Source organism: Streptomyces sp. x-80, from assembly GCF_046549095.1.
GTDB classification, from domain to species: Bacteria; Actinomycetota; Actinomycetes; order Streptomycetales; family Streptomycetaceae; genus Streptomyces; species Streptomyces celluloflavus.
This window is the reverse complement of sequence record NZ_JAJPWM010000008.1, coordinates 283,319-340,989: the sequence shown is the minus strand read 5'-3', so window position 1 is coordinate 340,989 and position 57,671 is coordinate 283,319. Positions and strand designations below refer to the sequence as shown.

General features: G+C 71.4%; 52 protein-coding genes, 2 tRNA genes and 1 pseudogene (1 of these 55 cut by a window edge). 47 read left to right on the top strand and 8 right to left on the bottom strand.

Going from position 1 to position 57,671, the window contains the following annotated elements; genetic code table 11:
- Positions 1-63: 63 nt before the first annotated feature.
- Positions 64-135, top strand: a tRNA-Val gene (locus ACLJWH_RS18870).
- A 664-nt stretch (positions 136-799) separates the two neighbouring features.
- Positions 800-871, top strand: a tRNA-Val gene (locus tag ACLJWH_RS18865).
- Between the two features lie 117 nt (positions 872-988).
- Here ACLJWH_RS18865 and ACLJWH_RS18860 read toward each other — a convergent pair.
- Positions 989-1,714, bottom strand: a complete 726-nt coding sequence (locus ACLJWH_RS18860; RefSeq protein WP_411142965.1) for an exonuclease domain-containing protein — start codon at positions 1,712-1,714, stop codon at positions 989-991.
- 278 nt (positions 1,715-1,992) lie between these two features.
- On the opposite strand from ACLJWH_RS18860, the gene ACLJWH_RS18855 reads away from it, so the two are divergent.
- The 6 genes from ACLJWH_RS18855 (at position 1,993) to ACLJWH_RS18830 (ending at position 8,581) form a co-directional block, all read left to right on the top strand.
- Positions 1,993-2,559, top strand: a complete 567-nt coding sequence (locus ACLJWH_RS18855) for a DUF4365 domain-containing protein (RefSeq protein WP_411142880.1) — start codon at positions 1,993-1,995, stop codon at positions 2,557-2,559.
- Positions 2,559-3,746 (top strand): hypothetical protein, encoded by a 1,188-nt coding sequence (locus ACLJWH_RS18850; protein ID WP_411142879.1) that lies wholly within the window; start codon positions 2,559-2,561, stop codon positions 3,744-3,746. The genes ACLJWH_RS18855 and ACLJWH_RS18850 overlap by 1 nt, the downstream gene beginning before the upstream one ends.
- Before the next feature lie 104 nt (positions 3,747-3,850).
- On the top strand, positions 3,851-5,830 hold the full coding sequence (gene thrS, locus ACLJWH_RS18845) for a threonine--tRNA ligase (protein WP_411142878.1): 1,980 nt from the start codon (positions 3,851-3,853) through the stop codon (positions 5,828-5,830).
- A 74-nt stretch (positions 5,831-5,904) separates the two neighbouring features.
- Positions 5,905-6,462: an HIT family protein gene (locus tag ACLJWH_RS18840; protein WP_411142877.1), complete on the top strand. Its 558-nt coding sequence runs from the start codon at positions 5,905-5,907 to the stop codon at positions 6,460-6,462.
- 92 nt (positions 6,463-6,554) lie between these two features.
- Positions 6,555-7,376 (top strand): polysaccharide deacetylase family protein, encoded by an 822-nt coding sequence (locus tag ACLJWH_RS18835; protein WP_411142876.1) that lies wholly within the window; start codon positions 6,555-6,557, stop codon positions 7,374-7,376.
- The gene (locus ACLJWH_RS18830; RefSeq protein ID WP_411142875.1) at positions 7,376-8,581 is read left to right on the top strand and encodes a YncE family protein; all 1,206 of its coding nucleotides are present in this window, start codon (positions 7,376-7,378) and stop codon (positions 8,579-8,581) included. Before ACLJWH_RS18835 ends, ACLJWH_RS18830 begins: the two co-directional genes overlap by 1 nt.
- Positions 8,582-8,611: 30 nt before the next feature.
- Here ACLJWH_RS18830 and ACLJWH_RS18825 read toward each other — a convergent pair whose 3' ends face one another.
- Positions 8,612-10,291 carry a hypothetical protein gene (locus tag ACLJWH_RS18825; RefSeq protein ID WP_411142874.1) on the bottom strand — a complete coding sequence of 560 codons (1,680 nt, stop codon included), beginning with the start codon at positions 10,289-10,291 and terminating at the stop codon, positions 8,612-8,614.
- Between the two features lie 122 nt (positions 10,292-10,413).
- Complete coding sequence (locus ACLJWH_RS18820) at positions 10,414-12,612, bottom strand: elongation factor G-like protein EF-G2 (RefSeq protein ID WP_411142873.1); 2,199 nt, start codon at positions 12,610-12,612, stop codon at positions 10,414-10,416.
- A 346-nt stretch (positions 12,613-12,958) separates the two neighbouring features.
- On the opposite strand from ACLJWH_RS18820, the gene pgsA reads away from it, so the two are divergent.
- The 3 genes from pgsA to ACLJWH_RS18805 are packed head-to-tail and all read left to right on the top strand — an operon-like array spanning position 12,959 to position 15,818.
- A complete protein-coding gene (gene pgsA, locus ACLJWH_RS18815) occupies positions 12,959-13,615 on the top strand; it encodes a phosphatidylinositol phosphate synthase (protein ID WP_411142872.1) in 657 nt (218 codons plus the stop codon).
- Positions 13,612-14,664: a phosphatidylinositol mannoside acyltransferase gene (locus ACLJWH_RS18810; protein WP_411142871.1), complete on the top strand. Its 1,053-nt coding sequence runs from the start codon at positions 13,612-13,614 to the stop codon at positions 14,662-14,664. Before pgsA ends, ACLJWH_RS18810 begins: the two co-directional genes overlap by 4 nt.
- Positions 14,661-15,818 (top strand): glycosyltransferase family 4 protein, encoded by a 1,158-nt coding sequence (locus ACLJWH_RS18805; RefSeq protein ID WP_411142870.1) that lies wholly within the window; start codon positions 14,661-14,663, stop codon positions 15,816-15,818. The genes ACLJWH_RS18810 and ACLJWH_RS18805 overlap by 4 nt, the downstream gene beginning before the upstream one ends.
- A gap of 375 nt (positions 15,819-16,193) precedes the next feature.
- Here ACLJWH_RS18805 and ACLJWH_RS18800 read toward each other — a convergent pair.
- Positions 16,194-16,754, bottom strand: a pseudogene (locus ACLJWH_RS18800) (VC0807 family protein); the annotation flags it as partial.
- Positions 16,755-16,914: 160 nt separating this feature from the next.
- Between ACLJWH_RS18800 and ACLJWH_RS18795 the strand changes: the two are divergent.
- The 12 genes from ACLJWH_RS18795 (at position 16,915) to ACLJWH_RS18740 (ending at position 29,699) form a co-directional block, all read left to right on the top strand.
- Positions 16,915-17,460: a hypothetical protein gene (locus ACLJWH_RS18795; RefSeq protein ID WP_411142869.1), complete on the top strand. Its 546-nt coding sequence runs from the start codon at positions 16,915-16,917 to the stop codon at positions 17,458-17,460.
- A gap of 315 nt (positions 17,461-17,775) precedes the next feature.
- Entirely contained in the window at positions 17,776-18,687 is a 912-nt protein-coding gene (gene pdxS, locus ACLJWH_RS18790; protein WP_411142868.1) for a pyridoxal 5'-phosphate synthase lyase subunit PdxS, read from the top strand.
- 7 nt (positions 18,688-18,694) lie between these two features.
- Positions 18,695-19,288 (top strand): pyridoxal 5'-phosphate synthase glutaminase subunit PdxT, encoded by a 594-nt coding sequence (gene pdxT / locus ACLJWH_RS18785; RefSeq protein WP_411142867.1) that lies wholly within the window; start codon positions 18,695-18,697, stop codon positions 19,286-19,288.
- A gap of 95 nt (positions 19,289-19,383) precedes the next feature.
- Positions 19,384-20,136 carry a YebC/PmpR family DNA-binding transcriptional regulator gene (locus ACLJWH_RS18780; RefSeq protein ID WP_052853525.1) on the top strand — a complete coding sequence of 251 codons (753 nt, stop codon included), beginning with the start codon at positions 19,384-19,386 and terminating at the stop codon, positions 20,134-20,136.
- A gap of 131 nt (positions 20,137-20,267) precedes the next feature.
- Positions 20,268-20,846: a crossover junction endodeoxyribonuclease RuvC gene (ruvC, locus tag ACLJWH_RS18775; protein WP_411142866.1), complete on the top strand. Its 579-nt coding sequence runs from the start codon at positions 20,268-20,270 to the stop codon at positions 20,844-20,846.
- Positions 20,843-21,463: a Holliday junction branch migration protein RuvA gene (gene ruvA, locus ACLJWH_RS18770; protein WP_411142865.1), complete on the top strand. Its 621-nt coding sequence runs from the start codon at positions 20,843-20,845 to the stop codon at positions 21,461-21,463. The genes ruvC and ruvA overlap by 4 nt, the downstream gene beginning before the upstream one ends.
- 115 nt (positions 21,464-21,578) lie before the next feature.
- Entirely contained in the window at positions 21,579-22,667 is a 1,089-nt protein-coding gene (gene ruvB / locus ACLJWH_RS18765; RefSeq protein ID WP_411142864.1) for a Holliday junction branch migration DNA helicase RuvB, read from the top strand.
- Between the two features lie 162 nt (positions 22,668-22,829).
- Positions 22,830-23,357: a preprotein translocase subunit YajC gene (gene yajC, locus ACLJWH_RS18760; protein ID WP_411142863.1), complete on the top strand. Its 528-nt coding sequence runs from the start codon at positions 22,830-22,832 to the stop codon at positions 23,355-23,357.
- A 151-nt stretch (positions 23,358-23,508) separates the two neighbouring features.
- Entirely contained in the window at positions 23,509-25,257 is a 1,749-nt protein-coding gene (secD, locus tag ACLJWH_RS18755) for a protein translocase subunit SecD (RefSeq protein WP_411142862.1), read from the top strand.
- 1 nt (position 25,258) lies between these two features.
- Positions 25,259-26,383 (top strand): protein translocase subunit SecF, encoded by a 1,125-nt coding sequence (gene secF / locus ACLJWH_RS18750; protein ID WP_411142861.1) that lies wholly within the window; start codon positions 25,259-25,261, stop codon positions 26,381-26,383.
- Positions 26,380-26,928, top strand: coding sequence for an adenine phosphoribosyltransferase (locus ACLJWH_RS18745; protein WP_411142860.1), 549 nt, complete (start codon positions 26,380-26,382; stop codon positions 26,926-26,928). The genes secF and ACLJWH_RS18745 overlap by 4 nt, the downstream gene beginning before the upstream one ends.
- Positions 26,929-27,101: 173 nt before the next feature.
- A complete protein-coding gene (locus tag ACLJWH_RS18740; RefSeq protein WP_411142859.1) occupies positions 27,102-29,699 on the top strand; it encodes a RelA/SpoT family protein in 2,598 nt (865 codons plus the stop codon).
- Between the two features lie 87 nt (positions 29,700-29,786).
- On the opposite strand, the gene ACLJWH_RS18735 is transcribed toward ACLJWH_RS18740, so the two are convergent.
- Together ACLJWH_RS18735 and ACLJWH_RS18730 are read right to left on the bottom strand one after the other, a co-directional pair.
- A complete protein-coding gene (locus ACLJWH_RS18735; protein WP_411142858.1) occupies positions 29,787-31,016 on the bottom strand; it encodes a DUF349 domain-containing protein in 1,230 nt (409 codons plus the stop codon).
- Positions 31,017-31,256: 240 nt separating this feature from the next.
- Positions 31,257-32,084, bottom strand: a complete 828-nt coding sequence (locus tag ACLJWH_RS18730; RefSeq protein ID WP_411142857.1) for a peptidylprolyl isomerase — start codon at positions 32,082-32,084, stop codon at positions 31,257-31,259.
- A 170-nt stretch (positions 32,085-32,254) separates the two neighbouring features.
- On the opposite strand from ACLJWH_RS18730, the gene ACLJWH_RS18725 reads away from it, so the two are divergent.
- The 4 genes from ACLJWH_RS18725 to ACLJWH_RS18710 all read left to right on the top strand — a co-directional run bounded on the left by ACLJWH_RS18725 (position 32,255) and on the right by ACLJWH_RS18710 (position 36,712).
- On the top strand, positions 32,255-32,968 hold the full coding sequence (locus tag ACLJWH_RS18725; RefSeq protein WP_411142856.1) for an MBL fold metallo-hydrolase: 714 nt from the start codon (positions 32,255-32,257) through the stop codon (positions 32,966-32,968).
- Between the two features lie 10 nt (positions 32,969-32,978).
- Positions 32,979-34,241 carry a histidine--tRNA ligase gene (gene hisS / locus ACLJWH_RS18720; protein ID WP_411142855.1) on the top strand — a complete coding sequence of 421 codons (1,263 nt, stop codon included), beginning with the start codon at positions 32,979-32,981 and terminating at the stop codon, positions 34,239-34,241.
- Positions 34,242-34,645: 404 nt separating this feature from the next.
- A complete protein-coding gene (locus ACLJWH_RS18715; RefSeq protein ID WP_411142854.1) occupies positions 34,646-35,287 on the top strand; it encodes a vitamin K epoxide reductase family protein in 642 nt (213 codons plus the stop codon).
- A 66-nt stretch (positions 35,288-35,353) separates the two neighbouring features.
- On the top strand, positions 35,354-36,712 hold the full coding sequence (locus ACLJWH_RS18710; RefSeq protein ID WP_411142853.1) for a replication-associated recombination protein A: 1,359 nt from the start codon (positions 35,354-35,356) through the stop codon (positions 36,710-36,712).
- Positions 36,713-36,829: 117 nt separating this feature from the next.
- Here ACLJWH_RS18710 and ACLJWH_RS18705 read toward each other — a convergent pair whose 3' ends face one another.
- A complete protein-coding gene (locus ACLJWH_RS18705; protein ID WP_411142852.1) occupies positions 36,830-37,582 on the bottom strand; it encodes a DUF2470 domain-containing protein in 753 nt (250 codons plus the stop codon).
- 184 nt (positions 37,583-37,766) lie between these two features.
- Between ACLJWH_RS18705 and rpsD the strand changes: the two genes are divergently transcribed.
- From rpsD to nusB, 15 genes are all read left to right on the top strand, one after another.
- Complete coding sequence (gene rpsD / locus ACLJWH_RS18700) at positions 37,767-38,378, top strand: 30S ribosomal protein S4 (protein WP_052853539.1); 612 nt, start codon at positions 37,767-37,769, stop codon at positions 38,376-38,378.
- Between the two features lie 450 nt (positions 38,379-38,828).
- Entirely contained in the window at positions 38,829-39,263 is a 435-nt protein-coding gene (locus ACLJWH_RS18695; protein ID WP_242640829.1) for a DUF948 domain-containing protein, read from the top strand.
- 8 nt (positions 39,264-39,271) lie between these two features.
- On the top strand, positions 39,272-39,619 hold the full coding sequence (locus ACLJWH_RS18690) for a DUF6167 family protein (RefSeq protein WP_411142851.1): 348 nt from the start codon (positions 39,272-39,274) through the stop codon (positions 39,617-39,619).
- On the top strand, positions 39,619-42,288 hold the full coding sequence (alaS, locus tag ACLJWH_RS18685; protein ID WP_094794682.1) for an alanine--tRNA ligase: 2,670 nt from the start codon (positions 39,619-39,621) through the stop codon (positions 42,286-42,288). Before ACLJWH_RS18690 ends, alaS begins: the two co-directional genes overlap by 1 nt.
- A gap of 14 nt (positions 42,289-42,302) precedes the next feature.
- Complete coding sequence (gene ruvX, locus ACLJWH_RS18680) at positions 42,303-42,767, top strand: Holliday junction resolvase RuvX (RefSeq protein ID WP_411142964.1); 465 nt, start codon at positions 42,303-42,305, stop codon at positions 42,765-42,767.
- Between the two features lie 128 nt (positions 42,768-42,895).
- Entirely contained in the window at positions 42,896-44,674 is a 1,779-nt protein-coding gene (gene mltG / locus ACLJWH_RS18675; RefSeq protein ID WP_411142850.1) for an endolytic transglycosylase MltG, read from the top strand.
- The gene (locus tag ACLJWH_RS18670; protein ID WP_411142849.1) at positions 44,643-45,512 is read left to right on the top strand and encodes a shikimate dehydrogenase; all 870 of its coding nucleotides are present in this window, start codon (positions 44,643-44,645) and stop codon (positions 45,510-45,512) included. The genes mltG and ACLJWH_RS18670 overlap by 32 nt, the downstream gene beginning before the upstream one ends.
- Before the next feature lie 143 nt (positions 45,513-45,655).
- Positions 45,656-46,840: a chorismate synthase gene (gene aroC, locus ACLJWH_RS18665; RefSeq protein ID WP_411142848.1), complete on the top strand. Its 1,185-nt coding sequence runs from the start codon at positions 45,656-45,658 to the stop codon at positions 46,838-46,840.
- Positions 46,837-47,394 carry a shikimate kinase gene (locus tag ACLJWH_RS18660; RefSeq protein WP_367429883.1) on the top strand — a complete coding sequence of 186 codons (558 nt, stop codon included), beginning with the start codon at positions 46,837-46,839 and terminating at the stop codon, positions 47,392-47,394. Before aroC ends, ACLJWH_RS18660 begins: the two co-directional genes overlap by 4 nt.
- On the top strand, positions 47,391-48,482 hold the full coding sequence (gene aroB / locus ACLJWH_RS18655; RefSeq protein WP_411142847.1) for a 3-dehydroquinate synthase: 1,092 nt from the start codon (positions 47,391-47,393) through the stop codon (positions 48,480-48,482). Before ACLJWH_RS18660 ends, aroB begins: the two co-directional genes overlap by 4 nt.
- Positions 48,479-48,919 (top strand): type II 3-dehydroquinate dehydratase, encoded by a 441-nt coding sequence (gene aroQ, locus ACLJWH_RS18650; RefSeq protein WP_411142846.1) that lies wholly within the window; start codon positions 48,479-48,481, stop codon positions 48,917-48,919. The genes aroB and aroQ overlap by 4 nt, the downstream gene beginning before the upstream one ends.
- Before the next feature lie 216 nt (positions 48,920-49,135).
- On the top strand, positions 49,136-50,014 hold the full coding sequence (locus ACLJWH_RS18645; protein WP_411142845.1) for a Pro-rich N-terminal domain-containing protein: 879 nt from the start codon (positions 49,136-49,138) through the stop codon (positions 50,012-50,014).
- A gap of 315 nt (positions 50,015-50,329) precedes the next feature.
- Positions 50,330-51,436, top strand: coding sequence for an aminopeptidase P family protein (locus ACLJWH_RS18640; RefSeq protein WP_411142844.1), 1,107 nt, complete (start codon positions 50,330-50,332; stop codon positions 51,434-51,436).
- Between the two features lie 66 nt (positions 51,437-51,502).
- Positions 51,503-52,069 (top strand): elongation factor P, encoded by a 567-nt coding sequence (gene efp / locus ACLJWH_RS18635; RefSeq protein WP_052853552.1) that lies wholly within the window; start codon positions 51,503-51,505, stop codon positions 52,067-52,069.
- Between the two features lie 2 nt (positions 52,070-52,071).
- The gene (gene nusB / locus ACLJWH_RS18630) at positions 52,072-52,506 is read left to right on the top strand and encodes a transcription antitermination factor NusB (protein WP_381714119.1); all 435 of its coding nucleotides are present in this window, start codon (positions 52,072-52,074) and stop codon (positions 52,504-52,506) included.
- Between the two features lie 198 nt (positions 52,507-52,704).
- On the opposite strand, the gene bldD is transcribed toward nusB, so the two are convergent.
- Entirely contained in the window at positions 52,705-53,205 is a 501-nt protein-coding gene (gene bldD, locus ACLJWH_RS18625; RefSeq protein ID WP_052853554.1) for a transcriptional regulator BldD, read from the bottom strand.
- A gap of 196 nt (positions 53,206-53,401) precedes the next feature.
- Between bldD and pyrR the strand changes: the two genes are divergently transcribed.
- From pyrR to carA, 5 genes are all read left to right on the top strand, one after another.
- On the top strand, positions 53,402-54,043 hold the full coding sequence (gene pyrR, locus ACLJWH_RS18620; protein ID WP_411142843.1) for a bifunctional pyr operon transcriptional regulator/uracil phosphoribosyltransferase PyrR: 642 nt from the start codon (positions 53,402-53,404) through the stop codon (positions 54,041-54,043).
- A 92-nt stretch (positions 54,044-54,135) separates the two neighbouring features.
- A complete protein-coding gene (locus ACLJWH_RS18615; protein WP_411142842.1) occupies positions 54,136-55,122 on the top strand; it encodes an aspartate carbamoyltransferase catalytic subunit in 987 nt (328 codons plus the stop codon).
- A 3-nt stretch (positions 55,123-55,125) separates the two neighbouring features.
- Positions 55,126-56,412, top strand: a complete 1,287-nt coding sequence (locus ACLJWH_RS18610; protein ID WP_411142841.1) for a dihydroorotase — start codon at positions 55,126-55,128, stop codon at positions 56,410-56,412.
- Positions 56,409-56,996, top strand: coding sequence for a hypothetical protein (locus ACLJWH_RS18605; protein ID WP_411142840.1), 588 nt, complete (start codon positions 56,409-56,411; stop codon positions 56,994-56,996). The genes ACLJWH_RS18610 and ACLJWH_RS18605 overlap by 4 nt, the downstream gene beginning before the upstream one ends.
- Positions 56,993-57,671: the 5' portion of a glutamine-hydrolyzing carbamoyl-phosphate synthase small subunit gene (carA, locus tag ACLJWH_RS18600; RefSeq protein WP_411142839.1), read on the top strand. 464 nt of this gene lie beyond the right edge of the window; only the first 679 of its 1,143 coding nucleotides appear in the window; the start codon lies at positions 56,993-56,995; its stop codon lies off the right edge, out of view. Before ACLJWH_RS18605 ends, carA begins: the two co-directional genes overlap by 4 nt.

The window sequence follows — 57,671 nt, the reverse complement described above, 5'->3', positions numbered from 1 at the left end:
CGACAGGTGCTCCCCAGGTGGTCATGGACCCCCGCCGACGTGGGGTAATGTTGTCGCCGCACCGGGCGATTAGCTCAGTGGGAGAGCGCTTCGTTCACACCGAAGAGGTCACTGGTTCGAACCCAGTATCGCCCACCCCGGACAGCGGCCCGGAGGCTTCAAGCCTCCGGGCCGCTGTGTCAGTTGGGGGAGGGTGCGCCCGTCCGGGTGGCGCACCGGGACCATGTCCGATCGGCTGCGCCGTCCACACCGCTGTCGCTTCCGTGGCGTACGGCCGCTCAACACCCCGCCCGCTGCCGTCCACGCCGCCCTCGAAGACCTCGCGGCGTATCCCCGGTGGTGGCCGCAGGTGCGCGAAGTGCCCCGGTCGACGAACGGGGTGCGGCGGCCCGGTTCCGCTCGCTGCTGCCCTTCGGCCTGACGGTTGTCATCGGCGAGGCGTAGGGGATCCGGACGCGAGGGATCCGGACGCGGGGCGCAGGCGGCGGCGCTGCGCAGGGGCCCGACCGGACGGTAGAGCCGGACGCCGGCGGGACACGGGTCCGCTTCGTCCAGGAGGCCGGGGTGTGCGAGCCCTCGCCGCGCCGGATCGCGGTGCCCGCGCGGCCGTTGTTCCTCGTCCACCACACGTTGATGATGCGCGCCGGGCGCCGCGGGCCGGCTTCCCGGCCGGCCCGCGGATGAGGGGCGGCGAACGGTGCCGCGCGGTGGCCGCCGTGGGTGCGGAATCGGGAATTTGATGGAACGCCCCGGCGGCCTGTATTGTTCAGGTCGTTCGCGGGAAACGCCGCAGACGCCCGGGCGATTAGCTCAGTGGGAGAGCGCTTCGTTCACACCGAAGAGGTCACTGGTTCGAACCCAGTATCGCCCACCGGGATCAAGGGCCGGGTCACCAATTGGTGACCCGGCCCTTTTCGTTGAGCGCCGCATTCGGTACCGGCCGGCGCTGCCGGGCCGGTGAATGCGCCGGGAATGTGCTGATGAGTCATCAGGCCGCGGTGCTGAGACCGGGGCGCAGCGGCCAGTGCGGATCGACGGCCTCCGGGGTGCCGCTGCGGGAGAACCATTCCTGTAGGCCGCGGGCCTGCGCGGCGTGCCAGATGGCCTGCCGGGTGTGCAGCTCGGCCGGCAGCAGTCCGTCCAGCCGGGCGGCGAAGCGGTGTCCCAGTGCCCGGACGACGCGCAGCGCGGCGAGCGCGTCGGCCGCCGCCTCGTGGGCGCCGGTCAGCTCGACCTCGTAGTGCGCGCACAGGTCGGTGAGGGTGCGGCGGCCCTTGCGGTAGCGGTCGAAGTGCTTGTCGAGGACCCGGGGGTCCAGGACGCACAGCGGGTGGGCGCCCAGATAGATGTCGAGGGAGGCGGCCCGGTGCCGCTTCAGTTCGCGGTCCAGGAGGGTGAGATCGAACGGGGCGTTCATCACGACCAGCGGGCGGCCGGCCGGCACCTGGGCGGCCAGGGCGCGCGCGATCTCCTCCAGCGCCGGTGCCGGCCAGCGGCCGTGCCGCGCGAGATGGTCCCCGGTCAGGCCGTGCACCGCGGTGGCCGCCTCGGGTATCGCGACGCCGGGGTTGATCAGCCAGCGGGTGGTGCGCGGGGTGGAGCGCGGGGTCTCCTGGACCACCAGGGCCGCGGAGACGACGCGGTCCCGTTCTACGTCGATCCCCGTCGTCTCGGTGTCGAAGGAAGCAAGCGGACCGTCATACCAGCACGGCATCATCCCAACTCCTCGCGCTCGTACCGTGGGTGACGGTGCACGCCACCCGAGCTGGTGATACCCGAGCCGCACGGTGGTCGAACCGTCCTTGTTTGCGGACCACTTGACGCGGAGACAACCACAGGGACGGGCCGGCGCGATCCGCGCGGTCCGGCGGCGGCGCCCCCGGGCGTCACCGGGCGCGGCCGACGGCGCGCGGAGTTCTCCCGTACGCGGCCTGCCACTTCCCCGTCGTCCCTGTCACCTTCGATCGGCACAGCCCGGAAGGCATTTGAGCGATGACGCTCGCGCAGCCCGAACCGGGCGGGCTGCTGCCACAGCGGATCACCCCGCGGCGCGGCGGACTCGCCACCACCGCCTGCATGGAGACCCTCCAGGTGGGCTATCTGCACGCGATTGCCGCCGCCTCCGGGTGCTCGCTGGCGCAGCCCTTCCCGGACAACGGAATCGACTGGCACGTCAGCCACGGTGCGCCAGGACACACCGTCGACGACGAGGTCACCATCAAGGTGCAGCTCAAGTGCACCTACCAGACCGCACCGCGCCCACCGGGGCCGACCTTCGCCTTCACCCTCGACAACGATCATCTGGTGAAGCTGGCCCGTACCCCCGTGGCGGTGCACAAGATCCTGGTCGTGATGCTGGTGCCGCGTACCCAGGAGGACTGGCTGCGGGCGAGCCATGACCGTCTCGAACTGCGGCACTGCTGTTACTGGACCAATCTGGCCGGCCATGCGGTGACCGGCCGGCGCAGGACCACTGTGCGGATCCCGACGGCGCGGATCTTCGACGACCGCGCGCTCTGCGAGATCATGACGCGGGTCGGGGCGGGAGGGAGACCCTGATGTACCGGCCGACCGATGAGTACGATCCGATGCCGCCGGACCCCACGCAGGTCGATCCGGCGGTGCTCAGCGCGCTGCTGGCCCGGCACGGGTGGCGGCGCCGGGGCGGGACCGCCGGGCACTACGCCCGGTGGACGCCGCCCGGCGGGGGCGGCGGCGCGAGCCTGCTGGTGCCGCACGATCACCGGTTCCCCGACAGCGGGGAGCTGCTGGGCGAGGCGCTGGAGTCGCTGGCGCAGAGCGGCCTGCCGTCCGCCCGCGACGTGCTGACGGGGCTCGCGGTGCCCAGCGACGAGGTGCACTGGGAGCGCGAGGTCCCGGACGACGGTTCGGGCGCCGCGCTGTGGGTGGCCCAGGAGCGGCTGCGGGGTGCCGCGCGCGCGATGCTGCTGGCCGGTGCGCTGGGCACGTACGGCCGGGCCGGGTTCTACGGTGCCCGGCACAAGCGGCGGGCCGAGGGGTTCCTGGGCCAGGTGCTGGCCGGCCCGGCGTCGGCCGGGCGCCGGCTGACCGCGTTCGTCCCGGTGGGGGCCGGGCGGCCGGCGGTCGCCGGGCTGCAACGGGCGCTGCACGCGATCCGCGACGCGACGGACTACCAGCGGGCCACCGGCGGGATGGAAGCCTTCGACGCGGCCGTCGCGCTGGGGGTCTGCCATGAGCTGGCGGAGGCGCTGATCGCGCTGGTGCGGGACGCGGAGGGGGTGCGGATCGCGGTGGAGTGGTCACCGGCGGCCGGCGTCCCGGGCGGTTTCGCGGCCCGCCCCGAGCCGGTGGAGTTCTCGCCCGGTGATCTGCCCGCGCTCCAGCAGGCGGCGCAGCGCTACGTACGGGACGAGCCGTCACTGCCGGTGCGGGTGACCGGGGCGGTCGTACGGCTGCGCCGGGAGCGGCCGGGCGGGCCGGGGGCGGTGCGGCTGCGGGTGATCAACGGGGCCGATGTGGTGCAGGTGCGGGTCGCGCTGGGGGAGGAGGACTACCGGATCGCGGGTCACGCGCATCTGGTGGGGCTGCCGATCCGGGTGAGCGGGCGGCTGGAGAGCCGGGGCGGTTTCCGGCGGATCACCGGTGGCCGCGATGTCACGCCCGTACAGGTCGACGAGGCGGAGCGGGACCGGCTGATGAAGTCCCTCCAGGAGAATCTGGACTTCTTCGAGGAGGCGTGCGGCGGGCCGCTGGGCGAGGAGTAGCGGGGGCGCCGGACAATCCGTTTCGCGGTCCGGTCCGGCGGCTCGGTACGATTCGCCTGCGCAGCAATCGCTGACGTGAGGGAAACATGAGTCAGGAGAGACCGGTGTCAGACGTCCGTGTGACCGTCCAACGCGATTCCGAGCGGGAAGAACGCGTGGTGACCACGGGGACTACGGCCGCCGACCTCTTCCAGGGTGAGCGCAGTGTCGTCGCCGCACGGGTGGCCGGTGAGCTGAAGGACCTCGCCTACGAGGTCGCCGACGGCGACGCGGTCGAGGCCGTGGAGATCACCTCCGAGGACGGCCTGAACATCCTGCGGCACTCCACCGCGCATGTGCTGGCGCAGGCCGTGCAGGAGCTGTTCCCGCAGGCGAAGCTCGGCATCGGCCCGCCCATCAAGGACGGCTTCTACTACGACTTCGACGTCGAGACCCCGTTCCACCCGGACGATCTCAAGCGCATCGAGAAGAAGATGCAGGAGATCCAGAAGCGCGGGCAGAAGTTCGCGCGCCGGGTGGTGAGCGACGACGCCGCGCGCGAGGAGCTGGCCGACGAGCCGTACAAGATCGAGCTGATCGGCCTCAAGGGCTCGGCCGCGGAGGCCGCCGAGGGGGCGTCCGCCGAGGTCGGCGCCGGTGAGCTGACCATCTACGACAACCTCGACGCCAAGACCGGTGAGCTGTGCTGGAAGGACCTCTGCCGCGGTCCGCACCTCCCGAGCACCCGCGCCATCCCGGCCTTCAAGCTGATGCGCTCGGCCGCCGCGTACTGGCGCGGCAGCGAGAAGAACAAGCAGCTCCAGAGGATCTACGGCACCGCCTGGCCGACCAAGGACGAGCTCAAGGCGCATCTGGAGTTCCTCGTCGAGGCCGAGAAGCGCGACCACCGCAAGCTCGGCGCCGAGCTGGATCTGTTCTCCATCCCGGAGGACATCGGCTCGGGCCTGGCGGTCTTCCACCCCAAGGGCGGCATCATCCGCCGCACCATGGAGGACTACTCCCGCCGCCGGCACGAGGAGTCGGGGTACGAGTTCGTCTACACCCCGCACGCCACCAAGGGGAAGCTGTTCGAGAAGTCCGGCCACCTGGACTGGTACGCCGACGGTATGTACCCGCCCATGCAGCTGGACGAGGGCACGGACTACTACCTCAAGCCCATGAACTGCCCGATGCACAACCTGATCTTCGATGCGCGGGGCCGGTCCTACCGTGAACTGCCGCTGCGCCTCTTCGAGTTCGGGACCGTCTACCGCTACGAGAAGTCGGGCGTCGTGCACGGGCTGACCCGGGCCCGCGGCTTCACCCAGGACGACGCGCACATCTACTGCACCAAGGAGCAGATGGCGGACGAGCTCGACTCGACGCTGACCTTCGTGCTCGACCTGCTGCGCGACTACGGTCTGAACGACTTCTATCTGGAGCTGTCCACGAAGGACCCGGAGAAGTTCGTCGGCGAGGACGACGCCTGGGAGGAGGCCACCGAGACGCTGCGCAAGGTGGCCGAGAAGCAGGGCCTCCCGCTCGTTCCGGATCCGGGCGGCGCCGCGTTCTACGGCCCGAAGATCTCCGTCCAGGCGAAGGACGCGATCGGCCGCACCTGGCAGATGTCCACCATCCAGCTGGACTTCAACCTGCCGGAGCGGTTCAGCCTCGAATACACCGCCGCCGACGGTTCCAAGCAGCGTCCGGTCATGATCCACCGGGCTCTGTTCGGCTCGATCGAGCGGTTCTTCGCGGTGCTGCTGGAGCACTACGCGGGCGCGTTCCCGGCGTGGCTCGCGCCGGTGCAGGCGACCGGTATCCCGATCGGCGACGCGCATGTGCCCTACCTCCAGGAGTTCGCCGCCGAGGCGAAGGCCAAGGGGCTGCGGATCGAGGTCGACGCCTCCTCGGACCGGATGCAGAAGAAGATCAGGAACGCGCAGAAGAGCAAGGTGCCGTTCATGATCATCGCGGGTGACGAGGACGTGGCGAACGGCGCGGTGTCCTTCCGTTACCGCGACGGATCGCAGAAGAACGGCATTCCGCGCGACCAGGCCATCGCGGAGATCGTCGACGTGGTGGAGCGCCGGATCCAGGTGTGAGCACGGCCCCGCCCGCGCGGGGAGGTCAGGGCCCCGGGGAGACCCGGGGCCCTGCGCCGTACCGGGAAAGTCATATGCTGCATTTCATGACGAGTGAGCCGGAGCAGCAGATCGGAGTAGGGACGCAGGACGCCTTCCAGCGCCTGTGGACGCCCCACCGGATGGCGTACATCCAGGGGGAGAACAAGCCGAGCGGCCCGGGGGCCCGGGACGGCTGCCCGTTCTGCTCGATTCCCGCGAAGTCGGACGAGGACGGCCTCGTGATCGCGCGTGGTGAGCACGTTTACGCGGTGCTGAACCTCTACCCCTACAACGGGGGCCACCTCATGATCGTCCCGTTCCGGCACGTCGCCGACTACACGGAGCTGGACGGCCCGGAGACCGCGGAGCTCGCCGAGCTGACGAAGCGGGCGATGACCGCGCTGCGCACCGCGTCCGGGGCGCACGGGTTCAACATCGGGATGAACCAGGGCAGCGTCGCCGGCGCCGGAATCGCGGCGCATCTGCATCAGCACGTCGTACCGCGCTGGGGCGGCGACACGAACTTCATGCCGGTGGTCGGACACACCAAGGTGCTGCCCCAACTCCTCGCCGACACTCGGGCGATGCTCGCCGACGCCTGGCCGGCGTAGGCCGCTTCCGCCGCGGGTGTCCGGGACGACACGCACCAGCATGAATCGGGCGAATCGCCCAAACTTGGAATAGCTGCCCCTCTAATGGGGTGGTGACCTCCCTGGATCGTCGCTCCGTGCTGCGCGTGGCCGCCTCGGCCGTGGCCGCTGGCGCGCTCGGGTCGGGCTGTGCCCCGGCCGGTACGGACTCCCCGGCCGTACGGGCCCCCGGCGCCCCGCGCTCCGGCCGGCCCAGTGCGTCGGACTCCGCCCGGCCGGGTGCCGTCCAGCCCGCCCCGGCGCACGCCGCCCGGCCGCCGACACGGGTACCCGGGATGCCCGTACAGATCGAACACGGACCACGGGACGGCCACGCGGTCGCGCTGACCTTCCACGGCCGGGGCGACCCCAGGACGGCCACCGCGCTGCTGGACGAGGCCGAGCGGGCCGGTGCCCGGGTTACCGTGCTCGCCATCGGCGACTGGCTCGACGAGCAGCCCGCGATGGCCCGCCGGATCCTCGACGGCGGCCATGAGCTGGGCAACCACACCATGCACCACCGCAACATCTGCGCCCTGCCGGCCGACGCGGCGTACGCCGAGATCAGCCAGTGCGCCGAGCGGCTGCGCCGGCTCACCGGCACCATCGGCAGCTGGTTCCGGCCCTCGCAGGCGCAACGGGCCACCGATCTGGTGATCCGGCTGGCCCGTGAGGCGGGCTATCCGCACGTCCTGTCCTACGACGTGGACTCCCTCGACGCGAGCGACCCCGGCGCACCGGCCGTCCGGCGCACGGTTCTGGACCGGGTCCGGCCGGGGTCGATCGTGAGCCTCCACCTCGGGCACGCCGGCACGGTGGCCGCGCTGCCCCCGATCCTCGACGGCCTGCACCGGCGCGGACTGCGTGCGGTGACGACAACGGAGCTAGTGACGTGATGGCTGACCGGACCCGTACCCCCCACCGCCCGACGTCCCGCACCGGCCGCCGGGCCGCGCTGCTCGCCGTGGCCTGCGCGCTGGCGGTGGCCGGCTGCGGCGGCGGCACCAAGCCCAAGGCCGCCGAGCACAGCCCGCGCCCCGTCAAGCCCGCACCGGTCAAAGCGGTCAAGCCGGGCCTGCCCGGGATGCCGCCGGTGCTGGACGAGAACGACATCTACGCGGCGGACCGGCCCGGCAAGCTGGCACCGGAGGTCCGGGACTTCCCCTCGCGGGTGTACGTGCCCAACACCGAATCCGAGAGCGTCAGCGTCATCGACCCGGAGACGTACAAGGTCATCGAGACGATCCCGGTCGGTATGCAGCCGCAGCACGTCGTGCCGTCCTGGGACATGAAGACGCTCTGGGTCAACAACGACCGGGGGAACGACCTGACGCCGATCGACCCGGCGACCGGCAAGGCAGGCGACCGCGTCGACGCCCACGACCCGTACAACCTCTACTTCACGCCCAACGGCAAGTACGCGATCGTGATGGCCTCGAAGGACAAGGAACTCGTCTTCCGCGACCCCCGGACCATGGAGGAACGCAAGACCGTGCCGGTGACCTGCTCGGGCGTCAACCACGCCGACTTCTCGGCGGACGGCAGGTACTTCATCGTCTCCTGCGAGTTCTCCGGCGAACTGCTCAAGGTCGACACCGAGAAGATGGAGGTCATCGACCAGCAGAAGCTGCCGTTCGAGGGCGCGATGCCGCAGGACGTGAAGATCTCACCGAACGGCAAGACCTGGTACATCGCCGACATGATGGCCGACGGGGTGTGGATCCTCAACGGCGACACCTTCGCCGAACCGAAGCTGCTGCCGACCGGCAAGGGCGCCCACGGCCTCTACGTCAGCCGCGACTCCAAGAACCTGTACATCTCCAACCGCGGCGAGGGTTCCGTCTCACTCCTCGACTTCGCGTCCGGCCGGCTCGTCGACAAGTGGCACATCCGCGGCGGCGGCAGTCCCGACATGGGCGGCGTCTCCGCCGACGGCAAGGTCCTGTGGCTGTCCGGCCGCTACAACGCCGAGGTCTACGCCCTGGACACCCGCACCGGGGAGACGCTGGCCAAGATCCCGGTGGGCCAGGGGCCGCACGGTCTGGCGGTCTACCCGCAGCCGGGACGGTACTCGCTGGGGCACACGGGGATCTTCCGGTAGGCGGCCGGGACGGGCCGCCACACGCACCGGCTACGCGTTGTACTCGTCCGCCTTCCTCGGCTCGACGCTCTGGATCATGCCGCTGAGGACCAGGGAGCGGTTGTCGAAGCGCTCGGTGTCGACGCCGTTCTCCCGCAGGACGCTCATGGCCGCGGAGTGGACCGTACGCAGCACGGGGGTCGCGGCGCGCAGGGCGTCGTCGGCCATGAAGCGGTGGCGCCAGGGCTTGTCGGCCCAGACATGGCGCAGGCCGAAGGGCTCCGGGAGGGTGAGCTTGCCGCCGAGGAAGTCCAGCACCGGGGGGAACCAGGTCAGCGGGGCGCGGGCGGCGAGCCGGACGACCTCGCCGGGGTGGATGAGCGGGAGGTTGTGGGTCTTCGTCTCCCAGAACTTCACGACCTTGGAGACCGTCTTGGTCCGGGGCGACGGCCCGGCCGTGAAGAGCGAGTTGACCGGGCCGAGGGCATGGCCGGTCACCTCGATGCGCAGCGTCTCGTGCAGCACGGTCACGGTGATCATCAGGGTGATCACGAGCTGGCCGTCCCAGAGGACGAACTGGACACCCAGATAGTGGCGGTTGCCGCTGCCGAACTGCTGCTCATTGCAGATGCGCTCGATCTCGTGCCCGCGGACCTGGTACGACTCGACGTCCGTGCCGTCCGGGTGGGAGACCGCCTTGGCCTTCTCGCCGACCGGGACGACGATCCAGTGGCGTACCGACGGCGGCTGCTGGAATCCGCCGGTGTGCAGCGGGCTGCGCTCCAGCAGGCGCAGCCGGTCGTGGATGACGCGGATGACGTCCCAGCTGCGGAACGGGTGGATCTCGGTGCCCTCCTGCGCGGGCCTGAGCTCCTCGGCGAGCTGCCAGCTGCCCCAGCGGGTGCCCATACCGAGAATGCCCTTGGGGCCGGCGTAGAAGACGACGTTGCTGCGCTGCTCGGCGGAGACTTTGGCGAGATTCTGCCGGAGGGTCTCGGCCGAGGTGTGATTCGGGTCCTGCGGCACCGCCTCGGGGATCTTCGCGGCCACCCCGCCGCCGTCCAGCAGCCCCGACCAGGCGCCCCGCATCGCCACCGCGGTCGTTTCGCAGATCTGCTTGGCCCACCACCAGCCGACGACCGGGAGGACGATCATGGCGCGGACGTAGATCGGCCAGAAGCCGTCGAGCGGCAGCTTGATCATGAAGAACAGGGCGACACCGGCGAGCGCGGCCAGCAGCACCCCACCGAGCGCGGAGACACCCTTGCCCTCGCCCTTGACGAGCATCTTCTTGAGCTGGAAGGAGCCCAGCCACAGCAGCACACCGGGCAGGAACAGCAGGCCGAACAGCACCATCACGGCGGTCAGCTTGGCGTCCCGCTGCTTACGGATGCGGGTGGCGGACAGGCAGTGCTCGACGATGATCTGCGGTTCGATACCGAAGGACGGGATGAGCGCCTTGCGGCCGCCGCCGAGCATCCGCACCTGTACGGCACGCGCGAACGCCTCGCCGAGATTGGGCTCGAACAGCGACAGCTTCGGTTTCTTGATCTCGGACGCGGCGGACTCGGAATCGGCCTTGGAGATATCGGCGAGCGGGCTGTCCCGATAGGCCACCGAGGCCAGTGCCTGGGTCGCCGCCGTCTGCCCCGCGCCCCCCGAGAGCGGCACCTGCGCCCCGGGACTGAAGTCGAAGCTGTCTGCCACTACCGCCCCCATCACCGCACGCATCCGATGATGCGGCTGTTTCCCGGATACCGCCCACGGCACACCTGCCGTGCCGGTGACCTCAGCCTACAGCCGCCGTCCGGCCCAAGGGAGTTGAGCGGGGACAGCGGCTGACCCGGCGTCGGCTATGCGCCGTTCCCCGGCTGTTCGCGAAGTTTCGCGGCGAGCTGCGGCGGCATCGGCTCGTGCCGCAGGTAGACCCGCTGGAAGCGCCCGGTGCCGTGCGAGAGGGAGGGCAGATCCACCGCGTACCTGCCGATCTCGATCTCCGGCACCTCGGCGCGTATCAGGGTGCGGCCCGCCCCCGACTGCTCGGTGCCCACCACCCGGCCGCGGCGCCCCGACAGATCGCTCATCACCGGGCCGACGAAGTCGTCCGGCACCAGCACGCTCACCTCCGCGACCGGTTCCAGCAGATCGATGCGGACCTCGGCGGCCGCCTCGCGCAGCGCCAGCGCGCCCGCCGTCTGGAACGCGGCGTCCGAGGAGTCGACGGAATGCGCCTTGCCGTCGAGCAGCGTGACGCGGATGTCGACGAGCGGGCGCCCGGCGGCGACCCCGCGCGCGGCCTGGGCACGTACGCCCTTCTCCACGGACGGAATGAACTGCCGGGGCACCGCGCCTCCCACCACCTTGTCCACGAACTCGATGCCGGAGCCGGCGGGCAGCGGCGCCACCTCGATCTCGCAGATCGCGAACTGGCCGTGGCCGCCGGACTGCTTCACATGCCGGCCGCGCCCCGAAGCCGGCCCGCCGAACGTCTCGCGCAGCGGCACCTGGTGCGCGACCGTGTCGACCTGGACGCCGTATCGGGCGCGCAGCCGCTCCAGCGCCACCTCGGCATGTGCCTCACCCAGGCACCACAGGACCACCTGGTGGGTGTCCGGGCAGTGTTCGAGCCGCATCGTCGGGTCCTCGGCGACCAGCCGGGACAGGCCCTGCGAGAGCTTGTCCTCGTCGGCCTTGCTGTGCGCCTGGATGGCGACCGGCAGCAGCGGGTCCGGCATCGCCCACGGCTCCATCAGCAGCGGGGTGTCCTTGCCCGAGAGGGTGTCGCCGGTCTCGGCGCGGGACAGCTTCGCCACGCAGGCCAGATCGCCGGCGCTCGCCTGCGACAGCGGCCGCTGCTGCTTGCCGAAGGGGGCGGACAGCGCGCCGATCCGCTCCTCGACGTCATGGTCCTCATGGCCCCGGTCCTGCATGCCGTGGCCGGAGACATGCACCGTCTCGTCCGGCCGCAGGGTGCCGGAGAAGATACGGACGAGCGAGAGCCGGCCGACGTACGGGTCGGAGGAGGTCTTCACCACCTCGGCCACCAGCGGACCGTCGGGGTCGCAGGTCAGCGGCGGGCACGGGGCGCCGTCGGTGCCGGTGACGGCCGGTGCGTCGCGCTCGGCGGGCGTGGGGAAACCGGCGGTGACCAGATCCAGCAGTTCGACGGTGCCCAGGCCCTGCCGGGAGCCGTCGGCGGCCGGGGCCGCGGCCAGCACGGGGTGGAAGGTGCCCCGGGCGACCGCCGTCTCCAGATCGCTGATCAGCGTCTTGACGTCTATCTCGGCGCCGCCGAGATAGCGGTCCATGAGGGACTCGTCCTCGCTCTCGGCGATGATCCCCTCGATCAGACGGTCACGGGCCCGCGCGATCAGCGGCAGCTCGTCCGCCGTCGGCTCGCGTTCGGTGCGCTCGCCGGAGGAGTAGTCGAAGACCCGCTGCGAGAGCAGACCGATCAGGCCGTGCACGGGGGAGTGGCCGTCGGCGCCCGGTGTGCCGTAGAGCGGCAGATACAGCGGGACCACGGCGTCCTGGTCCGCCCCGCCGAACGCTTCGCGGCAGATCTCGGTCATCTCCTCGAAGTCGGCGCGGGCCGCTTCCAGGTGGGTGACGACCAGCGCGCGCGGCATGCCGACCGCCGCGCACTCGTCCCAGACCATGCGGGTCGCACCCGCCACCCCGTCGGCCGCCGAGACGACGAAGAGGGCCGCGTCCGCGGCGCGCAGACCGGCCCTCAACTCCCCGACGAAATCGGCGTATCCGGGGGTGTCCAAGAGGTTGATCTTGACGTCGCCCCACTCCACGGGGACCAGGGAGAGCTGTACGGAACGCTGCTGGCGGCGCTCGATCTCGTCGTAGTCGGAGAGGCAGCCGCCGTCCTCGACGCGGCCCGCCCGGTTGACCGCGCCCGATGCCAGGGCGAGGGCTTCGACCAGAGTGGTCTTCCCGGAACCGCTGTGGCCGACCAGCACCACGTTGCGCAGGGCCGTGGGCGGGCCGGCCGCCGATGCCCTTCCGGCGGCTCCCGGGTATGTGCTCGACTTCTCGCTCATGTGTCTCGCCTCCAGGTCGACACTTTGCGGTGATTCGAGCTTTCCACCGTGGCCATGCCGCGTCCATACATGGCACCGGGGGACCCGGGAGAGCAGGGAGACCCGGGAGACCCGGAACACACAGCACCACGGGCCATCGGGGTCCGGGTGAGGCCGGGCGCCGCTCCGCCGGCACCACCGCGCACGGTGCACCGCTCGGCTCGCGGGGGCATGGCACGGCCCCGGCGAGCCGTGCGGTGCACCGTACGCGGTGGTGCATTCGTGGTGCCGGGGGGCCGCCTGGCTACGATGGGCCAGCCGGTGGCCCCATTGACCGCGCGGCCCGAATCGATCCTCCGGGAAGGCCATGCTGAACAAGTACGCGCGTGCGTTCTTCACGCGTGTTCTCACGCCGTTCGCCGCCCTGCTCATCCGTCTCGGGGTCAGCCCGGACGCGGTCACCCTCGTCGGGACCGGCGGTGTGGTGGCCGGCGCCCTGGTCTTCTTTCCGCTGGGGGAGTTCTTCTGGGGCACGATCGTCATCACGCTGTTCGTCTTCTCCGACCTCGTCGACGGCAATATGGCGCGCCAGCTGGGCCGCTCCAGCCGCTGGGGCGCCTTCCTCGACTCCACCCTCGACCGGGTCGCCGACTCGGCGATCTTCGGCGGGCTCGCCCTCTGGTACGCCGGGCGCGGCGACAGCCTGGTGCTCTGCGCGATGGCGATCTTCTGCCTGGCCAGCGGCCAGGTCGTCTCGTACACCAAGGCCCGTGGTGAGGCCATCGGGCTGCCGGTGGACGTCAACGGTCTGGTGGAGCGCGCCGAGCGGCTGGTCATCACGCTCGTCGCCTGCGGCCTGTCCGGACTGCACGCGTTCGGTGTGCCCGGTGTCCAGGTCCTGCTGCCGATCGCGCTGTGGGTCGTCGCCATCGGCAGCACCGTCACCCTCGCCCAGCGCGTGGTGACGGTGCGCCGCGAGTCGGCGGAGGCCGACGCCGTCGCACAAGGGGGGAACGGCGCATGAGCCGCAGTGGTGGGACCGAAGGAACCGGCGGGACCGGTGCGCCGGAGGGGACGGGGCGGACCGGACGTGCCGGGTGGCCCGGTCTGCCGAAGATCGACACGGCGAGGCTGACGGACGGGCTCTACGGCCTCGGCTGGAGCACCGTCAAGAAGCTCCCGGAAGCGGTCGCCGTACGGCTCGGCCGGCAGCTCGCCGACATGGCCTGGAAGCGCCGGGGGAAGGGTGTCCTGCGGCTGGAGGCAAACCTCGCCCGGGTCGTCCCGGACGCCTCGCCGCAGCGCCTGGCCCAGCTCTCCCGGGCCGGTATGCGCTCCTACATGCGCTACTGGATGGAGTCCTTCCGGCTGCCCGCGTGGAGCAAGGACCGGATAAGGGCGGGTTTCACGGCTCAGGACGTGCACTACCTGGAGGAGGGGCTCAAGAGCGACCGCGGAGTCATCCTGGCCCTGCCCCATATGGGCAACTACGACCTCGCGGGTGTCTGGGTCACCACCAAGCTCGGCGTTCCCTTCACCACCGTCGCCGAGCGGCTCAAGCCCGAGTCCCTCTACGACCGCTTCGTCGCCTACCGCGAGGGACTGGGCATGGAGGTGCTGCCGCACACCGGCGGCGCCGCCTTCGGCACCCTGGCCCGGCGGCTGCGGGCCGGCGGCCTGATCTGCCTGGTCGCCGACCGCGATCTGTCCAGCTCCGGGATAGAGGTGACGTTCTTCGGCGAGGCGACGAAGATGCCGGCCGGTCCCGCCATGCTCGCCGTGCAGACCGGCGCGATGCTGCTGCCCGTCACCCTCTGGTACGACGACACCCCGGTCATGCGGGGCCGCGTCCACCCGGAGATCGACGTACCGCCGACCGGCACCCGCGCCGAGAAGGCCGCCGCGATGACCCAGGCACTGGCCGACGCCTTCGCCGCCGGTATCGCGGATCACCCCGAGGACTGGCACATGCTCCAGCGCCTCTGGCTCGCCGACCTGGAGCCGCGCGACGAGACCGGTGCCCCGCGCTCCGGATCCGGTGGCGCGGACGCCGACAGGACGGAGCAGCGGTGAAGATCGGGATCGTCTGCCCGTACTCATGGGACGTCCCCGGCGGCGTCCAGTTCCACGTCCGCGACCTCGCCGAGCATCTGATCAGGCTCGGTCACGACGTCTCCGTCCTGGCTCCGGCGGACGACGAGACACCCCTGCCGCCGTACGTCGTCTCGGCCGGCCGCGCCGTACCGGTCCCCTACAACGGCTCGGTCGCCCGGCTCAACTTCGGGTTCCTGTCCGCCGCCCGGGTGCGCCGCTGGCTGCACGACGGCGCCTTCGACGTCATCCACATCCACGAACCCGGAACGCCGTCGGTCGGCCTGCTCGCCTGCTGGGCGGCGCAGGGTCCGATCGTGGCGACATTCCACACCTCGAATCCGCGGTCCCGCTTCATGATCGCGGCGTATCCGATCCTGCAACCCGCGCTGGAGAAGATCAGCGCACGCATCGCGGTGAGCGAATACGCCCGCCGCACGCTCGTCGAACACCTCGGCGGCGACGCGGTGGTCATCCCCAACGGCGTGGACGTCGACTTCTTCGCCGGTGCGGAGCCGAAGGCCGAATGGCAGGGCCGGACGATCGGGTTCATCGGCCGGATCGACGAGCCGCGCAAGGGCCTGCCGGTCCTGATGAAGGCGCTGCCGCGGATCCTCGCCGAGGTGCCGGACGCCCGGCTGCTGGTGGCCGGGCGCGGTGACGAGGAGGAGGCCGTCGCGACGCTCCCCGCCGAGCTGCGCTCCCGGGTCGAATTCCTCGGCATGGTGAGCGACGAGGACAAGGCCCGGCTGCTGCGCAGTGTCGATGTGTACGTCGCGCCGAACACCGGCGGTGAGTCCTTCGGCATCATCCTGGTGGAGGCGCTGTCGGCCGGTGCGCCGGTACTGGCCAGCGATCTCGACGCGTTCGCCCAGGTCCTGGACCAGGGGGCGGCGGGCGAGCTGTTCGCCAATGAGGACGCGGACGCGCTCGCCGCCGCCGCCGTCCGCCTGCTCGGCGACCCGGTACGGCTGGCCGAACTGCGCGAGCGCGGCAGCAAGCACGTACGCCGCTTCGACTGGTCGACGGTCGGCGCGGACATCCTCGCGGTGTACGAGACGGTCACCCACGGCGCCGCCGCGGTGGCGGCGGACGAGCGGACGGGCCGGCGAGCCCGCTGGGCGGCCCGCGACTGACACCGGAGGCGGCGCGGGAGCACGCCGTCCGGCCCCCGCGCGCACCCGCCGGTGCCCGCACGCCCACGCCACCAGGGCGCCCGGGACCGGATCGGCGGGCCTGACCGGGGTGACCGGCCCTGTCGGTGTGGCCGGCCCGAGCGGAGCGGGCGGTTCTTCGGGGCGCTGCGGCCCCTGTGTACCCCGGGCGCGCCACGTGTGCGTGAGGTCGGCGTCACACATGACCGGGGCCCTTGCCGGTACGAGGAGCGGGGCGGACGGCCGGGTGCCGAACAGGGACAGGCCGTGCCGGGCCCGGAACCGCCGGGCGTAGGCGACGGTGAGCGCCGTCACCAGGCCCAGCTGCACCAGCGTCCGCACGCGGCCGACCAGCGGTACGGCATCGACCGGCAGGGTCAGGGCGGTGAACGCGCCGACCGCCGCGTCCAGCAGCTGTGCGGCGCCCCAGACCACGGTGACCAGGCGCAGCGCACGCCGCAGCTCGGCGGAATCCCGCCAGGCCCGCTCCCGCTCCTCGGCCGCGGCGCCGGCCCGCAGCTGCCGGCTGAAGTGGTAGGCGAACGGCCGCGGCGTGAGCAGGGTGCCCAGGAACCACAGCCCCAGCGCCACCGAGAGCCCCATGTCCTTGAGGAACATCACCCGCGGGCTGCCGCTGGTCACAGAGGTGGCCGCGGACACCGCGAGCATGCCGGTCACGAACAGGTCGAAGGCGTCCGCCCGACGGCGGGTGACGATCGTGAAGGCGACGCGCAGTGCCGGGATCGCGCTGCTGAGCAGCAGCGCCTGCCACTGCTCCGCGCCCTGCGCCCGCAGGACGTAGTAGGCCACCAGCGGCAGCAGCACATTGATCGCGAGTGAGCCCAGCAGGCGGTGCCGGGAGCGCACCGGGGAAGACGGGCCGGCGCTGCGCGCGGTCTGCGACGGGAACTGTTCCATGGCCGGGCCTCCTGTCCTGCGTGGGGACGGCGTCCTGGGCAAAACGCTAGGTGCTGGGGCCGGTCGGGCGAATCGGAGCCAGGGGCGAATTCCGTGGGTTGACCTTCCACCCCGTTCTCCACCCCAGGGTGGAGGCGGACGGCCGGTACTGTGGCCCGGCGTGACCACTTTGATCAGCATCGCGGCCGCCCTGGTCGTCATCGGCGTCTACCTGAGCTGGACCGCCGGCCGCCTCGACCGCCTGCACGCCCGCATCGACGCGGCACGCGCCGCCCTGGACGCACAGTTGCTGCGGCGCGCCTCGGTCGCCCAGGAGGTGGGCACCTCCGGCGTCCTCGATCCGGCCGCCTCGATCGTCCTCTACCAGGCCGCGCACGAGGCCCGGCAGGCCGAGGAGGACCAGCGCGAGGTCGCCGAGAGCCAGCTGAGCCAGGCGCTGCGGGTCATCTTCGGCGAGGAGGCCCAGGTGGAGGCCGTACGGGAGGCCGAGGGCGGTGCGCAGACGATCGCCGAACTCACCGCCGCGGTCCGCCGCGTCCCCATGGCGCGCCGCTTCCACAACGACTCCGTGCGGGCCGCGCGCGCCGTCCGTCGCCACCGGGTGGTGCGCTACCTCCGGCTCGCGGGCCATGCGCCGTTCCCGCTCGCCTTCGAGATGGACGACGAGCCGCCGGCCATCCTGGACGACCGCTCCGTCGGCGCCTGAGGCCGGACACGGACGCACCGCGGGGCGGACGGGGATCCGTACGGCCGCGACGCGCCACCGACGCCACGAGCCGCGTCACCACACCCCGCACCACGAACCGCGCGGCGCCACCGGCCTCCGGACAACCGGCCGAGCCACCGACCAGGCCACCAGCCTCCGGACAATCGACCCGAGCCACCGAGCCACCGGCCCCCGGACGGGCCGCCGCCTCACCCCCGGACAAGCCACTGACGTCTAATTGGCCCTTTTCGTCGGCCCCTCACTAACGGTTGTGTGGCGGTGAAGCGCAACCACCCGCACTGAGTGAGGTCAACCGTGTCCACCACGCCCACCACGCCCCAGCACCCCGAGACCGGAACCGCGCGCGTCAAGCGCGGTATGGCCGAGCAGCTCAAGGGCGGCGTGATCATGGATGTCGTCACGCCGGAAGAGGCGAAGATCGCCGAGGACGCGGGCGCCGTCGCCGTCATGGCGCTGGAGCGCGTCCCCGCGGACATCCGCAAGGACGGCGGCGTGGCCCGGATGTCCGACCCCGACATGATCGACGGCATCATCGACGCGGTCTCCATCCCGGTCATGGCCAAGTCCCGCATCGGCCACTTCGTCGAGGCCCAGGTCCTTCAGTCGCTCGGCGTCGACTACATCGACGAGTCCGAGGTACTCACCCCGGCCGACGAGGTCAACCACGCCGACAAGTGGGCCTTCACCACCCCCTTCGTCTGCGGCGCCACCAACCTGGGCGAGGCGCTGCGCCGGATCGCCGAGGGCGCGGCCATGATCCGCTCCAAGGGCGAGGCCGGTACCGGCAACGTCGTCGAGGCGGTGCGCCACCTGCGCCAGATCAAGGGCGAGATCGCCCGGCTGCGCGGCTACGACAACAACGAGCTGTTCGCCGCCGCCAAGGAGCTGCGCGCCCCCTACGAGCTGGTCAAGGAGGTCGCCGAGCTGGGCAAGCTGCCGGTCGTGCTGTTCTCCGCCGGCGGTGTGGCGACCCCGGCCGACGCGGCCCTGATGCGCCAGCTCGGCGCCGAGGGCGTGTTCGTCGGCTCCGGCATCTTCAAGTCCGGCGACCCCGCCAAGCGCGCCGCCGCGATCGTGAAGGCCACCACCTTCTACGACGACCCGGCGGTCATCGCGGACGTGTCGCGCAACCTGGGCGAGGCCATGGTCGGCATCAACTGCGACACCCTCCCCGAGTCCGAGCGCTACGCCAACCGCGGCTGGTAGGACGCAGATGACCACCCCCACCATCGGTGTACTGGCCCTCCAGGGCGACGTCCGCGAGCACCTCACGGCGCTCGCCACGGCGGACGCCCTGGCCCGGCCGGTCCGCCGCCCGCAGGAGCTGGCCGGGCTCGACGGCCTGGTCATCCCGGGCGGCGAGTCCACCACCATGTCCAAGCTGGCCGTCACCTTCGGCATGCTGGAGCCGCTGCGCGCGTTCGTCCGGAGCGGGCAGCCGGTCTACGGCACCTGCGCCGGCATGATCATGGTCGCGGACAAGCTGCTGGACGGCCGCGAGGACCAGGAGACGTTCGGCGGCATCGACATGATCGTGCGCCGTAACGCCTTCGGACGGCAGAACGAGTCCTTCGAGGCGGCCGTCGAGATCGCGGGCGTCCCCGGCGGGCCGGTCGAGGGCGTCTTCATCCGGGCGCCCTGGGTCGAGTCGGTCGGCGCCGCCGTCGAGGTCCTGGCGACGTACGACGGTCACACGGTGGCCGTCCGGCAAGGTAACGTCCTCGCCACGTCTTTCCATCCGGAACTCACCGGCGATCACCGCGTCCACGCGTTCTTCGTCGACCTGGTGCGGCGCGCCCGGAGCTGACCCCGGGCGACGGGCGGGCGTACGGCCCTCCGGCGCGTTCCCGGTAGGATCTCAGGCGTTCGTTTCTCAATTGGTTACGCGAAGGAGACAGGCGGATGTCCGGCCACTCTAAATGGGCTACGACGAAGCACAAGAAGGCCGTGATCGATGCCAAGCGCGGCAAACTCTTCGCGAAGCTGATCAAGAACATCGAGGTCGCGGCGCGCACCGGCGGCGCCGATGTGGAAGGCAACCCGACCCTTTTCGACGCCATCCAGAAGGCGAAGAAGAGCTCGGTGCCCAACAAGAACATCGACAGCGCGGTCAAGCGCGGTGCGGGTCTTGAGGCGGGCGGCGCCGACTACGAGACCATCATGTACGAGGGCTACGGCCCCAACGGCGTCGCGGTGCTCATCGAGTGCCTCACCGACAACCGCAACCGCGCCGCCTCGGACGTCCGCGTCGCGATGACCCGCAACGGCGGTTCGATGGCCGACCCGGGCTCGGTGTCCTACCTGTTCAACCGCAAGGGCGTGGTGATCGTCCCCAAGGGCGAGCTGTCCGAGGACGATGTGCTCGGCGCGGTCCTGGACGCGGGCGCCGAGGAGGTCAACGACCTCGGCGAGTCCTTCGAGGTGCTCAGCGAGGCCACCGACCTGGTCGCGGTCCGTACCGCGCTCCAGGAAGCCGGTATCGACTACGACTCGGCCGACGCCAACTTCGTCCCGACCATGCAGGTCGAGCTCGAGGAAGAGGGCGCCCGCAAGATCTTCAAGCTGATCGACGCGCTGGAGGACAGCGACGACGTGCAGAACGTCTTCGCCAACTTCGACGTCTCCGACGACGTCATGGCCAAGGTCGACGCCTAGGTCTTCGGCGCGCACAGCACACAGGGCCGTACGACGGGCCGGCGGGACACACCCCGTCGGCCCGTCGGTTTGTCAGTGGCAGCCGTTAACCTGCAAGAACAGGTGAACGAAACGGCGAGGGGTGGGGCCCGATGAAGGTGCTGGGGGTGGACCCGGGGCTGACGCGCTGCGGCGTCGGTGTGGTGGACGGCGTCGCCGGCCGCCCGCTGCGCATGGTTGGCGTCGGCGTCGTCCGGACCCCGTCGGACGCCGACATCGCCCACCGCCTCGTCCTGATCGAGCGCGGCATCGACGCGTGGCTGGACGAGCACCGGCCCGAATTCGTCGCCGTGGAGCGGGTGTTCAGCCAGCACAACGTCCGTACGGTCATGGGCACCGCCCAGGCCAGCGCGGTCGCCATGCTGTGCGCCGCCCGCCGCGGACTGCCGGTCGCGCTGCACACCCCCAGCGAGGTCAAGGCCGCCGTCACCGGCTCCGGCCGGGCCGACAAGGACCAGGTCGGCGCCATGGTCACCCGGCTGCTGCGGCTGGACGCGCCGCCCCGGCCCGCCGACGCGGCCGACGCCCTGGCCCTGGCCATCTGCCACATCTGGCGCGCCCCCGCGGTCAACCGCCTCCAGCAGGCACAGGCCGCGGCCCGCCGCACCCGTCCCGCATCCGTCCCGTCCGCCGGCATCCGCCGGGGGACACCCCAGAAGGGCACCCGATGATCGCCTTCGTCTCCGGCCCGGTCGCGGCCCTCGCACCGGATACCGCCGTCGTCGAGGTCGGCGGTATCGGCATGGCCGTCCAGTGCACGCCGAACACACTCTCCGGGCTGCGCGTCGGACAGCCGGCCAGACTCGCCACCTCCCTCGTCGTCCGCGAGGACTCGCTCACCCTCTACGGCTTCGCCGACGACGACGAGCGGCAGACCTTCGAGCTGCTCCAGACCGCCAGCGGTGTGGGGCCGCGGCTGGCCCAGGCCATGCTGGCCGTGCACTCCCCGGACACCCTGCGCATGGCCGTCGCCGGCGGTGACGAGAAGACCCTCACCGCCGTGCCGGGCATCGGCAAGAAGGGCGCGCAGAAACTGCTCCTGGAGCTCAAGGACCGGCTCGGCGCCCCGCTCGGCAACTCCCGCGCGGCCATCGGCAGCGCGGTGACGGCCGGCTGGCGCGATCAGCTGCACGCCGCCCTGATCGGCCTCGGCTACGCCACCCGCGAGGCGGACGAGGCGGTCGCCGCCGTCGCCCCGCAGGCCGAGGCGGCCGTCGCCGACGGCGGGCAGCCGCAGGTGCCGCAGCTCCTCAAGGCCGCGCTCCAGACCCTGAACCGGTCGCGATGACCGCCCGGCGGCACCCGGCGGCCCGCTCCGGCCGGTGCGCCGCCGCGGCCGTGCGCCCCCGACCGTACGACCACACCGGCGGCCCGGCCGCCCCGACCCCACGAGGCAATCCGCAGTGAACTGGGACGACACCGCACCGTCCACCGCCGAGGACGCCGCCGGCGCGGCCGACCGGCTGGTCGGGGCCGACGCCGACGGTGAGGACACCGCAGTCGAAGCCGCGCTGCGGCCCAAGGACCTCGATGAGTTCGTCGGCCAGGAGCGGGTGCGCGAACAGCTCGACCTGGTGCTGCGCGCGGCCCGTGCCCGCGGCGCCACCGCCGACCACGTCCTGCTCTCCGGCGCGCCGGGCCTGGGCAAGACGACCCTGTCGATGATCATCGCCGCCGAGATGGGCGCCCCGATCCGCATCACCTCCGGCCCCGCCATCCAGCACGCCGGCGATCTCGCCGCGATCCTCTCCTCCCTCCAGGAGGGCGAGGTCCTCTTCCTCGACGAGATCCACCGGATGTCCCGGCCCGCCGAGGAAATGCTCTACATGGCGATGGAGGACTTCCGCGTCGACGTCATCGTCGGCAAAGGGCCGGGCGCCACCGCCATCCCCCTCGAACTCCCGCCCTTCACGCTGGTCGGCGCCACCACCCGGGCCGGTCTGCTGCCGCCCCCGCTGCGCGACCGCTTCGGCTTCACCGGCCATATGGAGTTCTACGCCCCCGCCGAGCTGACGCGGGTGATCCACCGCTCGGCCGGCCTGCTGGACGTTCACATAGAGCCCGACGGCGCCGCCGAGATCGCCGGCCGGTCCCGCGGCACCCCGCGTATCGCCAACCGCCTGCTGCGCCGCGTCCGCGACTACGCCCAGGTCAAGGCGGACGGCGTGATCACCCGCGAGATCGCCTCGCAGGCCCTGGGGGTCTACGAGGTGGACGGCCGCGGCCTGGACCGCCTCGACCGCGCCGTGCTCACGGCCCTGCTCAAGCTCTTCGGCGGCGGCCCGGTGGGGCTCTCCACCCTCGCCGTCGCGGTGGGGGAGGAGCGCGAGACGGTCGAGGAGGTCGCCGAGCCGTTCCTGGTGCGCGAGGGGCTGCTGGCGAGGACGCCCCGTGGCCGGATCGCGACTCCGGCGGCCTGGGCCCACCTGGGTCTGGTGCCGCCGCAGCAGCAATCGGGCGGAACGGGACAGCAGGGCCTGTTCGGGGCGTGACGGCGCGGAGAGTCGCCCGCTGAGGAACTGCGGTGCGATGCTGAGCGTTGTTCCACCGGTGCGGACTCGCTTAGACTCCGCCGATGCCGTCCGTATGGCCCGGCATACCCACCCCCGTATATCAGACCGCGGATGAGCGGTCGTGCGAAGGATTTCCGTCCCGTGAGTATCATGACTCTCCTCCCCTTCATCGTCCTCATCGGGGCCATGTTCCTGATGACCCGGTCTGCCAAGAAGAAGCAGCAGGCGGCCGTGCAGATGCGCAACGAGATGCAGCCCGGCACCGGTGTCCGGACCATCGGGGGTATGTACGCCACCGTCAAGGAAATCCACGACGACTCCGTTCTTCTCGAGGTCGCGCCCGGTGTGCACGCCCTCTACGCCAAGAACGCCATCGGCGCGGTGCTCGCTGACGAGGAGTACAACCGCATCCTGGACAGCGCCGACCCGGTCGTCCCGGACGACGCCTCCTCGCTGACCGGTGACATCGTCGCGGACGCCACCGAATCGGGTGACAAGGCCGGCAAGATCGACCTGGGCAAGGGCGAGACCCCGGCCGACGCGGACGCCGACGCCGAGAAGCCCGTCGCCGAGGAGGCCAAGGCCGCCGAGGCCGCCAAGGATGCCGTCAAGGCCGACGCCGAGACCGCCAAGGACGACAAGAAGGCCGGCGGCGCCGACGCGAAGTAGTCCCGCCCGGACGGAACCGCGGAGCGCCCCGCGTGCGGTGTGCCGCGGTTCCGGGACGGTTTAGGCTCCGGCGGGGGCACGTCCCCACAACACTTCGTGGCTCCTCGGCGGACACCCGATGCCGAGGGGTTGGACAGGGAGATACGAGAAGGTGGCAGCACCGAAGAAGGGCCGCAGGTCGCCCGCGAGCCAGGGAAAACCGGGGCGCACCCTGGTTCTGATCCTGATCGCGATGGTGGCGCTGGTCGGAGGCATGTTCTACTCCGGCACTCTGACGCCCCGACTGGGCATCGACCTGGCCGGCGGCACCAGCTTCACGCTGGCGGCGCAGAACCAGCCGGGCAAGCCCAACGCGATCAACGAGACCAATATGAACACCGCCGCCGGCATCATGGAGCGGCGGGTCAACGGTCTCGGTGTGAGCGAGGCCGAGGTCCAGACGCAGGGCCCCTCCCACATCATCGTGAACATCCCCAAGGGGACGGACGCGAAGCAGGCCCGCCAGCAGGTCGGTACCACCGCCCAGCTCGGCTTCCGGCCGGTGCTGACCACCACCGCGGGCACCAAGACCCCCGAGCCCGCCACCACCCCCTCCGCGGGCGGTAAGGGCGACAAGGGCGACCAGGGCACCAAGGACGGCAAGGGCAAGGACGGCAAGGACGACGGCAAGCAGGGCGCCACGCCCCAGGGCCGCGCCGTCACGGACTCCCTGAAGAAGGCGCCGTCCGCCCCGCCCACCCCCTCCGCCCCGCCCGCCACGCCCCCGGCCGGCGGCGGTGACGCGGACATCCCGGCCGCGCTCCAGAAGCAGCTCGCCGCGCTGGACTGCTCCACGAAGGCGTCGCGCGCGGTGGCCGGTGAGAAGGCCGGCGGCAGCAAGCCGTCCGACCCGATCGTGGCCTGCAAGGACGACGGTACGCAGAAGTACGTGCTCGGCCCGGTCGGTGTCGAGGGCACCGACGTCAAGGACGCCAAGGCGGTCTTCGACGCCCAGCAGGGCCAGGGCTGGATCGTCCAGATGGACTTCACGTCCGACGGCGGCAAGAAGTTCGCCGACATCACCGGCAAGCTCGCCACCAAGACGCAGCCGCAGAACCAGTTCGCGATCGTCCTGGACGGCGCGGTGGTCTCCGACCCGCGCGTCAGCCAGCAGCTCAACGGCGGCAACGCCACCATCTCCGGCGGTTTCACCCAGCAGTCCGCACAGGACCTGGGGAACATGCTGTCCTACGGTGCCCTGCCGCTCTCCTTCAAGATCGATGACGAGACGACGGTCACGGCGGCGCTCGGCGGCGAGCAGCTGCACGCCGGTCTGGTCGCCGGTGCCATCGGCCTCGCGCTGGTCGTCATCTACCTGGTCGCCTACTACCGGGGCCTGGCGCTGGTCGCGCTGGCGAGCCTGGGCGTCTCGGCGGTCCTGACGTACACGATCATGACGTTGCTCGGCCCGGCCATCGGGTTCGCGCTGAACCTGCCGGCCGTCTGCGGCGCCATCGCCGCCATCGGCATCACGGCCGACTCCTTCATCGTCTACTTCGAGCGCATCAGGGACGAGATCCGCGAGGGCCGCACCCTGCGTCCGGCCGTCGAACGCGGCTGGCCGCGCGCCCGCCGTACGATCATGGTCTCCGACTTCGTGTCGTTCCTCGCCGCCGCGGTGCTGTTCATCGTCACCGTCGGCAAGGTGCAGGGCTTCGCGTTCACGCTCGGCCTGACCACCGTCCTCGACGTCGTCGTGGTCTTCCTCTTCACCAAGCCGCTCATGACGCTGCTGGCCCGGCGGAAGTTCTTCTCCGACGGCCACCCCTGGTCCGGTCTGGATCCCAAGCGTCTGGGCGTCAAGCCGCCGCTGCGCCGCGGCCGCCGCTCCATCGTCACCACCGAGACCAAGGAGGCGTGAGATGTCCAAGCTCGGTAACCTCGGCGCCCGGCTCTACCGCGGTGAGGTCGGCTATGACTTCATCGGCAAGCGGAAGTTCTGGTACGGCATCTCGATCCTCATCACCATCACGGCCATCGTCGGCCTGGCGGTGCGGGGCCTGAACATGGGCATCGAGTTCTCCGGCGGTGCGGTCTTCACCACCCCGAAGACCTCGGTGTCCGCCACGGAGGCACAGCACAAGGCCGAGGCGGCGTCCGGTGGCCACCAGGCCCTGGTGCAGAAGCTCGGCGGCGGCGCGCTGCGTATCCAGATCAGCGGTCTGGACACCAAGCAGGCGGTGCCGGTCCAGGAAGAGCTCGCCAAGGACCTGAACGTCCCGGTCAAGGAGGTCAACACCCAGCTGGTCGGCCCGAGCTGGGGCGAGCAGATCGCCAACAAGGCATGGCTGGGCCTGGGGATCTTCATGGTCCTCGTGGTGATCTATCTGGCCATCTCCTTCGAGTGGCGGATGGCGATCGCCGCGCTGATCGCGCTGATCCACGACCTCACGATCACGGTCGGGGTCTACGCCCTGGTCGGCTTCGAGGTCACCCCGGGTACGGTGATCGGTCTGCTGACCATTCTCGGTTACTCCTTGTACGACACGGTCGTCGTCTTCGACAGCCTCAAGGAAGCCGCCAAGGACATCACCAAGCAGACCCGCTTCACCTACAGCGAGATCGCCAACCGCAGCATCAACGGCACCCTGGTGCGCTCCATCAACACCACCGTCGTGGCGCTGCTCCCGGTCGCGGCTCTGCTCTTCGTCGGCGGCGGTGTGCTGGGCGCGGGCATGCTCAACGACATCTCGCTCGCCCTGTTCGTCGGCCTCGCCGCCGGTGCCTACTCCTCGATCTTCATCGCCACCCCGCTGGTCTCCGACCTCAAGAACAGCGAACCGCAGATGAAGGCGCTGGCCAAGCGGGTGCGGGCGAAGCGCGCCGCGGCCGCGGCCAAGGGCGCGAGCCAGGAGGACCCGCAGGACGGGGTCGCCGTGGACACGTCCGGTGCCGCCGAGGACGACGACGCGGCGGTCGTGGGACCGCCCGCGCAGTCCGCCACCCGTGACCGCGGACGCGGCCGTACGTCGGGCAAGCGCCGATGAGCGCCCCCGCCGAGCTGCGCGAGCTGCTGCTCAGCCGGATCACGGACGTCCCCGACTACCCGCAGCCCGGCGTGATGTTCAAGGACATCACCCCGCTGCTGGCCGACGCGACGGCTTTCCGGGCGCTCACCGACGCGTTCGCCGACCTGTGCGAGCGCTACCACGCGGACAAGGTCGTGGGCCTGGAGGCGCGCGGTTTCATCCTCGCCGCCCCCGTCGCGGTCCGCGCCGGTATCGGTTTCGTCCCCGTACGCAAGGCGGGCAAGCTGCCCGGCGCGACGCTCGGGCAGTCGTACGACCTGGAGTACGGCACCGCCGAGATCGAGATGCACGCCGATGCGCTGGCCCCGGGCGACCGGGTGCTGGTGATCGACGATGTGCTGGCCACCGGCGGTACGGCCGACGCCTCGTTGCAGCTCGTGCGCCGCGCGGGCGCCGAGGTCGCCGGCCTCGCGGTGCTGCTGGAGCTCGGCTTCCTCGACGGCCGGCAGCGGCTGGAGCCGGGCCTGAAGGGCGCCCCGCTGGAGGCCCTGATCACGGTCTGAGCCGGTTGTCGCACACCACATCAGCGCCGAGGGCGCCCGGAAGAATCCGGGCGCCCTCGGCGCTGTGTCATGTACGTACTGATGGCCGCGGGAGAGCCGGGGCGCGTGGGTCGATACCATGGCACCCCGACCAGTTCGTGGTCCTGTGGTCCCAAACCACTTGAGGAGTGCTCTTGCCAGACGAGGCCCAGCCGCTCTCCCCCGGACTGCGTCCGGCGGGATCCGCCGCCGCGCGTCCGGCCGAGCCGAACCCCCGGGACGCCGCTTCCGCACCCGCCCCCGAGCCGGGCGCCCCTGGTGCCGCCGCACGCCCGGCCCCCGCGGCCGAGCCCGAGCCGAAGCCCGGCGCCCCCGCGGCGCCCGCCGTGTCGCCCGCCTCCGAACCGGCCCCCGCCCCCGAGCCGCCCGCGAAGGCCGCCCCGCCCGCCGCCCCGGTCCCGGTGGCGAAGCCCCTGCCGCCCGCCCCGGTGAGCCGCTCCGGTTCCCCCAACCGCGTACGGGCCCGCCTCGCCCGACTGGGCGTACAGCGCTCCAGCCCGTACAACCCGGTCCTGGAACCGCTGCTGCGGGCCGTACGCGGCAACGACCCCAAGATCGAGACCGCCACGCTGCGCCAGGTCGAGCGTGCCTATCAGGTCGCCGAGCGCTGGCATCGCGGCCAGAAGCGCAAGAGCGGCGACCCGTACATCACCCACCCGCTCGCGGTGACGACGATCCTCGCCGAGCTGGGGATGGACCCGGCCACGCTGATGGCGGGCCTGCTGCACGACACCGTCGAGGACACCGAGTACGGCCTGGACACCCTGCGCCGCGACTTCGGCGACCAGGTCGCCCTGCTCGTCGACGGCGTCACCAAGCTGGACCGGGTCAAGTTCGGTGAGGCCGCACAGGCCGAGACCGTCCGCAAGATGGTCGTCGCGATGGCCAAGGACCCGCGCGTGCTGGTCATCAAGCTCGCCGACCGGCTGCACAACATGCGCACCATGCGCTATCTCAAGCGGGAGAAGCAGGAGAAGAAGGCCCGCGAGACCCTGGAGATCTACGCGCCGCTGGCCCACCGCCTGGGCATGAACACCATCAAGTGGGAGCTGGAGGACCTCGCCTTCGCGATCCTCTACCCCAAGATGTACGACGAGATCGTCCGGCTGGTCGCCGAGCGGGCGCCCAAGCGCGACGAGTATCTGGCCATAGTGACCGACGAGGTCCAGGCCGATCTGCGCGCCGCCCGCATCAAGGCCACCGTCACCGGCCGCCCGAAGCACTACTACAGCGTCTACCAGAAGATGATCGTGCGCGGCCGCGACTTCGCCGAGATCTACGACCTGGTGGGCATCCGCGTCCTCGTCGACACCGTCCGCGACTGCTATGCGGCGCTCGGCACCGTGCACGCCCGGTGGAATCCGGTGCCGGGGCGGTTCAAGGACTACATCGCGATGCCCAAGTTCAACATGTACCAGTCGCTGCACACGACCGTGATCGGCCCCAGCGGCAAGCCCGTCGAGCTCCAGATCCGCACGTTCGACATGCACCGCCGCGCCGAGTACGGCATCGCCGCGCACTGGAAGTACAAGCAGGAGGCCGTCGCCGGCGCCTCCAAGGTGCGCACCGACGTGCCCAAGGGCAAGGGCGCCGGCCAGGACACCGTCAACGACATGGCCTGGCTGCGGCAGCTGCTGGACTGGCAGAAGGAGACCGAGGACCCGGGCGAGTTCCTCGAATCGCTGCGCTTCGACCTCTCCCGCAACGAGGTCTTCGTCTTCACGCCGAAGGGCGACGTCATAGCGCTGCCAGCCGGTGCCACCCCCGTCGACTTCGCGTACGCGGTGCACACCGAGGTCGGCCACCGCACGATAGGGGCCCGGGTCAACGGGCGGCTCGTACCGCTCGAATCGACCCTGGACAACGGCGACCTGGTGGAGGTCTTCACCTCCAAGGCGCCCGGCGCGGGCCCCTCGCGCGACTGGCTCGGCTTCGTCAAGTCCCCCCGCGCCCGCAACAAGATCCGCGGCTGGTTCTCCAAGGAACGCCGCGACGAGGCCATCGAGCAGGGCAAGGACGCCATCGCGCGGGCGATGCGCAAGCAGAACCTGCCGATCCAGCGGATCCTGACCGGCGACTCCCTGGTCACCCTCGCGCACGAGATGCGCTACCCCGACATCTCATCGCTCTACGCCGCCATCGGCGAGGGCCATGTCGCCGCGCAGGGCGTCGTGCAGAAGCTGGTGCAGGCCCTCGGCGGGCAGGACGAGGCCACCGAGGACATCGCCGAGTCGACACCGATCCGGCCGCGCTCCAAGCGGCGCTCCAGCGCCGATCCGGGCGTCGTCGTCAAGGGCGTCGACGATGTGTGGGTCAAGCTCGCCCGCTGCTGTACGCCGGTGCCCGGCGACCCCATCATCGGCTTCGTCACCCGCGGCAGCGGCGTCTCGGTGCACCGTGCCGACTGCGTCAATGTCGACTCGCTGTCCAAGCAGCCGGAACGGATCCTGGAGGTCGAGTGGGCGCCCACCCAGTCCTCGGTCTTCCTGGTCGCCATCCAGGTGGAGGCGCTGGACCGCTCCCGGCTGCTGTCGGACGTCACCCGCGTCCTGTCGGACCAGCACGTCAACATCCTCTCCGCGGCTGTCCAGACCTCCCGCGACCGGGTCGCCACCTCCCGCTTCACTTTCGAGATGGGCGACCCCAAACACCTGGGCCATGTGCTCAAGGCGGTACGGGGCGTGGAGGGCGTCTACGACGTCTACCGGGTGACCTCGGCCCGTCGGCCGTAGGGCGAGGCACGGGCACCGCAGGAACGCGGAGCGGCCCGGTACGGGAGATCCGTACCGGGCCGCTCCGTCATGCCGGCGCAGGATTTCTCAGCCGCCGAACTCCTCCAGGCCCTTGAGCGCCTGGTCCAGCAGCGCCTTGCGGCCCTCCAGCTCCCGGGCGAGCTTGTCGGCCTTGGCGTTGTTGCCGGCCGCCCGCGCGGTGTCGATCTGCTTCGTCAGCTTGTCGACGGCGTCCTGGAGCTGGCCGGTCAGCCCCGCGGCGCGCGCCCGCGCCTCAGGGTTGGTCCGCCGCCACTCGGACTCCTCGGCCTCCTGGATGGCGCGCTCGACGGCGTGCATCCGCCCCTCGATCTTGGGGCGGGCGTCCCGCGGCACGTGGCCGATGGCCTCCCACCGCTCGTTGACCGTACGGAACGCGGCCCGCGCCGCCTTGAGGTCCGTCACCGGGAGCAGCTTCTCGGCCTCGACGACCAGCTCCTCCTTGCGGGTCAGGTTCTCCTGCTGCTCGGCGTCGCGTTCCGCGAAGACCTCACCGCGCGCCTGGAAGAAGACGTCCTGGGCGCCGCGGAAGCGGTTCCACAGGTCGTCCTCGTGCTCACGCTGGGCGCGGCCCGCGGCCTTCCACTCGGTCATCAGCTCGCGGTAGCGGGCCGCGGTGGCCCCCCAGTCCGTCGAGCCCGACAGCGACTCGGCCTCGGCGACCAGCTTCTCCTTGGCCTTACGGGCGTCCTCGCGCTGCGCGTCCAGCGACGCGAAGTGCGCCTTGCGCCGCTTGGAGAACGCCGAGCGGGCGTGCGAGAAGCGGTGCCAGAGCTCGTCGTCCGTCTTGCGGTCGAGCCGCGGCAGGCCCTTCCAGGTGTCGACCAGTGCCCGCAGCCGCTCACCGGCCGCCCGCCACTGCTCACTGACCGCCAGCTCCTCGGCCTCGGTGACCAGCTTCTCCTTGGCCTGCCGGGCCTCGTCGCTCTGCTTGGCCTTCTGCGCCTTGCGCTCCTCGCGGCGCGACTCGACCGTGCCGACGAGGGCGTCGAGCCGCTTGCGCAGCGCCTCCAGATCGCCCACCGCGTGGTGCTCGTCGACCTGCGTGCGCAGATGGTCGATGGCGGCCGCGGCGTCCTTCGCCGACAGGTCGGTGGTCCTGACCCGCCGTTCCAGGAGGCCGATCTCGACGACCAGACCCTCGTACTTGCGCTCGAAGTAGGCGAGGGCCTCCTCGGGAGATCCCGCCTGCCACGAACCGACGATCTGCTCGCCGTCGGCGGTACGCACGTACACGGTCCCCGTCTCATCGACGCGGCCCCACGGGTCGCTGCTCACAGCGCCTCCTCCACATGATGCCGTCGAGGCGCGCGGCCCCCCGGCATCGTCCACAGTTTCTGTCCGGCAGAGCCACGCCCGGCCGGTCCGACGGGCTGTCTTGCGGGTGCGGGGGCAGCCGTCGGACCAGGCACCCTGCACAACGCCAATCTAGGCGACCGCCGGTCTGCTGTCCGCATCCAGCACGACCGAATTCCGCGGCTCGCGTACGGGGACGGCGGCGACGACGCCCCGCCGGGCTCAGGATTTCGTGACCGTCGCCTTGTCGATGACGACCGTGGCGTTCGGCGCGGTGTTACCGGTCGCCGGGTCGGGCGTCGAGCCCGCCTTGGCGATCTTCTGGAGCACGTCCATGCCACCGGTGATCGTGCCGAACGGCGTGTAGTTCGGCGGCAGCTTGCTGTCCTGGTAGACGAGGAAGAACTGGCTGCCGCCGGAGTTGCGGGTCTTGGCGTCACTCCCGTCGTAGCGGTTGGCCATCGCGACCGTGCCCGCCGGATAGACGCCGCCCTTGAGCCGCGGGTCCTTGAGGTTCTCGTCCGGGAGGGTGTAGCCGGGCGTCCCCTGGCCGGTGCCGGTCGGGTCGCCGCACTGGAGGACGTAGATGCCCTGGTCCACCAGGCGGTGGCACTTGCTGTGGTCGAAGAAGCCCTTGCCCGCGAGGAACGCGAAGGAGTTCACGGTGTGCGACGCCTTGCCGGCATCCAGTTTCAGGCCGATCGTGCCGCAGGTCGTCGCCAGCGTCACGGCGTAGGAGGCCGAGGTGTCGACCGACATCGCCGGCTCCTTCTTCCACGTCTCCTTGGACGGTGTGCCCTTCGCGGGCCTGCCGCACGGGTCCGGCGCCTTGGACGGGGCCGCGGCCCGGTCGGAGCTCTTGTCCTCGCTGCCGTCGGCCAGCCCGGCCGAGGCGTACGCGGCGGCACCGCCGGCCACCGCCACCGCGAGGACGGACGCGAGGATCACGTTGCGGCGTTTGGCCTTCCGCTTGGCCGCGGAGCGCCGTTGCTGCTGGCGCTCGAACTTCTCCCGGGCGAGCTGCCGCCGCCGCTGATCGCTGCTGACCACCGGTCGTCTCCTTCGTCCTGCGCTCTGGTCGCTCTCGTCTGCCGTGGCCGTACCGTATACGGGTTCGCCCCGGCGGGAGTCGCGCCGGTAGGCTCTGGAGCTGCCGAGACGATCCGGGAGCGGCTTCGCGGACCGGCCGTCACCGACCTCCACGACCCTTAAGGACGAACGTGCTGATTGCCGGGTTCCCCGCCGGGGCCTGGGGCACCAACTGCTACGTGGTCGCCCCCGCCGCCGGTGAGGAGTGCGTGATCATCGACCCGGGCCACCAAGCTGCCCAGGGCGTCGAGGACACGCTCAGGAAGCATCGGCTCAAGCCCGTCGCGGTCGTGCTCACCCACGGGCATATCGACCATGTCGCCTCGGTCGTCCCGGTGTGCGGCGCGCACGACGTCCCGGCCTGGATACATCCCGAGGACCGCTACATGATGAGCGACCCGGAGAAGGCCCTGGGCCGCTCCATCGGCAGCCGGCTCATGGGCGAGCTCACGGTGGGGGAGCCGGACGACGTCCGGGAGCTGACCGACGGCGGTGCGCTGGAACTCGCCGGTATGCGGTTCTCCGTCGCGCACGCACCCGGCCATACCAAGGGGTCGGTGACGTTCAGGATGCCCGAGCAGGCCGACATTCCGCCGGTCTTCTTCTCGGGCGACCTGCTGTTCGCCGGCTCCATCGGACGTACCGATCTGCCGGGCGGCGACCACGCCGAGATCCTGCGGTCGCTGGCGCGTGTGTGCCTGCCGCTGGAGGACTCCACCGTCGTGCTGTCCGGCCACGGCCCCCAGACCACCATCGGCCGCGAGCGCGCCACCAACCCCTTCCTGCGGGATGTGGCCGCCGGCCTCGGAGACGGCTCGACCGCCGCTCCGCGACGAGGAATGTGACGAAGCTTCCGTGAGCACCTTCAAGGCCCCCAAGGGCACGTACGACCTGATTCCGCCGCAGTCCGCGACCTATCTCGCGGTGCGCGAGGCGATCGCCGCGCCGCTGAAGAAGTCCGGATACGGCTACATCGAGACGCCCGGTTTCGAGAACATCGAGCTGTTCGCGCGCGGGGTCGGCGAGTCCACCGACATCGTGACCAAGGAGATGTACGCCTTCGAGACCAAGGGCGGCGACCAGCTCGCGCTGCGGCCCGAGGGCACCGCGTCCGTGCTGCGGGCGGCGCTGGAGGCCAACCTCCACAAGGGGGGCAACCTCCCCGTCAAGCTCTGGTACTCCGGCTCGTACTACCGCTACGAGCGCCCGCAGAAGGGCCGTTACCGCCACTTCTCGCAGGTCGGCGCCGAGGCGATCGGTGCCGAGGACCCGGCGCTGGACGCCGAGCTGATCATCCTCGCCGCCGACGCGTACAAGTCCCTCGGGCTGCGCAACTTCCGGCTGCTGCTGAACTCGCTGGGCGACGCCGAGTGCCGTCCCGCGTACCGCGGCGCCCTCCAGGACTTCCTGCGCGGTCTCGACCTCGACGAGGACACCCGGCGCCGGGTCGATATCAACCCGCTGCGGGTGCTGGACGACAAGCGTGACGCCGTCCAGCGACAGCTCACCGGGGCGCCCGTGCTCCGCGACCACCTGTGCGAGGCGTGCAAGGCGTACCACGAGGAGGTGCGCGAGCTGCTGACCGCGGCGGGCGTGGCCTTCGAGGACGACGAGAAGCTGGTGCGCGGGCTGGACTACTACACCCGCACCACCTTCGAGTTCGTCCACGACGGCCTCGGCTCGCAGTCCGCGGTGGGCGGCGGCGGGCGCTACGACGGGCTCTCGGAGATGATCGGCGGCCCCGCGCTGCCGTCCGTCGGCTGGGCGCTGGGCGTGGACCGGACGGTGCTGGCGCTGGAGGCCGAGGGCATCACCCTGGACACTCCCGCCGCCACCGCGGTGTACGCGGTGCCGCTCGGCGAGGAGGCCCGCCGGGTGCTCTTCGGCACGGTCACCGAGCTGCGCCGGGCCGGTGTCGCCACCGACTTCGCGTACGGCGGCAAGGGCCTGAAGAACGCCATGAAGTCGGCCAACCGCTCGGGCGCGCGGCTCGCGATCGTCGCGGGCGAGCGGGATCTGGCGGAGGGCGTCGTGCAGCTCAAGGACCTGGCGAGCGGCGAGCAGCGCGCGGTGGCACGGGACGCCGTGGTCGAGGAGGTCCGGCGCGCGCTGGGCTGAGGCCGGTCGCCCGCCGCGCGGGCGGACGCAGGGGTGGGGCCCGGACGGCGGGATGAACCGTCCGGGCCCTTCGCCGTGCCGGGCGCGCGGTGCAGGGTGCGGCGGCGGGGCACGGAGGCCGGGCAAGGAGGCCGGGCAAGGAGGCCGGCGTCAATGCGGTGCCCGCGTATTCACCCCGCGGGATGATTCCGTCGCCGCGCCGGCGGTGGCGGGGCGGTCCGCCATGGGCCGGGCATCCGGCCGGGGCGCCGCTCGGCGGGGTGCGCGGCGGCCGGGGGCGGGTCGTCTTTATGTCCATCGAACGCTGATCTGCCATGGAGTTGGGGCAGAATGAACGGCGCGGCCGCTCTCCCGCGGCCGGTGGTTTTCGGCCTCATTCCCCAAGGGATCGACGGAACGGCGATATGACGACGACAGCGCTTGACGACGTGTCCACCGACGACGACCGCGCGAGCGGCGCGGGGGCCAGCGGTTCGGGTCGCGGGCTCGCCTGGCTCCTGGTGATCACCGGTGCGCTGGGCGCCCTGGCGTCCTGGATCATCACCTTGGACAAGATCGAGCTGCTGAAGGACCCGAACTTCAAGCCGGCGTGCAGCCTCAACCCGATCATCTCCTGCGGCAGCGTCATGCAGAGCTGGCAGGCGGAGGTCTTCGGCTTCCCGAATCCGGTCGCCGGCCTGATCACCTTCGGCGCGGTCATCGCGATCGGCACGGGCCTGCTGGCGGGCGCCCGCTACCGCGGCTGGTTCTGGATCGGCCTGAACCTCGGCACCCTGGGGGGCACGGTCTTCTGCATGTGGCTGATGTCCCAGTCGCTGTACAGCATCAACGCGCTCTGCCTGTGGTGCACGCTGACCTGGTGCATCACGATCCTGATGTTCTGGTACACCACCGTGCACAACATCAAGCACGGCATCATCCCGGTGCCCGCGGGGCTGCGGCGGACCGTGCTGGAATTTCACTGGGTCGTGCCGGTGCTGTGGTACGGCGTGCTGCTGCTGCTCATCCTCACCAAGTGGTGGTCGTACTGGAGCTCCCTGATCTGACCGGTCCCCGGGGCGTTCACCACGGCCCCGGCTGGGCTGTCAGTGGCGTGACATAGGCTCGTGGACGTGGAGCCCGACCTGTTCACCGCCGCTGCCGAAGACCGTCAGGAGAAGGACCCCGCGGGGTCCCCGCTCGCCGTACGGATGCGTCCGCGCACCCTCGACGAGGTCGTGGGGCAGCGCCATCTGCTCAAGCCCGGCTCGCCGCTGCGCCGCCTCGTCGGCGAGGGGAGCGGCGGCCCCGCCGGGCCCTCGTCGGTCTTCCTGTGGGGGCCGCCCGGCATCGGCAAGACGACCCTCGCCCATGTCGTCAGCCAGGCGACGAACAAGCGCTTCGTGGAGCTCTCCGCGATCACGGCGGGCGTCAAGGAGGTCCGGGCGGTCATCGACGGCGCCCGGCGCGCCTCGGGCGGCTACGGCAAGGAAACGGTCCTCTTCCTCGACGAGATCCACCGCTTCAGCAAGGCCCAGCAGGATTCCCTGCTGCCCGCCGTCGAGAACCGCTGGGTCACCCTGATCGCGGCGACGACCGAGAATCCGTACTTCTCGGTGATCTCCCCGCTGCTGTCCCGCTCGCTCCTGCTGACCCTCGAACCGCTCACCGACGAGGATCTGCGCGGGCTGCTGCACCGTGCGCTGACCGATGCGCGCGGTCTGGCGGGCGCGGTCACCCTCCCCGAGGACACCGAGGCGCATCTGCTGCGGATCGCCGGCGGTGACGCCCGGCGCGCGCTGACCGCGCTGGAGGCCGGGGCCGGATCCGCGCTGGCCAAGAAGGAGAAGGAGGTCACCCTCCAGACCCTGGAGGACTCCGTCGACCGCGCGGCGGTGAAGTACGACCGCGACGGCGACCAGCACTACGACGTCGCCAGCGCCCTCATCAAGTCCATCCGTGGCTCCGACGTCGATGCCGCGCTGCACTACCTGGCCCGCATGATCGAGGCGGGGGAGGACCCGCGGTTCATCGCCCGGCGGCTGATGATCTCGGCCAGCGAGGACATCGGTCTGGCCGATCCGTCGGCCTTGCAGACCGCGGTCGCCGCGGCCCAGGCGGTGGCGATGATCGGGTTCCCCGAGGCCCGGATCACCCTGAGCCAGGCCACCATCGCGCTCGCCCTGGCGCCGAAGTCGAACGCCGCCTACCTGGCCATCGACGCCGCGCTGGCGGACGTCCGGGCCGGTCAGGCCGGAGCGGTCCCGGCCCATCTGCGCGACAGCCACTACAAGGGGGCGCAGAAGCTCGGCCACGGCCAGGGCTATCAGTACCCGCACGATCTGCCGGGCGGTATCGCGGCCCAGCAGTACGCACCGGACGAGGTGCACGGCAAGCGGTACTACACCCCCACCCGGCACGGCGCCGAGGCGCGCTACGCCGATGTCGCCGACCGGGTCCGCGCCAGGCTGCGCGGCGAGAGCGGCGACTGACGGAGCCGTCGCACCGCGCGGCGCGGATCCGCTGCCACGCGATGCAGGCGCACCGGCCGGACACGTGGGCCCGGTGCGTCACCTCGCGGCGTCACCGGGCCGGTCGCCGCCGCCCGGTCACTCCGCCGCGGCCTCGAAGAGCACGTGCATCGCGCGCCGCAGCTCGGCCACGTCCCGCACCGGCTCGGGGAAGTCGAACCGCGCGTCGAACGAGCGGTGCTCGGCGTCCGTGAAGCGCACCCGCAGCCCGAAGCGGTCCAGACCCACCGGTACGGCCCGGTCGCGCAGCCCGCAGTGCGCCGTGCGGTCGCCCAGCAGCGCGCACAGCCCGCGCACCTGGTCGCCGTGCGCCGCGTGCAGATGCTGCAACAGCTCCGCCTCGTGGGCCTGGAGCGGATCGGGGGTGGCGGCGGCGAACTCGTCAGGCTCGACGGGCTCCGCGCCCCACAGATCGTCCACCGCGCACTCGCCGACCTCCAGGCGCAGCATCGTCCAGGCAGCGCGTCCGTACTCGCCCGGCATGGGCTCGGGCTGGAGTGCCTCCCCGATGCCGAGCAGCTCGCCGACGGGGTGCCGCTCCGCGAGCAGCAGGGCGGCCGCGGCGCGCTGATCACCGCGTACGGGGGCGAGCCAGCCGGCCACCCAGGCCCGTCCGCGGATGCGATGGGGCACCGAAACGGGTGCGACATCCGTGATCTCCATCACGGCGGTGAGGTCGTCGTCCGGCGCGTGCGCGGCGGCCCGTGCCGCCGCGGAGTCCCCGGGGACCAGCACCAGCACGTCCCCGTCGGGTGTCACCGTCCGGCAGACGGGAGCCGAGAGCCCGGTCTCGTCGAGCTCCTCGACGCCGGGAATGCTCAGCGACGCCATACCATTGGACTCTACGAGGGTGCGTACACGCTCGGCAGCCGAGGGCCGCTGGGCGTCTTCCACGGGACGCGGCTGACCCGCCTCGGTGCTCTGACCAGCACTGGGCAGGGGGATCCCAGGTCGAAACATGCGTTCTCCTCCGCTAAGGTAAGCCTCACCTAACTTACACGGAGGTCCGTTCCACGTGAACCAGTCGCGTCCCAAGGTCAAGAAGTCGCGCGCACTCGGCATCGCCCTGACGCCGAAGGCCGTCAAGTACTTCGAGGCCCGTCCCTACCCGCCCGGCGAGCACGGCCGTGGCCGCAAGCAGAACAGTGACTACAAGGTCCGGCTGCTTGAGAAGCAGCGTCTGCGCGCGCAGTACGACATCAGCGAGCGGCAGATGGCCCGTGCCTACGACCGCGCTCGGAAGGTCGAAGGCAAGACGGGCGAAGCCCTGATCATCGAGCTTGAGCGCCGTCTGGACGCGCTCGTCCTGCGGTCGGGTATCGCCCGCACGATCTACCAGGCCCGCCAGATGGTCGTGCACGGCCACATCGCGGTCAACGACCGCAAGGTCGACAAGCCGTCCTTCCGCGTCCGCCCCGGCGACGTCGTGATGGTCCGCGAGCGCAGCCGCGAGAAGCACCCGTTCCAGGTCGCCCGCGAGGGTGGCTACGACACGGACGGCGAGACCCCGCGCTACCTGGAGGTCAACCTCCCGGCGCTGGCGTTCCGTCTCGACCGGGACCCGAACCGCAAGGAGATCCCGGTGATCTGCGACGAGCAGCTCGTCGTCGAGTACTACGCCCGCTGAGTCAGGCGTCACCGCGCCGTCGTACGGCACTCGGCCCGCCGTCTTCCCGCCGCCCGCGGCGGGGAGGCGGCGGGTTCGTGCGTACCGGGCATCGGAAGCCGCACTCCGGGCCCGTACGGTGGCCCGCGTCCCGTGACGCGGCCCGGCTCCGGCCGCCGCCCGCGTCGGCGGGGTGGGTGGGGGTGGTCAACTCGGCCATTTTTTCCGCGAGTTCACCGGATGCGGGGCCGCTCCCGGGCGGCCGTCCCCGGTACCGGCGGCGACCGCGGCGGCTGCGGCGACCGCGGTCGGCCATCCCCGCACCGTGACGCGTCCCCGTCCGCCCGGCCCGGTGCCACCCGCCGCACGGGGAACGGGGGTACGGACGGACAGTCACGGCGCGATAAGGTCGAGGTCGCCGTTCGAGCAGGACGAGACCAGAGCGAAAACCAGTCGGAGAGTGGTGCCAACGTGTCCGGTGGAGAGGTGGCCGGGATTCTCGTGGCCGTCTTCTGGGCGATCCTCGTGTCGTTCCTCGCCCTCGTGCTGGTGAGGCTCGCGCAGACGCTCAAGGCGACCACCAAGATGGTGGCCGAGGTGTCCGACCAGGCCGTCCCCCTCCTCGCCGACGCGTCCGCGACCGTCCGCTCCGCGCACACCCAGCTGGCCCGTGTCGACGCCATCGCCGCCGATGTCCAAGAGGTCACCGCCAACGCCTCCGCGCTCTCCTCGACGGTGTCCTCCGCCTTCGGCGGACCCCTGGTCAAGGTGGCGGCGTTCGGCTACGGCGTGCGCCGCGCGATCGGCAAGAAGGGCGAACCCGAGCCGAAGCGCACCGTCGTCGTCGGCCGCACCCTGCCCGGCGCCCGCCGTGGCGGGCGCCGAACCCGTCGCTCCAAGGACTGATCACCGCGATGTTCCGCCGCGCATTCTGGTTCACCACCGGCGCAGCCGCCGGTGTGTGGGCCACCACCAAGGTCCACCGCAAGCTGCGCCGGCTCCAGCCCGACAGCCTCGCCGCGCAGGCCGCGGAGAAGGCCGTCGAAACCGGCCACCGGCTGCGCCAATTTGCAGTGGACGTACGCACGGGAATGGCGGACCGTGAAGAACAACTGCACGAGGCACTCGGCCTCACCGAGGCGACCGAGGTGCGCGAGCTGCCCGGACCGCGCCGCCACGCGGTGCTCGAATCGCCGTACCGAATCACGAGAACAACCGGACCGACCGGACTGACCGGACCGACTGGAAATGAGGACCACTGATGGAGTCGGCTGAAATCCGCCGCCGCTGGCTGCGCTTCTTCGAGGAGCGCGGGCACACCGTCGTGCCGTCGGCGTCGCTCATCGCGGACGACCCGACACTGCTGCTGGTCCCCGCGGGCATGGTGCCCTTCAAGCCGTACTTCCTCGGCGAGGTCAAGCCCCCCTTCGCGACCGCCACCAGCGTGCAGAAGTGCGTGCGCACGCCGGACATCGAAGAGGTCGGCAAGACCACCCGGCACGGCACGTTCTTCCAGATGTGCGGCAACTTCTCCTTCGGCGACTACTTCAAGGAAGGCGCCATCAAGTACGCCTGGGAGCTGCTCACCAGCTCGCAGGCCGACGGCGGCTTCGGCCTCGACCCGGAGAAGCTCTGGATCACGGTCTACCTCGACGACGACGAGGCCGAGCGGATCTGGCGCGAGGTCGTCGGCGTACCGGCCGAGCGGATCCAGCGGCTGGGCAAGAAGGAGAACTACTGGTCCATGGGCGTCCCGGGCCCCTGCGGCCCGTGCTCCGAGATCAACTACGACCGCGGCCCGTCCTTCGGCGTCGAGGGCGGCCCGGCCGTCAACGACGAGCGGTACGTGGAGATCTGGAACCTGGTCTTCATGCAGTACGAGCGCGGGGCGGGCACCGGCAAGGAGGACTTCGAGATCCTCGGCGACCTGCCCAGCCAGAACATCGACACCGGGCTCGGTCTCGAACGCCTGGCGATGATCCTCCAGGACGTCCGCAACATGTACGAGACGGACACCCTGCGCGTCGTCATCGACAAGGCCACCGAGCTGACCGGGGTCCGCTACGGCGCCGCCGACGGTTCCGACGTCTCGCTACGGGTCGTCGCCGACCACATGCGCACCGCCACGATGCTCATCGGCGACGGCGTCACCCCCGGCAACGAGGGCCGCGGCTACGTCCTGCGCCGCATCATGCGCCGCGCCATCCGCAACATGCGGCTGCTCGGCGCGGGCGGTCTGGTCGTCGGTGAGCTGCTGGACGTCGTCATCAGGACGATGGGCCAGCAGTACCCGGAGCTGCTGGAGGACCGCCGGCGGATTGAGACGGTCGCCCTCGCCGAGGAGGCCGCCTTCGTCAAGACGCTGAAGGCCGGCACCAACATCCTGGACACCGCCGTCACCGAGACCAAGGCGTCCGGCGGCGCGGTCCTGGCCGGCGACAAGGCGTTCCTGCTCCACGACACCTGGGGCTTCCCGATCGACCTCACCCTCGAAATGGCCGCGGAACAGGGCCTCTCGGTGGACGAGGACGGCTTCCGCCGCCTGATGAAGGAACAGCGGGAGCGCGCCAAGGCCGACGCCCAGGCCAAGAAGCACGGCCACGCCGACCTGTCCGCCTACCGCGCGGTCGCCGACACGGCGGGCGCCACGGAGTTCACCGGATACAGCGCCACCGAGGGCGAGTCCAGCATCGTCGGCCTGCTGGTCAACGGCGCCCCGGCCCCCGCCGCCCATGAGGGCGACGAGGTCGAGGTCGTGCTGGACCGGACCCCCTTCTATGCCGAGGGCGGCGGCCAGCTCGCCGACACCGGCCGGATCAGGCTGGACTCCGGCGCCGTCGTCGAGATCCGCGACGTCCAGCAGCCGGTGCCGGGCGTCACGGTGCACAAGGGCGTCGTCCAGGTCGGTGAGGTCGTGCTCGGCTCCGCCGCGTACGCCGCCATCGACGTGACCCGCCGGCGCGCCATCGCCCGCGCGCACAGCGCCACCCACCTCACCCACCAGGCGCTGCGCGACGCGCTCGGCCCGACCGCCGCCCAGGCCGGTTCGGAGAACTCCCCGGGCCGCTTCCGCTTCGACTTCGGCTCGCCCGCCGCGGTGCCCGGCGCGGTCCTCACGGACGTCGAGCAGAAGATCAACGAGGTGCTCTCCCGCGAGCTCGACGTCCATGCCGAGGTCATGAGCATGGAGGACGCCAAGAAGCAGGGCGCCATCGCCGAGTTCGGCGAGAAGTACGGCGACCGGGTGCGGGTGGTCACCATCGGCGACTTCTCCAAGGAGCTGTGCGGCGGTACGCATGTCCACAACACCGCCCAGCTGGGCCTGGTGAAGCTGCTCGGCGAGTCCTCCATCGGCTCCGGTGTGCGCCGCGTCGAGGCGCTGGTCGGCGTGGACGCCTACAAGTTCCTGGCGCGTGAGCACACCGTCGTCTCGCAGCTCACCGAGCTGGTCAAGGGCCGTCCGGAGGAGCTGCCCGAGAGGATCTCCGGTGTGCTGGCCAAGCTGAAGGACGCCGAGAAGGAGATCGAGAAGTTCCGCGCCGAGAAGGTGCTCCAGGCCGCCGCCGGGCTGGCCGCGGGCGCCAAGGACGTCCACGGTGTGGCGCTGGCCGCCGGCCAGGTCCCGGACGGCACCTCCGCCGACGACCTGCGCAAGCTGGTGCTGGACGTCCGTGGCCGGATCCCCGGTGACCGCGCCGCCGTCGTGGCCCTGTTCACCGTCGCCAACGGCCGTCCGGTGACGGTCATCGCCACCAACGAGGCCGCCCGCGAGCGCGGTATCAAGGCCGGCGAGCTGGTCCGCGCGGCCGCCAAGACCCTCGGCGGCGGTGGCGGCGGCAAGCCGGATGTCGCCCAGGGCGGCGGTCAGCACGCCGCCGCGGTGCCCGAGGCCATCGAGGCCGTCGAGCGGCTCGTCGCCGAGACGGTCTGACCCGCGTGAGCTCCATGCGACGTGGCCGGCGCATCGCCGTGGATGTCGGGGACGCCCGCATCGGGGTCGCCTCGTGCGACCCCGACGGGGTCCTCGCCACCCCCGTCGAAACCGTGCCGGGACGTGACGTGCCCTCAGCACACCGGCGGCTGAAGGCGATTGTCGACGAGTACGAGCCGCTGGAAGTTGTGGTCGGTCTGCCCCGCTCCCTCAACGGGGGAGAGGGGCCGGCCGCGGCCAAGGTCCGGGCGTTCGCCCAGGAGATGGCCCGGAACATCGCGCCCGTCGGGGTCCGGCTGGTCGACGAGCGGATGAGCACGGTCACCGCGACCCACGGTCTGCGGGCCTCCGGGGTCAAGAGCAAGAAGGGCCGCTCGGTGGTCGACCAGGCGGCCGCGGTGGTCATTCTCCAGAGTGCGCTGGAGACCGAACGGGTCTCCGGGCAGCCCCCGGGCGAGAGCGTCGAAGTGGTCATCTGATCGCGGTACGGTAACGTTCCGCGCGATGTGGCGGCGGTTCGAACAGCCGCTCGTGCAGGAAGAGGCGGATCGACACAGCAAGCGCGCTGCCAGTCAGGAGCGCACCGCCTCTCGGCTCTAGGGGATCGATGACCGAGTATGGCCGGGGCTATGGCTCCGAACCGTGGCATCCCGAGGACCCGCTCTACGGAGACCAGGGTCCCTACGGAGGCCGGGAGCAGCAGCCTCAGTGGGGCGGACCGCAGTCCGCCCCGCATCCCCAGCACCAGTACAACGGGGACTGGCACGGTGTCCACGGTGCGCAGCAGTCGTACGACCCGTACGACCCCTATGGCCAGCAGCCGCCGGTCGATCCCTACCACGGGGCGACCCCGGATTACTACGGCACCCCGGACGCCTACCCGCCGCCGCAGCCCCAGCACGGGCGCCAGCAGCCGCAACAGCAGCAGCCGTACCCGCAACAGCAGCCGCCGCAGTATCCGCAGCAAGGCCAGCACCCTCAGCAGCCGCAGCAAGGACAGCACCCGCAGCAAGAGCAGTATCCGCAGCAGGAGCAGTACCGGCAGCAGGATCAGTACCCGCAGTCGCAGCACCCGCAGCAGACCGGGCCGCCGTACCCGGACGGCACCGGCGACGACTGGCGCGCGGAGCCGGACCGGCCGGGACCGGAGCTGCACGAACCGCAGCCGCACGAACCGGAGCCTCGCGAACGGGAACCGGAACCCGCGTTCTTCGCCGGGGACGGCGACGGCGACGACGAGGCCGACGCGCGTCCCGCCCCCCGCGAGCGGCGCCGGGACGGCCGCGAACGCCGCGGCAAGAAGAACAAACGGCGCAGCGGCGTCGCCTGCCTGGTCGTCACCGTGGCGATCGCCGGCGTCGTGGGCACCGTCGGCTACTTCGGCTACGACTTCTACCAGAGCCACTTCGCGCCGCCGCCGGACTTCGAGGGCGACGGCTCCGAAGCCGTACAGGTCGAGATTCCGCCCGGTGCGCTGGTCTCGGAAATGGGCGCGATTCTCAAGCGTGCGGGCGTCGTCAAGAGTGCCGGTGCGTTCACCCAGGCGGTGGATGAGAACAAGAAGGCGCAGGGTCTCCCGGCGGGCGTTTATTCGCTGCGCAAGGAAATGTCCGCGGCCGCGGCCGTCGATCTGATGCTGGACCCCAAGAGCCGCAATGGCCTGACAATAAGTGAGGGCCTGCGGGCCGGTGCGGTATACGAGCTCATCGACAAAAAGCTCAATCTCAAGGCGGGCACCACCAAGGACGTCGCCGTCAGCCAGGTCAAGAATCTCGGGCTGCCTTCCTGGGCCAACAGTGTCCCGAATATCAAGGACCCGCTGGAAGGTTTCCTCTATCCCTCGACGTACAGCGTGGGCGAGAAAGCGAAGCCGGTGGACGTCCTCAAGGAGATGGTGAACCGGGCCACTCACGAGTACGAGAAGTACGATCTGCCGGGGAAGGCCAAGGAATTCCATCTGAAGTCGCCCCTGGAACTCCTGACCGTCGCCAGCCTCACCCAGGCCGAAGGCAGGACGCACGACGACTTCCGTAAAATGGCCGCCGTCATCTACAACCGGCTCGCCCCGACGAATGTGGACTCGAACCAGAAACTTGAATTCGACTCGACCTACAACTATCTGAAGAACCAGAGTAAAATCAACATAAGTCTGAAGGAGATCCGGAACTACGTCGACCCGTACAACACGTATCGCAACCAGGGTCTGCCGCCCGGTCCGATCGGGAATCCGGGTGCGGAAGCGCTGAAGGCCGTGATCAATCCGGACAACACGCAGAAGTGGCTCTACTTCGTCTCGGTCGACGGGAAGACGACGGAATTCACCACGAATCTGACCGACCACGACAAGTTGGTCAATGAGTTCAACGAGCGGCAGAAAAAGAACTGAGGGCGGGACCGTGCCGGACAACAAGAAGGCGGCGGTCCTCGGATCGCCCATCGCCCACTCCCTCTCGCCGGTGCTGCACCGCGCCGCCTACGACGCACTGGGGCTGACGGGCTGGGAGTACGGCCGCCACGAGGTCGACGAGGCGGCGCTGCCCGCCTTCATGGCGGGGCTGGACGCCACCTGGGCGGGGCTCTCGCTGACCATGCCGCTCAAGCGCGCCGTGATCCCGCTGCTCGACGGGATCAGCGCCACCGCGTCCTCGGTGGAGGCGGTGAACACCGTCGTGCTGACGGCTGACGGGCGCCGCCTCGGCGACAACACCGACATCCCCGGCATCCTCGCCGCGCTGCGCGAGCGCGGTGTCGAACGGGTCGAACGGGCCTCGGTCCTGGGCGCCGGCGCCACCGCCTCCTCGGCGCTCGCCGCGCTCTCCCGGATCTGCGCCGGTGAGGTGACCGCCTATGTCCGCAGCGCGGCGCGCGCCGACGAGATGCGCGGCTGGGGCGAGCGGCTGGGCGTCACCGTCCGTACCGCCCCGTGGGACGACGCCGCCGAGGCCCTCACGGCGCCGCTGACCATCGCCACCACCCCGGCCGGCACCACCGACGCGCTCGCCGCCGCCGTACCCGACTGCCCCGGCACGCTCTTCGACGTCCTCTACGAGCCCTGGCCGACGGCGCTGGCCGCCGCCTGGGCCGCGCGCGGCGGGGCGGTCGTCGGCGGTCTCGATCTCCTCGTGCACCAGGCGGTGTTCCAGGTGGAGCAGATGACCGGACGGGCGCCGGTGCCGCTGGCCGCGATGCGCACGGCGGGCGAGGCGGCACTCGCGGCGCGCTGAACCGCCGCACCGCGCACCCGTACCGCCTCCGTTTGCCCCGCCCGCACCGGGTCCGTTCCCTGGACGGGACCCCGCCCGTCCGGCGCGACGTGGGAGGATCAGGGGGAGACCGTACGCGGATGAGCAGTACATGAGGAGCACCGTTGAGCAGGTTGCGCTGGCTGACGGCGGGGGAGTCGCACGGCCCCGCACTCGTGGCGACATTGGAGGGCCTTCCGGCCGGGGTTCCGATCACCACGGACTTGGTGGCGGACGCGCTGGCCCGGCGCCGGCTGGGCTACGGCCGCGGTGCCCGGATGAAGTTCGAACGGGACGAGGTCACCTTCCTGGGCGGGGTGCGGCACGGTCTGTCGCTGGGCTCGCCGGTGGCGGTGATGGTCGGCAACACCGAGTGGCCCAAGTGGGAACAGGTGATGGCGGCCGACCCGGTCGACGCGGCGGAGCTGGCCGCGCTGGCCCGTAACGCCCCGCTGACCCGCCCCCGCCCCGGCCACGCGGACCTCGCGGGGATGCAGAAGTACGGCTTCGACGAGGCCCGTCCGATCCTGGAGCGCGCGTCGGCCCGGGAGACCGCCGCCCGCGTCGCGCTGGGCGCCGTCGCCCGCTCCTTCCTCAAGGAGACGACCGGCATCGAGATCGTCTCGCACGTCGTCGAACTGGCCGCGGCGAAGGCCCCCTACGGCGTCTACCCCGAGCCCTCCGACGTCGAGAAGCTGGACGCGGACCCGGTGCGCTGCCTGGACGCGGCCGCGAGCAAGGCGATGGTCGCCGAGATCGACCAGGCCCACAAGGACGGCGACACCCTGGGCGGGGTGGTCGAGGTGCTGGCGTACGGCGTGCCGGTGGGCCTCGGTTCGCATGTGCACTGGGACCGTCGGCTGGACGCCCGGCTGGCCGCCGCCCTGATGGGCATCCAGGCCATCAAGGGTGTCGAGGTCGGCGACGGCTTCGAGCTGGCGCGGGTGCCGGGGTCCAAGGCGCACGACGAGATCGTGTCGACCGACGGCGGGATCAGGCGTACGACGGGCCGCTCCGGGGGCACCGAGGGCGGGCTGACGACCGGTGAACTGCTGCGGGTGCGGGCGGCGATGAAGCCGATCGCGACCGTGCCGCGGGCGCTGGCGACCGTCGATGTCAGCACGGGCGAGGCGACCAAGGCGCACCACCAGCGCTCCGACGTCTGCGCGGTCCCGGCCGCCGGCATCGTCGCCGAGGCCATGGTCGCGCTCGTCCTGGCCGACGCGGTCGTCGAGAAGTTCGGCGGCGACAGCGTCCCCGAGACCCGCCGCAACGTGCGGGGCTTCCTCGACAACCTGGCGATCAAGTGACGTCGCCGGCCGTCGTACTGATCGGCCCGCCCGGGGCCGGCAAGTCCACGGTGGGCGCGCTGCTGGCCGAGCGGCTCGGCGCCGGCTACCGGGACACCGACGCCGATATCGTCGCCACGGCCGGCAAGCCGATCGCGGAGATCTTCATCGACGAGGGCGAGCCGCACTTCCGCGACCTGGAGCGGGCGGCCGTACAGGCCGCGCTCGCCGGCCACCCGGGCGTCCTGTCGCTCGGCGGCGGCGCGATCATGGACGCCGGTACCCGGAAGCTGCTGACGGGCCTGCCCGTCGTCTTCCTGGACGTGCCGCTCGCCGACGCCGTCAAGCGGGTCGGCCTGGACGCGCCGCGCCCGCTGCTCGCGGTCAATCCGCGGCAGCGCTGGCGCGAGCTGATGACCGCGCGCCGCCCGCTGTACACCGAGGTCGCGCGCGCCGTGATCGACACCGGCGGACGCGCCCCCGAGGACGTCGCCGACGCGGTCCTGGACGCTTTGGAGCTACGGCCGGCCGCGGGCGACGCCCCGCGGGCCGCCCACAGGAAGGAAGAGGCATGACGGAGCAGGCCACCCGTATCCAGGTCGGCGGTACGGCGGGCACCGAGCCGTACGAGGTGCTCGTCGGGCGGCAGCTGCTCGGTGAGCTGCCCGGCCTGATCGGGGCGGGCGTGAAGCGGGTCGCGGTGCTGCACCCCGAGGCGCTGGCCGCCACCGGCGAGGCGCTGCGCGAGGACCTGGCGTCCCAGGGCTTCGAGGCGATCGCGATCCAGCTGCCGAACGCCGAGGAGGCCAAGACGGCCGAGGTCGCGGCGTACTGCTGGAAGGCCCTGGGCCAGACCGGCTTCACCCGCAGCGATGTGATCGTCGGGGTCGGCGGCGGCGCCACCACGGACCTGGCGGGCTTCGTGGCGGCGACCTGGCTGCGCGGGGTGCGCTGGATCGCGGTGCCGACGACGGTGCTGGGCATGGTGGACGCGGCGGTCGGCGGCAAGACCGGCATCAACACCGCCGAGGGCAAGAACCTCGTCGGCGCCTTCCACCCGCCGGCCGGTGTGCTGTGCGACCTGGCCGCGCTCGACTCCCTCCCGGTGCACGACTACGTCTCCGGCCTGGCCGAGGTGATCAAGGCCGGCTTCATCGCCGACCCGGCGATCCTGGACCTGATCGAGGCGGACCCGGAGGCGGCCAAGCGCCCGGACGGTGCGCACACCTGCGAGCTGATCGAGCGGGCGATCCGGGTCAAGGCCGAGGTGGTCTCCGCCGACCTCAGGGAATCCGGTCTGCGCGAGATCCTCAACTACGGCCACACCCTGGCGCACGCCATCGAGAAGAACGAGCGCTACAACTGGCGGCACGGTGCCGCGGTCTCCGTCGGCATGGTGTTCGCCGCCGAACTGGGCCGTATCGCGGGCCGCCTGGACGACGCCACCGCCGACCGGCACCGCACCGTGCTGGCCTCCGTGGGCCTGCCGCTGACGTACCGCGGCGACCAGTGGCCCAAGCTCCTGGAGACCATGCGGGTCGACAAGAAGTCCCGCGGCGACCGGCTGCGCTTCATCGTCCTGGACGGCCTCGCCAGGCCGACCGTCCTCGAAGGCCCGGACCCGGCCATGCTGCTCGCCGCGCACGCGGAGATCGCCGAATGAACCGCCGGGTCCTCGTCCTGAATGGCCCCAACCTCGGCCGGCTGGGCTCCCGTGAGCCCGATGTGTACGGCGCCACCTCCTACGCCGGGCTGGTCGAGCAGTGCACCGCGCTCGGCACGGAGCTGGGGTTCGACGTCGAGGTCCGGGAGACCAACGACGAGGGCGAGCTGATCCGCTGGCTGCACGAGGCGGCGGACGGAACGATTCCGGTCGTCCTCAACCCCGGTGCCTTCACGCACTACTCGTACGGCATGCGGGACGCGGCCGCCCAGCGCACCGCCCCGCTCATCGAGGTGCACATCTCGAATCCGTACGCCCGCGAGGAGTTCCGCCACAATTCGGTCATCGCGGCCGTCGCCAGCGGTACGGTCGCCGGCTTCGGCATCGGCTCGTACCGTCTCGCGCTGCGCGCCCTCGCCGACGAGCTGCGCGACTGAGCCCTGCCGGGCACTCCGTACCGCCCCCGGACGTTCACCCCCCGAACGCCGGGGGCGGTACGGTTCGCAGCAGCGCCGCCCACGCCGACGGCCGTGCGGCACAACGCCCCGGCCGGGCCGGTCGGTTGCCGCACGCCGTACCGCGCGGTGCGGCCCGGCGCCCGCGCACCGCGCGGCACTGCCCCAAGTCCACCGCACGAGACGGAGAGCCACCGGATGCAGCACGCAGTGGGGGCCCCGCTGCCTCCGCCCCGTCGGCAGGTGCCGGGACCGGGGGCCGATATGCACTGGACGCCCCGCCCCGGCCCTCCGATACCGCCCGGCTCGCCACCGTCCCCGCCGGTCCCCCCGGCTCCCGCCGCTCCGCCGGCCCCGCCCGCGCCCGGCGGCCCCGGTCCCGGCTGGGGCGGCCCCGCGCCGCGGCAGGCCCCGCCCGCCCCGCACAGCGCGGACCTCGCCGGCCATGTCCGGCTGCCCCCCGGCGCCCCGGTGGCGCTGCCCAGCCCGCCGGCCGACAGCGCCGCGCAGGACGCCGCGCACGCGGCCGTCGCGGTGCTGCTCATCGGCCCGGCCGGCGCGGGCAAGACCAGCGTCGCCCGCCACTGGGCCGACATCCGGCGGGTGCCGACCGCGCACATCAGCCTCGACGACGTCCGCGAATGGGTCCGCGCCGGGTTCGCCGACCCGCAGGCGGGCTGGAACGACCACTCCGAGGCGCAGTACCGCCTGGCCCGCCGCACCTGCGGTTTCGCGGCCCGTAACTTCCTCGCCAACGGCATCTCCTGCATCCTCGACGACGCGGTCTTCCCGGACCGACCGGTCGTCGGCCTCGGCGGCTGGAAGCGCCATGTGGGCCCCGGCCTGCTCCCGGTCGTCCTGCTGCCGGGGCTGGAGATCGTGCTGGAGCGCAACGCCAGGCGCAGCGGTAACCGCCGGCTCTCCGACGAGGAGGTGGCCCGCATACACGGCCGGATGGCCGGCTGGTACGGCTCCGGACTGCCGATCATCGACAACTCCGCGCACGACGTCGCCACGACGGTCCGGGTGCTGGACGACGTCGTCGCCCGCAGCATCGCCAGCCCGCCCAGCTGGTAGCGGACGGGACCTCCGCCGACGCGACGCCCGCGGGGCCGCCGCCTCGCCGGACGCGTACGGCGCCCCGGCGGCTATCCCCGGTGCGCGGTCCGCTGAGGGCTGTCCCGTCATACCTGGCGGGCGCGCGACGACAGCTACGGCACCTCGCCGCGTTGTCGGAACATCCGCATACAACCAGTAGGCGGACGCTCCTCCGCCGTGCGATGCACCGCATCTGATGCCGCGCGCTGATCCACCAGGTATGACGGGACAGCCCTTAGCCCGCCCGGCCGCTCTCGACCGGCCGTCGCCGCCGACCGACCGTAGGCTCGGAATATGTCCGAGCTGTACGCGGCCCGACGTATGCGGCTGCGCGACCGCTGCGCGGCGACCGGAAGCACCGCCGCACTGATCTCGCGCCCCGCCAACGTCCGCTACCTCACCGGGTGCGCGCCGGCCGACGGCGCCCTGTTGCTGGGCCCGGCCGACGACATCCTGCTCTGCGGTGGCGCGCTGAGCGGCGACCCGTCCGAGGGGCGGCCCGGCGAGGACGTACGGGTGTCCGTGCTGCCGAACCGCGGCGGCGACCCCGTCGTGGCCGCCGCCGATCTGGCCGCGAAGGCCGGTGCGGACATCCTGGCCGTCGAGGAGCACCACCTCACCGTCACCCGGCACCGGGCGCTGGGCCAGGTCGCCCCGCAGGTGCGGCTCACGGACCTGGCCTGCGCCGTCGAGGCGCAGCGGCTGGTCAAGGACGACGACGAGATCGCCTGTCTGCGGATCGCCGCGGAGATCACCGACCAGGCACTGGGCGAACTCCTCGAATCGATCCTCGTCGGCCGCACCGAGCGGCATCTCGCGCTCGAACTGGAGCGCCGCCTCGTGGACCACGGCGCCGACGGCCCGGCCTTCCCCACCTCCGTCGCGGCCGGCCCGAACTCCGGCCGCCCCGGGCATCTGCCCACGGACCGGCGGGTGGAGGAGGGTGATTTCCTGACCGTCGGCCTGGGCGCCAGCTACCGCGGCTACCGCTGCGAGATCGGCCGTACCTTCGTGATCGGCACCACGCCGGCGGACTGGCAGATCGAGCTCTACGATCTCGTTTTCGCCGCCCAGCGGGCCGGCCGGGAGGCGCTGGCGCCGGGTGTGGAGTGCCGCGAAGTGGACCGCGCGACGCGCCATGTACTGGACGCGGCGGGGCACGGCGAGCGGCTCGGACCGTGGACCGGGCACGGCGTCGGACTCGAAATCGACGAGGACCCGCAGCTGTCACCCGCCGCCATGGGTAAACTGGACGCTTGCGTGCCGGTCACCGTCGAGCCGGGGGTACACCTCCCGGGCCGCGGCGGCGTCCGGATCGACGACACACTCGTCGTCCGCCCCGAGGCGGACGGCGGACCCGAGCTACTCACGATCACGACCAAGGAGCTGCTCGCGCTGTGAGCCACCGGGCTCGCCGCGTGCGGTTTCGAGGTACCCATCACCCGCAGTCCAGGAGATTCCGCAACCGTGGCTTCCACGAACGACCTCAAGAACGGCCTGGTGCTCAAGCTCGAAGGGGGCCAGCTCTGGTCCGTCGTCGAGTTCCAGCACGTCAAGCCCGGTAAGGGCCCGGCCTTCGTCCGCACCAAGCTGAAGAATGTGCTCTCCGGTAAGGTCGTCGACAAGACCTTCAACGCTGGCGTGAAGGTCGAGACGGCCACTGTCGACAAGCGCGGGATGCAGTTCTCGTACATGGACGGCGAGTACTTCGTCTTCATGGACATGGACACCTACGACCAGCTGATGGTCGACCGCAAATCCGTCGGTGACGCCGCGAACTTCCTCCTTGAGGGCTTCGAGGCCGTCGTGGCCCAGCACGAGGGCTCGGTGCTCTACGTCGAGCTGCCGGCCGCCGTCGAGCTGATCGTCGCGGAGACCGAGCCGGGTGTCCAGGGCGACCGCTCCACCGGCGGCACCAAGCCCGCCAAGCTGGAGACCGGCTACGAGATCCAGGTGCCGCTCTTCATCACGACCGGCGAGAAGATCAAGGTCGACACCCGCACGGGCGACTACCTCGGCCGGGTGAACAGCTAACCGTGGCTGCCCGCAACAAGGCCCGTAAGCGTGCCTTCCAGATCCTCTTCGAGGCCGACCAGCGCGGTGCCGATGTGCAGTCCGTGCTCGCGGACTGGATGCGGCACGCCCGGACCGACCCCCGGCAGCCGCCGGTGAACGAGTACACCCTGGAGCTGGTCGAGGGGTACGCGGATCACACCGAGCGCATCGACGAGCTCCTCGCCACCTACTCCGTCGACTGGGAGCTGGACCGGATGCCGGTCGTCGACCGCAACATCCTGCGGCTCGGCGCCTACGAGCTGATCTGGGTGGACGGCACCCCGGACGCGGTGGCGATCGACGAAGCGGTTCAGCTCGCCAAGGAGTTCTCCACGGACGACTCCCCGGCCTTCGTCAACGGCCTGCTCGGCCGTCTGAAGGAGCTGAAGCCGGGCCTGCGGCGCGAAACGCGGTAGGCGGACGGCAGAGCGCGTGAACGGGCCCGGAGCGGTAGGGAGTGCTCCGGGCCCTTCGCATGCCCGTACGGCACCGTCTGGGCCCGTGCGTCGGCCCCGGGGGCGTCGCACGGGGAGAGGCCCCGGCCGTACACAGCGAAACCGCCGCCCCGGTCGGTGACCGGGACGGCGGTTTCGCTGTGTCTGCGACGGCGGGTGTCAGATGTCGTCGTGGGCGACCGCGCGGCGCGCGTCGGAGTCCAGCACACCCCAGCTGATCAGCTGCTCGGTGAGCACCGAGGGCGACTGGTCGTAGATCACCGCGAGAGTGCGCAGATCGTCCTGGCGGATGGACAGGACCTTGCCGTTGTAGTCGCCGCGCTGGCTCTGGATCGTGGCGGCGTAGCGCTGCAACGGGCCGGCCTTCTCCTGCGGGACATGGGCGAGGCGCTCCAGGTCCAGCACCAGCTTCGGCGGCGGTTCGGCCGCGCCGCCGGGCGTCGTGCCCGGCAGGAGCTCCTGCACCGGCACGCCGTAGAAGTCCGCGAGCTCGGCAAGGCGCTGCACGGTCACGGCACGGTCGCCACGCTCGTACGAGCCCACCACCACGGCCTTCCAGCGGCCCTGGGACTTCTCCTCGACACCATGGAGAGAGAGGCCCTGCTGGGTGCGGATGGCACGGAGTTTGGCCCCGAGCTGTTTGGCGTATTCGCTGGACATAAAGCTCCCCGGACGAAGACTGGTAACTCACTGTGAGGTTACGCAGCGTAATTCTGCTTCGTCAAGCCGAACGGGCCACCGCTTCGCCCGTCAGGGGTGCACGCGGGCTCCGGGACGGCTCCTGGTAGCCTGGGCTGCGTAATTTTGACGTCCTTTAACGTCCGTCCCGTGAGGCGGAGAAGGAGGTCCGTTTCTTATGGACGCAAACAGTTCCGACGTACGGGCTCAGGGCCCCGCGCGTCCGGTGCTCGAAGGCCCGGACATCGCGCGCATGCTCACCCGCATCGCCCACGAGATCGTCGAGCGCGCCAAGGGCGCGGACGATGTGGTGCTGCTGGGGATTCCCACCCGCGGCGTGTTCCTCGCCCGGCGGCTGGCCGCCAAGCTCGAAGAGATCACCGGCCGCGCGATCCCGGTCGGCTCGCTCGACATCACCATGTACCGCGACGACCTACGGCTGGGCCCCGCCCGCGCGCTCGCCCGGACCGACATCCCCGCCGACGGCATCGAGGGCCGCGTCGTCCTGCTCGTCGACGACGTCCTCTTCTCCGGGCGGACGATCCGCGCCGCGCTGGACGCCCTGGGCGACATCGGCCGGCCGCGCGCCGTGCAGCTGGCGGTCCTCGTCGACCGCGGCCACCGCGAGCTGCCGATCCGCGCCGACTATGTCGGCAAGAACCTCCCGACGTCGCTGCGGGAGACGGTCAAGGTCCAGCTCACCGAGGAGGACGGCCGGGACGCCGTGCTGCTCGGCGTCCGCTCCGCCGCGCCCCGCACCGGCTCGTCGCACGGGCCCGCCGCGGCCGGCCGGAACACCGCCCCGGCCGGCGAGCGCTAGCGCACCGCGTACGGACCCGGTGACCCCGGGCCCGCGCCCCTGCCTGCCCAACGGACATTCCCGTACACCTCCCTCACACACGGAGAAACCGGATGAAGCGTCACCTCATCTCGGCCGCCGACCTCACCCGCGACGACGCCGTCCTGATCCTCGACACCGCCGAGGAGATGGCCCGGGTCGCGGACCGGCCGATCAAGAAGCTCCCCACCCTGCGGGGGCGCACCGTCGTCAACCTCTTCTTCGAGGACTCGACCCGCACCCGCATCTCCTTCGAGGCGGCCGCCAAACGGCTCTCGGCGGACGTCATCAACTTCTCCGCGAAGGGCTCGTCGGTCTCCAAGGGCGAATCGCTCAAGGACACCGCCCTGACGCTGGAGGCGATGGGCGCGGACGCCGTCGTCATCCGGCACCACGACTCCGGCGCCCCGCACCGCCTGGCGACCTCCGGCTGGATCGGCGGCTCGGTGGTCAACGCCGGTGACGGCACCCACGAGCACCCCACCCAGGCGCTGCTGGACGCCTTCACCATGCGCCGCCGCCTCGGCGAGGGCGTGGGCAGTGACCTCTCCGGCCGCCGGATCACCATCGTCGGCGACATCCTGCACAGCCGCGTGGCCCGCTCCAACGTCCACCTGCTGACCACGCTCGGCGCCGAGGTCACGCTGGTCGCGCCGCCCACCCTGGTGCCGATCGGCGTGCAGCAGTGGCCCTGCGAGGTCTCGTACGACCTGGACGCCGTGCTCGCCAAGTCGGACGCGGTGATGATGCTGCGCGTCCAGCGCGAGCGGATGAACGCGGCCTTCTTCCCGACCGAGCGCGAGTACGCGCGGCGCTACGGCCTGGACGGCGAGCGGATGGCCCGGATGCCGGAGCACGCGATCGTGATGCACCCCGGCCCGATGAACCGCGGTATGGAGATCACTGCCGAGGTCGCCGACTCGCCGCGCTGCACCGCCGTCGAACAGGTCACCAACGGTGTCAGCATCCGTATGGCGGTCCTCTATCTGCTTCTGGGCGGCAACGAACCCGCCCTCACCGCCGGCACCGGCACCAGCACCCGCACCGAGGAGAGCAAGTAACCGATGAGCAAGATCCTTATTCGCGGGGTGAACGTCCTCGGCGGCGAGCCGCAGGACGTACTGATCGACGGCGAGACCATCGCTGCGGTCGGTACCGGGCTGAGCGCCGACGGCGCCCGGGTGATCGAGGCGGCCGGCCAGGTTCTGCTGCCCGGCCTGGTCGACCTGCACACCCACCTGCGTGAGCCGGGCCGGGAGGACTCGGAGACGGTCCTGACGGGCACCAAGGCGGCCGCCGTCGGCGGCTACACCGCCGTACACGCCATGGCCAACACCTTCCCCGTCGCCGACACCGCGGGCGTCGTCGAGCAGGTCTGGCGGCTGGGCCGCGAGTCCGGCTACTGCGACGTCCAGCCGGTCGGCGCGGTGACGGTCGGCCTGGCGGGCCGGCAGCTCGCCGAACTCGGCGCGATGCACGACTCCGCGGCCGGTGTCCGGGTCTTCTCCGACGACGGCAAGTGCGTGGACGACGCCGTCATCATGCGACGCGCCCTGGAGTACGTGAAGGCGTTCGACGGCGTCGTCGCCCAGCACGCCCAGGAGCCGCGGCTCACCGAGGGCGCCCAGATGAACGAGGGCGTCGTCTCCGCCGAACTGGGCCTCGGCGGCTGGCCGGCCGTCGCGGAGGAGTCGATCATCGCCCGCGATGTACTGCTCGCCGCGCACGTCGGCTCCCGCGTGCACATCTGCCACCTCTCGACCGCGGGCTCCGTGGAACTGGTCCGCTGGGCCAAGTCCAAGGGCTGGGACGTCACCGCCGAGGTCACCCCGCACCACCTCCTCCTCACCGACGAACTCGTCCGGTCCTACAACCCCGTCTACAAGGTGAACCCGCCGCTGCGCACCGAGGCCGACGTGCTGGCGCTGCGCGAGGCGCTCGCCGACGGCACCATCGACTGCGTCGCCACCGACCACGCCCCGCACCCGCACGAGGACAAGGACTGCGAGTGGGGCGCCGCGGCCATGGGCATGGTCGGCCTGGAGACCGCGCTCTCCGTCGTCCAGCACACGATGGTCGACAGCGGGCTGCTGGACTGGGCCGGCGTCGCCGACCGGATGTCCTTCCGCCCCGCGCACATCGGCCGCCTCGAAGGGCACGGACGGCCCATAGCGGCGGGCGAGCCCGCCAACCTCACGCTGGTCGATTCCGCATACCGTGGAGTGGTGGACCCCGCGGGCTTCGCCTCCCGCAGCCGCAACACCCCCTACGAGGGCCGTGAGCTGCCGGGACGCGTCACACACACCTTCCTGCGGGGCCGGGCAACGGTTGTCGACGGGATTCTGGCGTGACTTCTCCTCTGTTCCAACTGGCCGCCGCGCAGCAGTCCGCGCCGGTCACCGACTGGGCGGCACGGATCGCCTGGGTCGTCGGTCTGCTGCTCTTCATCGCGCTCGTCTACTGGCTGATGCGCGAGGGCTGGAAATGGCGCGGCACGCTCCAGGGCGATCTGCCCGAGCTGCCCGCCGCACCCGCGGAGCCCGGCGAGCCGCGGCTGACCCTCAGCGGCCGCTACCACGGCTCCACGACCGCCGGCCAGTGGCTCGACCGGATCGTGGCGCGCGGTCTGGGCACCCGCAGCCGCGCCGAGCTGACCCTGACCGACCAGGGCCTGCACGTCGTACGGCCCGGGGCGCAGGACTTCTTCGTACCGGCCGCCGCGCTGCGCGGCGCCCGCCTCGACAAGGGCATCGCGGGCAAGGTCCTCCCCGAGGGCGGCCTGCTGATCGTCACCTGGGAGCACGGGAACAAGCAGCTCGACTCCGGGTTCCGCGGCGACCGGGCGGCCGAGCACCCGGCCTGGGTCGAGGCCCTCAACGCACTCGGCACCGCCCACAGCACCACCGAGCACACCGAAACGGAAGGCGCACGATGACCACCTCCACCAGGGGAACCGCGAAGGTTTCCGCCGTACTCGTCCTGGAGGACGGCCGCAGCTTCCGCGGCCGCGCCTACGGGGCCGTGGGGGAGACCTTCGGCGAGGCGGTGTTCTCCACCGGCATGACCGGCTACCAGGAGACCCTGACCGACCCGTCCTACCACCGCCAGGTGGTCGTCATGACCGCCCCGCACATCGGCAACACCGGCGTGAACGACGAGGACCCGGAGTCACAGCGGATCTGGGTCTCCGGCTTCGTGGTCCGTGACCCCGCGCGGATCCCCTCCAACTGGCGCTCGGTGCGCTCGCTGGACGATGAACTGGTCGCCCAGCGCGTCGTGGGCATCAGCGGGATCGACACCCGCGCGCTCACCCGGCACCTGCGCGAGCGCGGTGCCATGCGGGTCGGCATCTTCTCCGGCGAGGCGCTGCCCGACGAGGGCACGATGCTCGCCAAGGTGCGCCAGACGCCCGAGATGCAGGGCGCCGACCTCTCCGCCGAGGTCGCCACCAAGGAGCCCTACGTCGTGCCGGCCATCGGCACGAAGAAGTTCACGGTCGCCGCGATCGACCTGGGCATCAAGGGCATGACCCCGCACCGCATGGCCGAGCGCGGCATCGAGGTGCATGTGCTGCCCGCCACGGCCACGGCCGAGGATGTGTACGCGGTCG

Bases quoted from the DNA above. Each gene is read 5' to 3' on its own strand.
- ACLJWH_RS18860 (WP_411142965.1), bottom strand. From the start codon at position 1,714: ATGCCGTGCTGGTATGACGGTCCGCTTGCTTCCTTCGACACCGAGACG.
- ACLJWH_RS18855 (WP_411142880.1), top strand. From the start codon at position 1,993: ATGACGCTCGCGCAGCCCGAACCGGGCGGGCTGCTGCCACAGCGGATC.
- ACLJWH_RS18850 (WP_411142879.1), top strand. From the start codon at position 2,559: ATGTACCGGCCGACCGATGAGTACGATCCGATGCCGCCGGACCCCACG.
- ACLJWH_RS18840 (WP_411142877.1), top strand. From the start codon at position 5,905: ATGCTGCATTTCATGACGAGTGAGCCGGAGCAGCAGATCGGAGTAGGG.
- ACLJWH_RS18830 (WP_411142875.1), top strand. From the start codon at position 7,376: ATGGCTGACCGGACCCGTACCCCCCACCGCCCGACGTCCCGCACCGGC.
- ACLJWH_RS18825 (WP_411142874.1), bottom strand. From the start codon at position 10,291: ATGCGTGCGGTGATGGGGGCGGTAGTGGCAGACAGCTTCGACTTCAGT.
- ACLJWH_RS18820 (WP_411142873.1), bottom strand. From the start codon at position 12,612: ATGAGCGAGAAGTCGAGCACATACCCGGGAGCCGCCGGAAGGGCATCG.
- pgsA (WP_411142872.1), top strand. From the start codon at position 12,959: ATGCTGAACAAGTACGCGCGTGCGTTCTTCACGCGTGTTCTCACGCCG.
- ACLJWH_RS18810 (WP_411142871.1), top strand. From the start codon at position 13,612: ATGAGCCGCAGTGGTGGGACCGAAGGAACCGGCGGGACCGGTGCGCCG.
- pdxT (WP_411142867.1), top strand. From the start codon at position 18,695: ATGACCACCCCCACCATCGGTGTACTGGCCCTCCAGGGCGACGTCCGC.
- ACLJWH_RS18780 (WP_052853525.1), top strand. From the start codon at position 19,384: ATGTCCGGCCACTCTAAATGGGCTACGACGAAGCACAAGAAGGCCGTG.
- ruvC (WP_411142866.1), top strand. From the start codon at position 20,268: ATGAAGGTGCTGGGGGTGGACCCGGGGCTGACGCGCTGCGGCGTCGGT.
- ruvA (WP_411142865.1), top strand. From the start codon at position 20,843: ATGATCGCCTTCGTCTCCGGCCCGGTCGCGGCCCTCGCACCGGATACC.
- secF (WP_411142861.1), top strand. From the start codon at position 25,259: ATGTCCAAGCTCGGTAACCTCGGCGCCCGGCTCTACCGCGGTGAGGTC.
- ACLJWH_RS18745 (WP_411142860.1), top strand. From the start codon at position 26,380: ATGAGCGCCCCCGCCGAGCTGCGCGAGCTGCTGCTCAGCCGGATCACG.
- ACLJWH_RS18715 (WP_411142854.1), top strand. From the start codon at position 34,646: ATGACGACGACAGCGCTTGACGACGTGTCCACCGACGACGACCGCGCG.
- ACLJWH_RS18705 (WP_411142852.1), bottom strand. From the start codon at position 37,582: ATGGCGTCGCTGAGCATTCCCGGCGTCGAGGAGCTCGACGAGACCGGG.
- ACLJWH_RS18690 (WP_411142851.1), top strand. From the start codon at position 39,272: ATGTTCCGCCGCGCATTCTGGTTCACCACCGGCGCAGCCGCCGGTGTG.
- alaS (WP_094794682.1), top strand. From the start codon at position 39,619: ATGGAGTCGGCTGAAATCCGCCGCCGCTGGCTGCGCTTCTTCGAGGAG.
- ruvX (WP_411142964.1), top strand. From the start codon at position 42,303: ATGCGACGTGGCCGGCGCATCGCCGTGGATGTCGGGGACGCCCGCATC.
- mltG (WP_411142850.1), top strand. From the start codon at position 42,896: ATGACCGAGTATGGCCGGGGCTATGGCTCCGAACCGTGGCATCCCGAG.
- ACLJWH_RS18670 (WP_411142849.1), top strand. From the start codon at position 44,643: ATGAGTTCAACGAGCGGCAGAAAAAGAACTGAGGGCGGGACCGTGCCG.
- aroB (WP_411142847.1), top strand. From the start codon at position 47,391: ATGACGGAGCAGGCCACCCGTATCCAGGTCGGCGGTACGGCGGGCACC.
- aroQ (WP_411142846.1), top strand. From the start codon at position 48,479: ATGAACCGCCGGGTCCTCGTCCTGAATGGCCCCAACCTCGGCCGGCTG.
- ACLJWH_RS18645 (WP_411142845.1), top strand. From the start codon at position 49,136: ATGCAGCACGCAGTGGGGGCCCCGCTGCCTCCGCCCCGTCGGCAGGTG.
- ACLJWH_RS18640 (WP_411142844.1), top strand. From the start codon at position 50,330: ATGTCCGAGCTGTACGCGGCCCGACGTATGCGGCTGCGCGACCGCTGC.
- bldD (WP_052853554.1), bottom strand. From the start codon at position 53,205: ATGTCCAGCGAATACGCCAAACAGCTCGGGGCCAAACTCCGTGCCATC.
- pyrR (WP_411142843.1), top strand. From the start codon at position 53,402: ATGGACGCAAACAGTTCCGACGTACGGGCTCAGGGCCCCGCGCGTCCG.
- ACLJWH_RS18615 (WP_411142842.1), top strand. From the start codon at position 54,136: ATGAAGCGTCACCTCATCTCGGCCGCCGACCTCACCCGCGACGACGCC.
- ACLJWH_RS18610 (WP_411142841.1), top strand. From the start codon at position 55,126: ATGAGCAAGATCCTTATTCGCGGGGTGAACGTCCTCGGCGGCGAGCCG.